The sequence below is a fragment of the Mesorhizobium sp. CNPSo 4688 genome, assembly GCF_057784295.1.
The window spans coordinates 1-55515 of the sequence record NZ_JBWLUY010000023.1 but is presented as its reverse complement, the minus strand read 5'-3'; the positions used below and the strand labels follow the sequence as shown (position 1 = coordinate 55515).

At 64.3% G+C, this 55515-nt stretch carries 54 protein-coding genes (1 of these 54 only partly in view); 31 read left to right on the top strand and 23 right to left on the bottom strand.

Features of this window, described 5'->3' with window-relative positions:
- A protein-coding gene (locus AC04SH_RS30190) for a xanthine dehydrogenase family protein molybdopterin-binding subunit (protein WP_488577713.1) crosses the window boundary here: on the top strand, positions 1 to 2274 show its 3' portion. Its footprint begins 42 nt before the window's first position; the window shows 2274 of its 2316 coding nt (coding positions 43-2316); its start codon lies off the left edge, out of view; it ends in the stop codon at positions 2272 to 2274.
- Between the two features lie 63 nt (positions 2275 to 2337).
- On the opposite strand, the gene AC04SH_RS30185 is transcribed toward AC04SH_RS30190, so the two are convergent.
- The gene (locus AC04SH_RS30185; RefSeq protein ID WP_488577712.1) at positions 2338 to 3348 is read right to left on the bottom strand and encodes a zinc-dependent alcohol dehydrogenase family protein; all 1011 of its coding nucleotides are present in this window, start codon (positions 3346 to 3348) and stop codon (positions 2338 to 2340) included.
- Between the two features lie 96 nt (positions 3349 to 3444).
- Here AC04SH_RS30185 and AC04SH_RS30180 point away from each other — a divergent pair, with 96 nt between their 5' ends.
- The gene (locus AC04SH_RS30180) at positions 3445 to 4374 is read left to right on the top strand and encodes a LysR family transcriptional regulator (RefSeq protein ID WP_488577711.1); all 930 of its coding nucleotides are present in this window, start codon (positions 3445 to 3447) and stop codon (positions 4372 to 4374) included.
- A 119-nt stretch (positions 4375 to 4493) separates the two neighbouring features.
- On the opposite strand, the gene AC04SH_RS30175 is transcribed toward AC04SH_RS30180, so the two are convergent.
- Both AC04SH_RS30175 and AC04SH_RS30170 read right to left on the bottom strand, forming a co-directional pair.
- Complete coding sequence (locus tag AC04SH_RS30175) at positions 4494 to 5252, bottom strand: slipin family protein (RefSeq protein ID WP_488577710.1); 759 nt, start codon at positions 5250 to 5252, stop codon at positions 4494 to 4496.
- The gene (locus AC04SH_RS30170) at positions 5249 to 6631 is read right to left on the bottom strand and encodes an NfeD family protein (RefSeq protein ID WP_488577709.1); all 1383 of its coding nucleotides are present in this window, start codon (positions 6629 to 6631) and stop codon (positions 5249 to 5251) included. The genes AC04SH_RS30175 and AC04SH_RS30170 overlap by 4 nt, the downstream gene beginning before the upstream one ends.
- Positions 6632 to 6851: 220 nt before the next feature.
- Between AC04SH_RS30170 and AC04SH_RS30165 the strand changes: the two genes are divergently transcribed.
- The 7 genes from AC04SH_RS30165 (at position 6852) to AC04SH_RS30135 (ending at position 13332) form a co-directional block, all read left to right on the top strand.
- Positions 6852 to 7334, top strand: a complete 483-nt coding sequence (locus AC04SH_RS30165) for a hypothetical protein (RefSeq protein WP_436259290.1) — start codon at positions 6852 to 6854, stop codon at positions 7332 to 7334.
- A 150-nt stretch (positions 7335 to 7484) separates the two neighbouring features.
- The gene (locus tag AC04SH_RS30160; RefSeq protein ID WP_488577708.1) at positions 7485 to 8087 is read left to right on the top strand and encodes a CDP-alcohol phosphatidyltransferase family protein; all 603 of its coding nucleotides are present in this window, start codon (positions 7485 to 7487) and stop codon (positions 8085 to 8087) included.
- Positions 8088 to 8128: 41 nt separating this feature from the next.
- Positions 8129 to 9910 carry a bifunctional alpha/beta hydrolase/class I SAM-dependent methyltransferase gene (locus AC04SH_RS30155; RefSeq protein ID WP_488577717.1) on the top strand — a complete coding sequence of 594 codons (1782 nt, stop codon included), beginning with the start codon at positions 8129 to 8131 and terminating at the stop codon, positions 9908 to 9910.
- A 5-nt stretch (positions 9911 to 9915) separates the two neighbouring features.
- A complete protein-coding gene (locus AC04SH_RS30150) occupies positions 9916 to 11262 on the top strand; it encodes a phosphatase PAP2/dual specificity phosphatase family protein (RefSeq protein ID WP_488577707.1) in 1347 nt (448 codons plus the stop codon).
- Positions 11259 to 11693, top strand: a complete 435-nt coding sequence (locus AC04SH_RS30145) for a hypothetical protein (protein WP_477352244.1) — start codon at positions 11259 to 11261, stop codon at positions 11691 to 11693. Before AC04SH_RS30150 ends, AC04SH_RS30145 begins: the two co-directional genes overlap by 4 nt.
- A 3-nt stretch (positions 11694 to 11696) precedes the next feature.
- Positions 11697 to 12365, top strand: coding sequence for a lysophospholipid acyltransferase family protein (locus AC04SH_RS30140; RefSeq protein ID WP_112567450.1), 669 nt, complete (start codon positions 11697 to 11699; stop codon positions 12363 to 12365).
- A gap of 34 nt (positions 12366 to 12399) precedes the next feature.
- Complete coding sequence (locus tag AC04SH_RS30135) at positions 12400 to 13332, top strand: phosphatidate cytidylyltransferase (RefSeq protein ID WP_488577716.1); 933 nt, start codon at positions 12400 to 12402, stop codon at positions 13330 to 13332.
- A gap of 16 nt (positions 13333 to 13348) precedes the next feature.
- Here AC04SH_RS30135 and AC04SH_RS30130 read toward each other — a convergent pair whose 3' ends face one another.
- From AC04SH_RS30130 to AC04SH_RS30100, 7 genes are all read right to left on the bottom strand, one after another.
- Positions 13349 to 14956 carry an FGGY-family carbohydrate kinase gene (locus tag AC04SH_RS30130; RefSeq protein WP_488577706.1) on the bottom strand — a complete coding sequence of 536 codons (1608 nt, stop codon included), beginning with the start codon at positions 14954 to 14956 and terminating at the stop codon, positions 13349 to 13351.
- 158 nt (positions 14957 to 15114) lie between these two features.
- Entirely contained in the window at positions 15115 to 15843 is a 729-nt protein-coding gene (locus AC04SH_RS30125) for an SDR family oxidoreductase (RefSeq protein WP_488577705.1), read from the bottom strand.
- A gap of 24 nt (positions 15844 to 15867) precedes the next feature.
- Positions 15868 to 17127: a sugar ABC transporter permease gene (locus AC04SH_RS30120; protein ID WP_192248854.1), complete on the bottom strand. Its 1260-nt coding sequence runs from the start codon at positions 17125 to 17127 to the stop codon at positions 15868 to 15870.
- Positions 17124 to 17948 (bottom strand): ATP-binding cassette domain-containing protein, encoded by an 825-nt coding sequence (locus tag AC04SH_RS30115; protein ID WP_488577704.1) that lies wholly within the window; start codon positions 17946 to 17948, stop codon positions 17124 to 17126. Before AC04SH_RS30115 ends, AC04SH_RS30120 begins: the two co-directional genes overlap by 4 nt.
- 92 nt (positions 17949 to 18040) lie before the next feature.
- Positions 18041 to 19099, bottom strand: coding sequence for an ABC transporter substrate-binding protein (locus AC04SH_RS30110; protein WP_477343226.1), 1059 nt, complete (start codon positions 19097 to 19099; stop codon positions 18041 to 18043).
- Between the two features lie 230 nt (positions 19100 to 19329).
- On the bottom strand, positions 19330 to 20214 hold the full coding sequence (locus AC04SH_RS30105; RefSeq protein ID WP_477343227.1) for an AraC family transcriptional regulator: 885 nt from the start codon (positions 20212 to 20214) through the stop codon (positions 19330 to 19332).
- A 286-nt stretch (positions 20215 to 20500) separates the two neighbouring features.
- A complete protein-coding gene (locus AC04SH_RS30100) occupies positions 20501 to 22048 on the bottom strand; it encodes a winged helix-turn-helix domain-containing tetratricopeptide repeat protein (RefSeq protein WP_352587556.1) in 1548 nt (515 codons plus the stop codon).
- Between the two features lie 231 nt (positions 22049 to 22279).
- Between AC04SH_RS30100 and AC04SH_RS30095 the strand changes: the two genes are divergently transcribed.
- Positions 22280 to 22573, top strand: a complete 294-nt coding sequence (locus AC04SH_RS30095; RefSeq protein WP_352587553.1) for a hypothetical protein — start codon at positions 22280 to 22282, stop codon at positions 22571 to 22573.
- A 43-nt stretch (positions 22574 to 22616) separates the two neighbouring features.
- On the opposite strand, the gene AC04SH_RS30090 is transcribed toward AC04SH_RS30095, so the two are convergent.
- The 3 genes from AC04SH_RS30090 to AC04SH_RS30080 form a co-directional block, all read right to left on the bottom strand.
- Positions 22617 to 24155 (bottom strand): winged helix-turn-helix domain-containing tetratricopeptide repeat protein, encoded by a 1539-nt coding sequence (locus AC04SH_RS30090; RefSeq protein ID WP_477343229.1) that lies wholly within the window; start codon positions 24153 to 24155, stop codon positions 22617 to 22619.
- 100 nt (positions 24156 to 24255) lie between these two features.
- On the bottom strand, positions 24256 to 25008 hold the full coding sequence (locus AC04SH_RS30085) for a class I SAM-dependent methyltransferase (RefSeq protein ID WP_488577703.1): 753 nt from the start codon (positions 25006 to 25008) through the stop codon (positions 24256 to 24258).
- Positions 25009 to 25117: 109 nt separating this feature from the next.
- Positions 25118 to 26068, bottom strand: coding sequence for a LysR family transcriptional regulator (locus AC04SH_RS30080; RefSeq protein ID WP_488577702.1), 951 nt, complete (start codon positions 26066 to 26068; stop codon positions 25118 to 25120).
- Positions 26069 to 26157: 89 nt separating this feature from the next.
- Between AC04SH_RS30080 and AC04SH_RS30075 the strand changes: the two genes are divergently transcribed.
- The 15 genes from AC04SH_RS30075 to AC04SH_RS30005 all read left to right on the top strand — a co-directional run bounded on the left by AC04SH_RS30075 (position 26158) and on the right by AC04SH_RS30005 (position 41929).
- The gene (locus tag AC04SH_RS30075) at positions 26158 to 27015 is read left to right on the top strand and encodes a dioxygenase family protein (RefSeq protein ID WP_488577701.1); all 858 of its coding nucleotides are present in this window, start codon (positions 26158 to 26160) and stop codon (positions 27013 to 27015) included.
- Entirely contained in the window at positions 27012 to 28073 is a 1062-nt protein-coding gene (locus AC04SH_RS30070; protein ID WP_488577700.1) for a maleylacetate reductase, read from the top strand. Before AC04SH_RS30075 ends, AC04SH_RS30070 begins: the two co-directional genes overlap by 4 nt.
- Before the next feature lie 22 nt (positions 28074 to 28095).
- The gene (locus AC04SH_RS30065) at positions 28096 to 29370 is read left to right on the top strand and encodes an ABC transporter substrate-binding protein (RefSeq protein ID WP_488577699.1); all 1275 of its coding nucleotides are present in this window, start codon (positions 28096 to 28098) and stop codon (positions 29368 to 29370) included.
- A gap of 3 nt (positions 29371 to 29373) precedes the next feature.
- Positions 29374 to 30093, top strand: coding sequence for an ABC transporter ATP-binding protein (locus AC04SH_RS30060; RefSeq protein WP_488577698.1), 720 nt, complete (start codon positions 29374 to 29376; stop codon positions 30091 to 30093).
- Entirely contained in the window at positions 30093 to 30794 is a 702-nt protein-coding gene (locus tag AC04SH_RS30055) for an ABC transporter ATP-binding protein (protein ID WP_488577697.1), read from the top strand. Before AC04SH_RS30060 ends, AC04SH_RS30055 begins: the two co-directional genes overlap by 1 nt.
- A gap of 232 nt (positions 30795 to 31026) precedes the next feature.
- Entirely contained in the window at positions 31027 to 31893 is an 867-nt protein-coding gene (locus AC04SH_RS30050; protein ID WP_488577696.1) for a branched-chain amino acid ABC transporter permease, read from the top strand.
- Between the two features lie 4 nt (positions 31894 to 31897).
- Positions 31898 to 32986, top strand: a complete 1089-nt coding sequence (locus AC04SH_RS30045) for a branched-chain amino acid ABC transporter permease (RefSeq protein ID WP_488577695.1) — start codon at positions 31898 to 31900, stop codon at positions 32984 to 32986.
- A complete protein-coding gene (locus AC04SH_RS30040; RefSeq protein WP_488577694.1) occupies positions 32979 to 34733 on the top strand; it encodes an FAD-dependent oxidoreductase in 1755 nt (584 codons plus the stop codon). Before AC04SH_RS30045 ends, AC04SH_RS30040 begins: the two co-directional genes overlap by 8 nt.
- A gap of 5 nt (positions 34734 to 34738) precedes the next feature.
- Positions 34739 to 35617 (top strand): intradiol ring-cleavage dioxygenase, encoded by an 879-nt coding sequence (locus AC04SH_RS30035; RefSeq protein ID WP_488577693.1) that lies wholly within the window; start codon positions 34739 to 34741, stop codon positions 35615 to 35617.
- Positions 35618 to 36045: 428 nt separating this feature from the next.
- On the top strand, positions 36046 to 36927 hold the full coding sequence (locus tag AC04SH_RS30030) for a metal ABC transporter solute-binding protein, Zn/Mn family (RefSeq protein WP_488577692.1): 882 nt from the start codon (positions 36046 to 36048) through the stop codon (positions 36925 to 36927).
- 26 nt (positions 36928 to 36953) lie between these two features.
- Positions 36954 to 37748 carry a metal ABC transporter ATP-binding protein gene (locus tag AC04SH_RS30025; RefSeq protein ID WP_488577691.1) on the top strand — a complete coding sequence of 265 codons (795 nt, stop codon included), beginning with the start codon at positions 36954 to 36956 and terminating at the stop codon, positions 37746 to 37748.
- Positions 37732 to 38562, top strand: coding sequence for a metal ABC transporter permease (locus tag AC04SH_RS30020; RefSeq protein WP_352560725.1), 831 nt, complete (start codon positions 37732 to 37734; stop codon positions 38560 to 38562). Before AC04SH_RS30025 ends, AC04SH_RS30020 begins: the two co-directional genes overlap by 17 nt.
- 786 nt (positions 38563 to 39348) lie before the next feature.
- Complete coding sequence (locus AC04SH_RS30015) at positions 39349 to 40419, top strand: sensor histidine kinase (protein ID WP_488577690.1); 1071 nt, start codon at positions 39349 to 39351, stop codon at positions 40417 to 40419.
- An 81-nt stretch (positions 40420 to 40500) separates the two neighbouring features.
- Positions 40501 to 41553 carry an HWE histidine kinase domain-containing protein gene (locus AC04SH_RS30010; RefSeq protein WP_488577689.1) on the top strand — a complete coding sequence of 351 codons (1053 nt, stop codon included), beginning with the start codon at positions 40501 to 40503 and terminating at the stop codon, positions 41551 to 41553.
- Positions 41546 to 41929: a response regulator gene (locus AC04SH_RS30005; RefSeq protein WP_488577688.1), complete on the top strand. Its 384-nt coding sequence runs from the start codon at positions 41546 to 41548 to the stop codon at positions 41927 to 41929. The genes AC04SH_RS30010 and AC04SH_RS30005 overlap by 8 nt, the downstream gene beginning before the upstream one ends.
- 771 nt (positions 41930 to 42700) lie before the next feature.
- On the opposite strand, the gene AC04SH_RS30000 is transcribed toward AC04SH_RS30005, so the two are convergent.
- From AC04SH_RS30000 to AC04SH_RS29990, 3 genes are all read right to left on the bottom strand, one after another.
- Entirely contained in the window at positions 42701 to 42904 is a 204-nt protein-coding gene (locus AC04SH_RS30000; RefSeq protein WP_488577687.1) for a hypothetical protein, read from the bottom strand.
- Positions 42905 to 43004: 100 nt separating this feature from the next.
- Positions 43005 to 43487, bottom strand: a complete 483-nt coding sequence (locus AC04SH_RS29995; RefSeq protein ID WP_488577686.1) for a pyridoxamine 5'-phosphate oxidase family protein — start codon at positions 43485 to 43487, stop codon at positions 43005 to 43007.
- 42 nt (positions 43488 to 43529) lie between these two features.
- Entirely contained in the window at positions 43530 to 43703 is a 174-nt protein-coding gene (locus AC04SH_RS29990; RefSeq protein WP_477234610.1) for a hypothetical protein, read from the bottom strand.
- A gap of 167 nt (positions 43704 to 43870) precedes the next feature.
- Between AC04SH_RS29990 and AC04SH_RS29985 the strand changes: the two genes are divergently transcribed.
- Positions 43871 to 44062 carry a hypothetical protein gene (locus AC04SH_RS29985; RefSeq protein WP_488577685.1) on the top strand — a complete coding sequence of 64 codons (192 nt, stop codon included), beginning with the start codon at positions 43871 to 43873 and terminating at the stop codon, positions 44060 to 44062.
- A 195-nt stretch (positions 44063 to 44257) separates the two neighbouring features.
- Positions 44258 to 44551: a hypothetical protein gene (locus tag AC04SH_RS29980; protein ID WP_488577684.1), complete on the top strand. Its 294-nt coding sequence runs from the start codon at positions 44258 to 44260 to the stop codon at positions 44549 to 44551.
- Positions 44552 to 44613: 62 nt separating this feature from the next.
- Here the strand turns inward: AC04SH_RS29980 and AC04SH_RS29975 are convergent, their stop codons facing one another.
- Positions 44614 to 44967 carry a cupin domain-containing protein gene (locus AC04SH_RS29975; protein ID WP_488577683.1) on the bottom strand — a complete coding sequence of 118 codons (354 nt, stop codon included), beginning with the start codon at positions 44965 to 44967 and terminating at the stop codon, positions 44614 to 44616.
- A 490-nt stretch (positions 44968 to 45457) separates the two neighbouring features.
- Between AC04SH_RS29975 and AC04SH_RS29970 the strand changes: the two genes are divergently transcribed.
- A complete protein-coding gene (locus AC04SH_RS29970; protein ID WP_488577682.1) occupies positions 45458 to 47398 on the top strand; it encodes an acyltransferase family protein in 1941 nt (646 codons plus the stop codon).
- Between the two features lie 302 nt (positions 47399 to 47700).
- On the opposite strand, the gene AC04SH_RS29965 is transcribed toward AC04SH_RS29970, so the two are convergent.
- The 3 genes from AC04SH_RS29965 to AC04SH_RS29955 all read right to left on the bottom strand — a co-directional run bounded on the left by AC04SH_RS29965 (position 47701) and on the right by AC04SH_RS29955 (position 50470).
- Entirely contained in the window at positions 47701 to 48582 is an 882-nt protein-coding gene (locus AC04SH_RS29965) for a transglutaminase family protein (RefSeq protein WP_488577681.1), read from the bottom strand.
- Between the two features lie 172 nt (positions 48583 to 48754).
- On the bottom strand, positions 48755 to 49396 hold the full coding sequence (locus tag AC04SH_RS29960; RefSeq protein WP_477234620.1) for a peroxiredoxin-like family protein: 642 nt from the start codon (positions 49394 to 49396) through the stop codon (positions 48755 to 48757).
- Between the two features lie 207 nt (positions 49397 to 49603).
- Complete coding sequence (locus tag AC04SH_RS29955; protein ID WP_488577680.1) at positions 49604 to 50470, bottom strand: ATP-grasp domain-containing protein; 867 nt, start codon at positions 50468 to 50470, stop codon at positions 49604 to 49606.
- 182 nt (positions 50471 to 50652) lie between these two features.
- Between AC04SH_RS29955 and AC04SH_RS29950 the strand changes: the two genes are divergently transcribed.
- Both AC04SH_RS29950 and AC04SH_RS29945 read left to right on the top strand, forming a co-directional pair.
- Positions 50653 to 51915 carry a DUF763 domain-containing protein gene (locus AC04SH_RS29950; protein ID WP_488577679.1) on the top strand — a complete coding sequence of 421 codons (1263 nt, stop codon included), beginning with the start codon at positions 50653 to 50655 and terminating at the stop codon, positions 51913 to 51915.
- 251 nt (positions 51916 to 52166) lie between these two features.
- Complete coding sequence (locus tag AC04SH_RS29945) at positions 52167 to 52487, top strand: hypothetical protein (RefSeq protein ID WP_488577678.1); 321 nt, start codon at positions 52167 to 52169, stop codon at positions 52485 to 52487.
- Positions 52488 to 52559: 72 nt separating this feature from the next.
- On the opposite strand, the gene AC04SH_RS29940 is transcribed toward AC04SH_RS29945, so the two are convergent.
- From AC04SH_RS29940 to AC04SH_RS29930, 3 genes are all read right to left on the bottom strand, one after another.
- Positions 52560 to 53159, bottom strand: a complete 600-nt coding sequence (locus AC04SH_RS29940; protein ID WP_488577677.1) for a DUF6456 domain-containing protein — start codon at positions 53157 to 53159, stop codon at positions 52560 to 52562.
- Positions 53160 to 53460: 301 nt separating this feature from the next.
- Positions 53461 to 54153 carry a GcrA cell cycle regulator gene (locus tag AC04SH_RS29935; protein WP_488577676.1) on the bottom strand — a complete coding sequence of 231 codons (693 nt, stop codon included), beginning with the start codon at positions 54151 to 54153 and terminating at the stop codon, positions 53461 to 53463.
- An 83-nt stretch (positions 54154 to 54236) separates the two neighbouring features.
- Positions 54237 to 54605 (bottom strand): hypothetical protein, encoded by a 369-nt coding sequence (locus AC04SH_RS29930; protein ID WP_488577675.1) that lies wholly within the window; start codon positions 54603 to 54605, stop codon positions 54237 to 54239.
- Between the two features lie 80 nt (positions 54606 to 54685).
- Here AC04SH_RS29930 and AC04SH_RS29925 point away from each other — a divergent pair, with 80 nt between their 5' ends.
- On the top strand, positions 54686 to 55348 hold the full coding sequence (locus tag AC04SH_RS29925; RefSeq protein ID WP_477234632.1) for a LexA family transcriptional regulator: 663 nt from the start codon (positions 54686 to 54688) through the stop codon (positions 55346 to 55348).
- Positions 55349 to 55515: the final 167 nt, after the last annotated feature.

Here is a 55515-nt window from a genome sequence, read left to right as displayed (position 1 = left end):
GATTCGAGACATGGCGACGCCTCCGACGGCGCGGTCGGCGGACGGCTGTCGCGCGTCGACGGCCCGGCCAAGATCACCGGTGCTGCCAAATACGCCTTCGAGCAGCAGCTCGACGGGCTGGCGCATGCGGTGATGGTCGAGGCCACCATCGCCGCCGGCACGGTGCGCGCGATCGACACACGGGCCGCGGAGACCGCGCCGGGCGTGCTTCTGGTGCTGACGCCCGACACCATCATGGAGATCAAAGGCGCGTCGGACTGGCTGGGCAATCCGCCAACGCAGAAGACATACTCACCGCTCGCCCGCACGGTCACGTATTCCGGCCAGCATATAGCTGCCGTCGTGGCTGAGACCTTCGAGCAGGCGGTCGCCGCGGCGGCCCTGGTCGAGGTCAGCTATGACGAGACGCCGGCCATCGTCGACCTCAGCGATGCCAAGGCCGGCGACGGCATCCCGATCGATGCCATGACCAAGGAATGGGGCGACGCCGAAGCGGCGTTCGCCGCCGCACCGGTGCGCATCTGCGCCGCCTACAATACGCAGCGCGAATACCAGGCGGCTATGGAGCCGCATGGGCTGATCGCGCGCTGGCAGGGCGAAGAGCTCACCATCTGGGAGCCCAGCCAGTGGCTGGACGGCATGGCGCGCACCTATGCCGAATGGTTCGGCGTGCCGTTCGAGAATGTGCGGCTGGTCTCGCCCTATATTGGCGGCGGCTTCGGCTCGAAGGCGCTGGCGCTCGCCCACAGCGCAGTGGCGGCGGCCTCGGCGAAAATGCTCGGACGGCCGGTGAAGCTGGTGCTGACAAGGCCGCAGAACTTCACCTCCTATGGCGGCCGCGCCGCGACCCGCCAGACGGTGACGATCGGCGCCGGCCGTGACGGCAAGATCCAGTCGATCGTGCATCGCGGCGTCAACGAGACCGCGGTCGACGGCATGTGGGTCGAGCCGCTGGCTTCGGTCACCTCGATCATGTACGCCACGCCCAACTTCTCCTCGAAGCAGAATGTTGTGCGGGTGAACACGGTGGTGCCCGGCGCCAAGCGGGCGCCTGGCGAAAACCCCAGCGCCTTCGGCATCGAATGCGCCATCGACGAGCTCGCCTATGAGGTCGGCATCGACCCGCTGGAGATCCGGCTCAGGAACTATGCCGAACAAGATCCGGAAGCGAAAAAAGCCTGGTCGACCCGGCAGTTGCGCGAGGCTTTTGCCGCCGGTGCGGAACGCTTCGGCTGGTCGAAGCGCACGCCGAAGCCGCGTTCGATGCGCGACGGCCACCAGCTGATCGGCTGGGGCGTCGCTGCCGGCACCTATCCGGTGCGGCGCGCCTATGGCGAGGCCATCGTGCGCATCCTCGCCGACGGCTCCGTCGAGGTCGAAAGCTCCTCGATTGACATGGGCCAGGGCACCTACACGATCCTTGCGCAGACGGCGGCCGAAACGGTCGGCGTGCCGGCCGACGATGTCGTGGTGAAGCTCGGCGATTCCCGATATCCCCGCGCCGGCGTCGCCGGCGGGTCGCGGCTGGCCGGCGTGATGACCGGCGCGGTCTACAAGGCGGCGACATCGGCGCTCGACCAGCTGGTCGGGCTGGCGATCAGCGATCCGCGCTCGCCCTTCCACGCGCTGCAGGCCAACACGCTGGTCGTCGCCAATGGCCGCATCACCGCGCCGCGCGGCGACGGTCCCGATGTCTCCATTGCGGAACTGCTCAGCAGTGTCGGCCGCAGCCATATCGAAGCCACCGGCGACACCATGCCGACGAATTCGAGCGCCGAGGATCGCTACAAGAACTACACCACCATCGCGACGTCTGTGCCGCACACCGAGGGCGACTACTCGCGCCATTCCTGGTGCGCGCATTTCATCGAAGTGCGGGTCGACGAGGATTTCGGCACGGTGCGCGTGTCGCGCGTGGTGTCGGCGCTGGATTCCGGCCGGCTATACAATCCGAAACTCGCCGAAAGCCAGTGGAAAGGCGGCATCATCATGGGCATCGGCCAGGCACTGCTCGAAGAAGGCATCGTCGACCGCAGGCATGGCCGGATCGTCAACAACAACCTCGCCGACTATCTGGTGCCGACCAATGCCGACATCCCCGATATCGAAGTGATCTCGGTCGGCATTCCCGACCTGCATTCCTCGGTGCTCGGCGGCAAGGGCGTGGGCGAACTCGCCATCGTCGGCGTGGCGCCGGCGATCGCCAATGCTGTGTTTCACGCCACGGGCAAGCGCGTCAGGGATTTGCCGATCACGCTGGAGAAGCTGATTTAGGGAAGCGATGGCGGGGGAGATCGTCGTCACCCTCGCCTCGCCAATCTCCGGCGTCGGCCCTACCTACCACTCCAACCCGAACACCAGCTTGCCGAAGTGCAGGCCGCCGGCGGCCATGTGTGCGTAGGCTTCGACCGCTTCGTTCTGCGAAAAAACCTTGTCGACGACCGGCTCGATCCTGGCTGCACCGATGGCGCGGGCGGCGTCGCGAAGGTCGGACACCGATCCGGTGTTGTTGCCCACCACCTTCAGCGCCTTGATGATGATCGGCAGCAGGTTGACCGTGGCCTCGGCGCCGGTGACGAAACCGATGGTGAACAGCGTGCCGCCGGGCGCGGTGGCGTTGACGGCGCGGGCGAAGGTGGCGGTGCCGGCGGTTTCGACGACGAGGTCGGCGCCGAGGCCGCCGGTCAGTTCCAGCACCTTGCCGTCCCAGTCGGGCGTCGCGCGGTAGTTGATGAGATGATCGGCGCCGAGTGCCTTCGCCCGCTCCAGCTTCTCGTCCGACGACGAGGTGATGATGACGGTGGCGCCGGCGGCTTTCGCAAGCTGCAAGGTGAAGATCGAGACGCCGCCGGTGCCGAGCAGCACGACGACCGAGCCCGGCCCGACATCGGCGGCGCGGATGGCGTTCCAGGCGGTGGTGCCGGCGATCGGCAGCGTCGACGCCGCCTCGAAGGAGAGATGCGCCGGCACCGGCACCACCGAGTTGGCCGGCAGCGCGACATATTCGGCCAGCGATCCCGGCAGCGAAATGCCGCGCATCTGCGTCATCTCGTAAGGCCGCGGCCGGCCACCGATCCAGCGCGGCTTGGCATGGGCAACGACGCGATCGCCGACGGCGAAATTCGTAACGCCCTCGCCAACATCGATGATCTCGCCGGCGCCGTCGGCGACCGGGATGAGCGGAAAGCTCGGTCCGGGATAATTGCCGCTCGCCACCGCGACATCGACAAAGTTGAGGCTCGCCGCACGCTGGCGGATCAGCACTTCGCCGCGCTGCGGCTCTGGGGTTGGAACGGTGACGGTACGGAAGGCGTCCAGCCTTGCCTGGCTCAGTTCGATGGCTTTCATGGTTTCACTCCGGTGGGACGATTGATGGTTGAGTGAATCTATCTGCTGCGTTATTTCTGTATAATCATCCCATTTTGCATTTGAGTATTGCGAACTATGCAGCAATCTAACGAACCAGCCGCCCTTGCCGAAATGGCGGCCTTCGCGGCGATCGCCGAGGCGCGGTCCTTCACAAGGGCGGCGGCGCGTATCGGGCGCGACGCGACCATCCTGTCGCGGCGCCTGCAATCGCTGGAGGAGCGGCTGGGCGTCAGGTTGCTCCATCGCACGACGCGCAGCGTGTCGCTGACCGAGGCGGGGGCGGAGTTCCTTGTCCGTGTCCGCGCCATCCTGGCAGCGGTCGACGAAGCCGAGGCTGCCGCGTCGGCGCATGCCGGCGGCGGCCCGCGCGGCCTGCTCAGGCTGGCGCTGCCCGGCACGTTCGGGCGCATGTGGATCGGGCCGCTGCTGCCTCAGTTCCTTGCCGAATTTCCCGATGTCCGCATCGAGGCCGAATTCTCCAACCGCTTCGCCGATCTGGTCGCCGAGAATTTCGACGTCGCCGTGCGGCTCGGCGCGCTGGAGGATTCGCGCCTGGTGGCGCGCAAGGTCGCGACGCGGCGCCGGCTGCTCTGCGCCGCCCCCTCCTATCTCGCCCGTAGGGGCAGGCCGGAGACACCGCGGGCGCTGCTCGAACATTCCTGCCTGGGCTTCAGCGGCTTCCAGACTTTTCCAGCCTGGGAGATGACCGACCGCGAGGGCCGGCGTATGCGCGTCGAAGTCTCCGGGCCGTTGGTCACCGATGATGCCGAGGTGCTGGTCGAGGCCGCCGTGCAAGGCGTCGGCCTGATGATGAGCACCGACTGGTTGGTCGGCCGCGAACTCGCCGACGGACGGCTGGTGCCAATCCTGGAAGACTGGACGCTGGCCGACGAAGGCGCGATCTATGTCGTCACGCCCTCAGCCAAGGGACAAGCCGCCAAGACGCGCGCCTTCGCCGACTGGATCGGCAAGCGCTTCGCCCCGGAGCCGCCCTGGCGGCGGTGAGGCTTGCCAGTCTCCCCTTTTGCGGAGAGATGGCCGGCAGACCATAAGGTGGGTGCGAAGGAAAGCGGCTTTCATTCCAGCTTGGTTTCCTCGCCCGTCGCGCCGACTCCGGCCTTCGCTCACTTCCCCTGCTGCTTCAGGAACTGGCTGAGCAGATCCACCGGTAGCGGGAACACCACCGTGGACGAGCGCTCGCCGGCGATGTCGTGCAAAGCCTCGAAATAGCGCAGCTGCATGGCCTGCGGCTCGGCCGCCAGCATCCGGCCCGCCTCGACCAGTTTCGCCGCCGCCTGCTGCTCGCCCTCGGCATTGATCACCTTGGCGCGCCGCAGCCGTTCCGCCTCGGCCTGCTTGGCGATGGCGCGGATCATGTTCTCGTTGAGGTCGACATGCTTGATCTCGACATTGGACACCTTGATGCCCCAGGCATCGGTGCGCTGGTCGAGGATCTCCTGGATGTCGCTGTTGAGCTTGTCGCGCTCGGCCAGCATCTCGTCGAGCTCATGCTTGCCGAGCACCGAGCGCAGCGTGGTCTGCGCCAGCTGGTTGGTGGCGGCCATGAAGTCCTCGACCTGGATGACCGCCCGCTCGGCATCGACGATGCGGAAATAGAGCACCGCGTTGACCTTCACCGAGACGTTGTCGCGCGAAATGACGTCCTGCGGCGGCACGTCCTGCACCACGACGCGCAGGTCGACCTTCACCATCTGCTGGACGAAGGGGACGAGGATGATGAGACCGGGACCCTTGACCCCGGTGAAGCGGCCGAGCGTGAAGACCACGCCGCGCTGGTATTCCCTGAGGATGCGGATGGCCGCGGACAGGAAGATGACCACGACCAGCGCAAGCAACAGATAGGCCACGTAACCGATGCTCATTGTTTTGCTCCGTTCCTTGCCGCATCGCGCCGCCTGACTGTCAGCACGAGGTCACTGACATCGGTCACCTCGACGCTGTCGCCCGGCGCGACGGGTCCGTCGGCCTTCGCCCGCCAGCGCTCGCCCAAGGCCAGCACATGGCCCTCACCGCCCTGCCAGTCGAGGATCTCGGCGGGCTGGCCGCGCATGGCCTCGCCGCCGACGCGCGGCGGGTTCTTGCGCGCCGCCCAGACAAAGGTGCCGGTCAGCAGCGCCAGCCCCAGCGTCAGCGCCGCGGCGGGGCCGATGACGGCCCATGACATGGCGAAGCCCGGCCCCTGAGTCTTGAGCAGCATGGCGGCGCCGAGCAGGAAGGCGGCGACGCCGCCGAATCCAAGCACGACGGTGGGATTGACGGCCTCGACGACGAGGAAGGCAACACCGAGCAGCATCAGGGCAAGGCCGGTATAGTTGATCGGCAGGAGATTGAGCGCATAGAGGCCGAGCACGAGGCAGATCGTGCCGATGACGCCGGGCGCGACCGCGCCGGGGCTGGTGAACTCGAAGACGATACCGTAGACGCCGACCAGCATCAGGATGATGGCGATGTTCGGATCGGTGATGACGGAGAGCAGCCGGATGAACCAGCCGGGCTCCAGCGTTTCGACCGGCAGGCCCTTGGTCGCCAGCACCTGTTTCTTGCCGGCCACATCGACCGTGCGCCCATCGGCCAGTTGCAGGAGCTCGGTGGTGTCGCGGGCCACAAAGTCGATGACATGCTCCTGCAGCGCCGCGTTGGCCGACAGGCTCGCCGCCTCGCGCACGGCCTTTTCGCCCCAGTCGCCATTGCGCCCGCGCAGTTCGGCGAGCGAGCGGATCAAGGCGACCGCGTCATTGGTCACCTTGGCCATCATGGCGTCGCCTGCCGGCCGCCCGCTGGCGTCCTTCTCGTCCTTGGCCGGGCCGTTGTCCTTCTCGCCGCCGGGAAGCGACGGCAGCCCGCCCATCTCGACCGGCGTCGCCGCGCCCAGATTGGTGCCGGGCGCCATCGCAGCCACATGGGTGGCATAGAGGATATAGGTGCCAGCACTCGCCGCATGGCCGCCGGCCGGCGCGACATAGCCGATGACAGGCACCGGCGAAGCCAGGATGTCGGCGATCATCTCGCGCATCGAAGTGACCAGCCCGCCAGGCGTGTCGAGCTGAAGGATGAGGACTTCGGCGTCCCGCCTGGCGGCAACATCAAGCGCTTCCTTGAGTTGCCTGGTACTTGCCGGCCCGATGGCGCCGTCGATGGCGACGCTCAGCGCGACCTTCTCGCTCTCGGCTGATGAGAAGGGAGAAACGACAGCCGCGACAATGAAGGCCGCAGCAAAAAGGGCCACCCGCGCGAAGGTCACGCTCGAACCTCCATAGATTCAATATGGGTTGTATTTTGGCGAAGTCCATGGGGAGTGGTGCCGATGATTGGCGAACGCGGCTGAGCGCGCAATCTCAGGGGGAGATTGCGCCCGCAGCAGTTTTCGCCAACTATCGGCGTAACGCCCGGCTTCAGTTATTCTCTGTGATCCGGGCCGCGGAAGCCTGGGTGGCCTGGGGGAGACCATGAGAAGAGGATTGGTGAAATTCATCGTGGCCGTCGCGGCCACACTCGAGGCCGCGCAGCCGGTGTTTGCGGCACCGTGCGGCTGGACCGCGAAGATGGAGGAAGACGAGGGCGGCAGCGTGCTGACGGCCTCGGTGTGCGGCGGACCGAAGGCCGATGCGCATCTGATGCTAGTCTGTTTCGACAAGCCGGTGCTGAGCTACGATCTCGGCGCCTCGGGCCAGCAGCTGGAGCCTGGCATCAGCGGCTCCTTCACCTTCAAGGCCGGCGACAAGAGCGTCACCAAAACACTCCAACTCGAGGCGATGTACAATTATTTCACGCTCGAATTGTCAGGTGCGACCGATCCGCTGCTCGCTTTGTTGCGAGGCAAGGGCGACGTCACGGTTACAGCCGACAAATACGGCGAGAACAGCTTTCCTTTGACGGGGTCGAGCGCTGCCATCGGCAAGGTGCTGGCGCAGTGCGGCAAAGGTTCAGCCGGCGACGCTGACTGAGGCCATAGCCCTGACCGAATTACTGCATGGAGATGGCGGGCTTTGAGCCCGCCATTTTGTTTGCCGGTGAAGAGGCCCACCCCTTGCGTCTCGCCCCGCGATTGACCAATCTCGCCGACACTGTCATGAGCCGCGGTCGGGGGATCGCATATGCCTACGCTCTATGCACTGAAACCGGCCTTTCAGGCCAGGTTGCGGCCGCTGGCTGACCGGCTGGCCGGCGCCGGCGTCACCGCCAACCAGATCACGCTTCTCGCCGCCGCGCTCTCCATCGCCACCGGCCTGGTGGTTGCCATCCTTGCCGGCTATCCCTTGGTTTTCCTGTTGATGCCGGTGGTGCTGTTCGTGCGCATGGCGCTCAACGCCATTGATGGGATGCTGGCCAGGGAACATGGGCAGGCCTCGAAACTCGGCATGTATCTCAACGAACTCTGCGACGTCGTCTCCGACCTGGCGCTGATCCTGGCCTTCGCCACTTTGTTCCCGGCCTGGGGCGTCGTGGCCTTCGCCATCGCCGCCGTGCTTGTCGAGTTCGCCGGCGTGCTCGGCGTCGCTGCCGGAAGCGGGCGCAACTATACCGGCCCGTTCGGCAAGAGCGACCGGGCGCTGATGCTCGGTATCATCGGCTTCCTGATCGCTTGCGGCCTGTGGATCGAGGTGGTCGCGCCCTTTGTGTTTCCGGTCTTGGCTACACTGTCTCTCGTAACCGCCATCAACCGGATACGCAGCGGTCTTAGAGCGGGCGACGCCTGATGCCGAAGCGTCAGGGACCCGGCCGCCAGAGGGAAACCATGATCCACCAGACCATCGCTGCTGCAGCACCGGCAAGCCTCGAGCGCGTGGCGCAGGAGCGCACCTTCAAAAGCCATGACGGCACCGAGATCTTCTACCGCTACTGGCCGGCGGTAGGGCCGACGCCCAAGGGCGCGATCCTTCTGTTCCATCGCGGCCATGAGCATGGCGGCCGCATGGCGCATCTGGTCGACGAACTGGCCATGCCCGACCATGCCTTCTATGCCTGGGACGCGCGCGGCAATGGCCGCTCGGCCGGCGAGCGCGGCTATGCGCCGTCCTTTGCCGCGCTGGTGCGTGACATCGACTGCCTGGTGCGCGAGATCGGCCGCGATGGTTTTGGCCAGCGCGACATCGCGCTGATCGCGCAATCCTTCGGCGCCGTCCTTGCCGCCGCCTGGGTGCATGATTATGCACCCGACATCCGTGCACTGGTGGTGGCCTCGCCGGCCTTTTCTGTCAAGCTCTACGTGCCCTTCGCCAAGGAGGGCATTGCGCTGTGGCAGAAGCTCAAAGGCCGCTTCTTCGTCAATTCCTACGTCAAGGCGAAGTTCCTGACGCATGATGCCGAGCGCATCGCTTCCTTCGATGCCGACCCGCTGATCACGCGGCCGATCGCTTCCAACATCCTGGTCGAACTTTATGACCACGCCGCCCGCATCGTCTCGGACGCCCGTGCCATCACCGTGCCGACGCAGCTGTTGATCTCGGGCAGCGACTGGGTGGTGCGGCATGCACCGCAGCACGAATTCTTCGTCAATCTCGGCAGCAGCGCCAAGGAGCGGCATGTGCTGCCCGGTTTTTTCCACGACACGCTGGGCGAACGCGATCGCCGCCAGGCGCTGGACCTTATCCGACCGTTCCTCGAAAAGCAGTTCGCCGCACCGGAAAAGACAATCGACCTGACCTCAGCCGACCGCGTCGGCTACACCCGCGATGAGGCCGAGAAGCTGGCCTCGCCGCTGGCGCTGCTGTCGCCGAAAGGCCTCTACTGGGCCATGAGCCGCGCCTCGATCCGCATGGGCGCTTGGCTGTCACCCGGCATGAAAACGGGCATCGCCACCGGCTTCGATTCCGGCTCGACGCTGGACTATGTCTACGAGAATGAGGCGCGCGGCACCGGCTTCATCGGCCGCATGATCGACCGCACCTTCCTCGACGCCATCGGCTGGCGCGGCATCCGCCAGCGCAAGCTGCATCTGGAAGAATTGATCGGCAACGCTGTCGCTGCGCTCAAGGCAGCCGGGCGTCCCGTCAACATTGTCGACATTGCCGCCGGCCATGGCCGCTACGTGCTCGATGCCGTCGCCAAATGCGCCGAGCCGCCGGCCAGTGTGCGGCTGCAGGATTATTCCGACATTAATGTCGGGCTGGGCTCGAAACTGATCGCCGACCGGGATTTGCCGACCAGCGTCTCTTTCCGCAAGGCCGACGCCTTCGATGCCGAAATGCTGGCCCGGCTCAATCCGGCGCCGGACCTCGCCATCGTCTCCGGCCTGTACGAATTGTTCGCCGACAACCAGATGATTTCCCGCTCGCTCGCTGGGCTGGCCAGCGCCATGCAGCCCGGCGGCCTGCTGATCTACACCAATCAGCCCTGGCACCCACAGCTGGAAATGATCGCGCGCAGCCTGACCTCGCATCGCGGCGGCCAGGCCTGGGTGATGCGGCGGCGCACGCAAGGCGAGATGGACCAGCTGGTGACGGCGGCCGGTTTCGAGAAGATCGACCAGCGCATCGACCAGTGGGGCATCTTCACTGTTTCAGTCGCTCGGCGCGTCTGAGAACCATGGCCGTGCCTGTGACCGACCCTGCTCCCGCCCCGGCGCGGGAACCCTATTTCGGCATCGTGCTGCGGGCCGCACTTTGGCTGGCGCTGCTGGCGCCGTTCTTCTATTCAACCTATGGCTTTGCCAACTGGCTGGCATCGCGGCGCGACCATGTCGGCAGCATCGTCTTTGCCTGGGAACACGCCATCCCGTTCATCGCCTGGACGATCGTGCCCTACTGGTCGATCAATCTGTTCTATGGCCTGTCGCTGCTGCTCAACACGACCAGACGCGGCGTCGACCGGCTCGCAGGCCGCTATCTGACGGCGCAGGTCGTTGCCGTTTCCTGCTTCATCCTGTTCCCGCTGACGGCGACCTTCGTGAGGCCGGCAACCAGCGGCTTGCCAGGCTTCCTGTTTGCGGTGCTCGGCGGTTTCGACAAACCGTTCAACCAGGCGCCATCCCTGCACATCGCACTCCTGGTGATCATCTGGGATCACTGGCGTCACGTTCTGGCACGTCACCGTCTCGGCGCCATTCTGAGACCGGTCTGGCATGTCTGGTGCTTTCTGATCGGCGCCTCGGTGCTGACGACCTGGCAGCATCATTTCATCGACATTCCGACCGGCACGCTGCTCGGCCTCTTTGCGCTGTGGCTGTTTCCGGCCAAAGGCGAATTGCCTTTCTGGGGCTTCCGACCGACCGCCGACCCGAAGGCGCGGCGACTGGCGAGCTACTATGCGCTGGGCGCGGTCCTTGCCTTTACCGGCGCCGCCGGGGGCGCCTCTATCTCGGCCGTCTCGCTCATCCTGCTGTGGCCTGCACTGGCGCTGGCCATCGTCGCCTTCGGCTATGCCGGGGCCGGCGCGAAGGTGTTCCAGAAGGCGGCCGACGGCAGCGTCTCGCTGGCCAGCCGCCTCCTGCTCCTGCCCTACCGGCTTGGCGCCCGGGTCAATGTCTGGGCATGGACCCGCGAACTGGCGCCGCAGTCCGAGATCACCGATAGCGTTTTCTTCGGCCGCTTTCCGACCGCCGACGAGGCCAATCGCTTCGGCACGGTGGTCGACCTAGCCGGCGAACTGGAACGGCCGCGTGGGGTGACCTGCCGCTGGATCAGCTATGCCATGCTCGACCTCGTGGCGCCGCCGCATGACAGGCTGGAGCGGGCGGTGGCGGCGATCGAACTGGCGCGCCGGCGCGGCACCGTGCTGGTCTGCTGCGCGCTCGGCTTCCAGCGCAGTGCGGCGATCGTCGCCGACTGGCTGGTGGTGACCGGGCGCGCGCACACAGCCGCACAGGCGCGCAAGAAACTCGCCGCCTCGGGCCGGCCCGTGCATCTCCACAGCAAGGCGGACGAAGCGGCATGAATGGCGAGAATTTTCCCGAGAAGGCCGAGGTCTTCGCCGCCCGGCTGATGGTGCAGGCCGCATGGCCGATCCTGCTGGTGGTGGCCGCCGTTATGGCAGCGCCGATCATCGGCCTGGTGGCCGCCCCGCAGACGACAGCGCTGTCTGCGGCCGCCTGGCTGGCCGCGGCGGCGAGTGCCGTGGCCACGCTGGCTCTTTCGGCCTTGCTTTTGTTCGACGCGCTGCTGTTCCGGCTGATGGCGAGCCACGCCACCGAGGCCGCCGGCGGCGCCGTGGTCGACGATGTGCTGGCGCGCATGCGCCTGAAACCCGCCGCTGCCGGCGGCCGCTCGCTCGATCATCGCATGGCAGGCACGCAAGGCCTGCTGACAAGACAGCGCATGGCGCTCGCGGTGTTTGCGGCGGCATGCCTCGTCGCGGCGTTTGTTTGAGCCATGACCAAGCTTCACCTTCGCGCCAACACTTTCACCTTGCTGCAGACGGTGACCTCGGTCGGCCTGTCGGCGCTGGCCTGGGTGGTGACCGGTGTGCGGCCAATCTGGAACGGCAGCCAGCCGTCGGAGCGGCAGCGCATCTACTTCGCCAACCATGCCAGCCATGGCGACTTCATCCTTTTGTCGGCCTGCCTCAGCGAAAAGGTGCGCGCCCGCACGCATGCGGTGGCGGCGGCCGAATATTGGGGCAAGTCGCGGCTGCGCCGCTTCATTGCCGAGGACATGCTGTCTTCCGTGCTCATCCACCGGCAATGGACCGACGAAACGCAGCATCCGATCTCGATCATGCTGTCGGTGCTCGACCAGGGACATTCGCTGATCCTGTTTCCCGAGGGCACCCGCAACACATCGGAAGAAGATCTGCTGCCGTTCCGCTCCGGCCTCTACAATCTGTCGATGGCGCGGCCCGACGTCGAACTCATCCCGTGCTGGATCGAGAACATGTCGCGCGTGCTGCCCAAGGGCCAGTTCCTGCCTGTGCCGCTTCTGTGCCGCGTCGTCTTCGGTCCGCCGGTGGCGATCGAACCCGGCGAGGAACGCCGCGCCTTCCTCGAGCGCGCGCGCCAGACGCTGCTATCGCTCGACCCGCGCCCCGATCGGGACGACTAGCCATGATCAGAGACGTCGCATGACACTGCCGCCAATGCATGAAACCGTCATCCTGTTGGTCGGCCTGGTCGGCGTGCTAACCACGGCCAGCATCGTTGCCGGCATCCTGTCGTGGCGGGCGCCAAAGCCGCTGCCGTCGACGCTCGTCAACCTCAACCAGCGCATCAACGCCTGGTGGGTGATGGTGGTGGCGATCACGGTCGCCTTCTTCTTCGGCCGCACCGGCATGACCATCCTGTTTGCGCTGATCTCATTTGCGGCGCTGCGCGAATTCGTGACGCTGACCCACAGCCGGCGCAGCGATCACTGGGTGCTGCTCGGCATGTTCGGCATCATCATCCCCTACCAGTACTGGCTGGTGTGGACCGCCTGGTACGGGCTCTTCACCATCTTCATCCCGGTCTACTGCTTCCTCTTGATGCCGGCGATCACCGCGCTCAACGGCGACACCGAGCGCTTCCTTGAGCGCGTGTCGGCGCAACAATGGGCGGTGATGATTTCGGTCTACTGCGTCAGCCACGTGCCGGCGCTGCTGACGCTGAACGTGCCCGGTTTCGAGGGCCGCAACCTGTTGCTCATCGCCTTCCTGATCATCACCGTGCAAGGCAGCGACGTCTTCCAGTATATTTTCGGCAAGCTGTTCGGCCGGCATCTGCTGTCGCCCTCCGTCTCGCCGTCAAAGACCTGGGAAGGGCTGGTCGGTGGGCTGGTGGCGTCGAGCCTGCTCGGCGCGCTGTTGTCGTTCCTCACGCCGTTCTCGCCGCTGGCAGCGGCAGGCGTCGCCTTCATCGCCTGCCTGATGGGATTTCTCGGCGGTCTGGTCGCGTCCGCCATCAAGCGCGACCAGGGCGTCAAGGACTGGGGCCACCTTATCGAAGGCCATGGCGGCATGATGGACCGTGCCGACAGCCTGGTCTTCGCCGCTCCGGTGTTCTTTCACATCGTCCGCTATTTCTGGACGGTGTGAGCGGAAGCGCGCTCCTTCACTCGCGGATCGCGCGTCCCGCCTGCTGCAGCAACTCGAAAGCGGCGAAGCGCTTGTCGTGCCAGGGCACGAGATCGCCGCCGGCCGGGCGATAGATGTCGCCGATGCGCGACATGCCGGTCATCGCCGCTGTTACGTCGGGATATTTTTGCGCCGCCACTGCGGCCAATATGGCCGAGCCGAGCAGCACGGGCTCCGGCGAGGTCGATCCGGCGATGGTCAGCCCTGTTGTGTCGGCCAGCAGCTGGCGCACCAGGTCGCTTTGCGCGGCGCCGCCGCTGACGACGATGGTGTCGATGGCGATGCCCTTGTTGGCCATCGCCGCCACGATCTGGCGCACGCCATAGCCGATGCCCAGCAGGCCGACGACATAGAGCGCGACCAGGCTGTCGAGAGACGTATCCATCCCGAGCCCGGCGATCAGCGCCTTGGATTCAGGATCGGCGAAGGGTGAGCGGTTGCCGAGGAATTCCGGCACGACATGCAGCCCTTCGGCAAGGCGCGCCACTTCGGACAGATAAGCGGACTTCGTCGTCGCCCGCCGGCCAAGCCAGGCGGTCAGGCCGAGACCTTCCGCCCTGGCTTTTGCGGATGCTTCCGCCGAGGCCGGATGGAAAGCGACGAGATGGTCGATCGCAGCGCCGGCCGCCGACTGGCCGCCTTCGTTGAGCCACAGGCCCGGCACCATCGAGGAGAAATACGGCCCCCAGACGCCCGGCACGAAGGCCGGTTCGCTGGTGCTGGCCATGGTGCAGGCCGAGGTGCCGAAGACATAGGCCATTCGTGACTGCAGCGTGCCGACGGAGCCCTGCCCGCCAACGGTGCCGACGCCGCCGGCATGGGCGTCGATCAGGCCGGCGGCGACCGGCGTTCCCGGCAGCAGGCCGAGATCGACGGCCGCCGCCTCGGTGAGGCCCTGAGCCAGCGCGGTGCCGCCTTCGACCACTTCGGTGCCGATGCGCGCGAAGCCTTCGTCGGCGAGCGCACCCAGACCGATGGCACGGAAATACGCGTCGTCCCAGCGCCGCTCATGGCCGAGATAGGTCCATTTGCAGGTCAGCGTGCAGATCGAGCGTTCCAGGCTGCCGGTCGATCGCCAGGTCAGATAGTCGGTCAGGTCGAAGAAATGCTCCGCTGCATCGAAGGTCGCGGGCAGGTTCTCGCGCAGCCACAGCAGCTTCGGCGTTTCCATCTCCGGCGAGATGGTGCCGCCGACATAGTCGAGCACGGCGTGCTTGCCGGCATTGATGCGCTGCGCCTGGTCGAGCGCGCGGTGATCCATCCAGACAATGATATTGCGTTCGTTATCGCCGGACCGGCCGACCGGCAACGGCGCGCCGCCCTTGCCGACCACAACCAGCGAGCAGGTGGCGTCGAAGCCGATGCCGGCAATGTCGCGCCCGGCGAGCCCCGACTTCGTCACCGCCTCGCGCACGCTGGCACAGACTGCGCACCAGATGTCCTCGCTCGACTGCTCGGCGACTTCGCCGGGTTCGATGAACAGAGCAATGTCGCGCTTGGCCGAGGCGAGCATGGTGCCCTTGCTATCGAACACCCCTGCCCTGGCGCTGCCGGTGCCGACGTCGATGCCGAGGAAGTGGGACATGGGGGGACCTCGAGTGAGTAGGGCAGTAGGGCAGTAGGGCAGTAGGGCAGTAGGGCAGTAGGGCAGTAGGGAGATTGTCAGTCGAGAACGGTCGGCCGCAAGGGCAAAGGTCCCTCACCTACTGCCTTACTGCCTTACTGCCTTACTGCCCTACTCCCTCAAAGATCATTGCTCTGCGGCAGGATCACCAGATCCCGAATGGTGACGTTCCTTGGCCGCGTCAGCATGAACAGCACGGCTTCGGCCACCTCGACGGGCTGAATCAGGCCGCCCTTGGCCAGTTCATCATCAAGCTTATCCTTCGGCCAATCGCTGATCAGAGCCGTCACCACTGGCCCCGGCTGTACCGCGCCGACGCGCAGGCCGTGCGGGGCGACCTGCCGGCGCACGGTGTGGACGAAGGCCTGCACGGCATGCTTGGAGGCGGTGTAGATCGGCTCCCAGACGACCGGCACCAGTCCGGCGATCGAAGAGGTAACGATGATGTCGCCGGTCTTGCGCTCGACCATGTGCGGCAGCACGGCGTGCACCGAGCGGAACACCGCGTTGATGTTGAGGTTCAGCACGCGGTCCCATGTATCCGGGTCGCCGTCGAGAACCGGACCGCCGACATAGGCGCCGGCATTGGCGTGGAAGATATCGAGCCGGCCGGCTTTCTCCAGGATCTGCGGCATCATCGTCGCGACGCTGGCCGGCTTCATCAGATCGATCACCAGCGGGATCGCGTTGGGGCCGAGTTCGGCGCAGACGTTCTTCAAGGCGTCCTCGGCGCGGTCGACGAGCACGACGCGCACACCGGCGGCAATCAGCGCCCTGGCGCATTCCAGCCCGATGCCCGAGGCGGCGCCGGTGATCGCCGCGACTTTTCCACTCAGATCCTGAGCCATTTTATCCTCGAGTTATGATTGCGTTCAGGCGCGGCCGTGGGAAACCCGCGAGCGGCGTGCCAGGGAGTCGACGATAACCGCGATCGCCAGAACGGCGCCGGTGATCATATAGCGGAGCGACGACGACAGATCGAGCAAGGTCAGCCCGCTGGCGATCGACTGGATGACGATGATGCCGAGCAGCGCGGAGTAGGCACTGCCGCGGCCGCCGAACAGGCTGGTGCCGCCGATGACCGCCGCCGCGATGGCGTTGAGATTGACGTCGCCGGTGCCGGCCTGCTGGCTGGCCGAGGCCAGCCGCGCCGCCGACAGCACGCCGCCGAGCGCCGCGAACATCGAGCACATGACGAAGGCGCTGAGATAGATCGAGCGCACCTTGATGCCGGCGCGGCGCGCGGCTTCGCGATTACCGCCGACGGCGGTCATCGAGCGGCCCCATTGGGTGCGGGTCAGCGCATAGTTCATCGCCACCACCAGGCCGACGAACAGTCCGAACATCCACGGTATGCCGCGCGCCTGGTTGAGATAGCCGACAATCAGCTCGAGCAGGATGGTCAAGGCGGCGACCCGCACGATGAGGCCGCCGACCGACGGCGCCGACAAATTCACGGCGCGACGACGGCTGACGGTGCGCAGGCCGGTGATGAGCATGACGATGCCGGGAACGGCGGCCAGCGCATAGGACAGCCAGTCCGGCATGACCAGCAACTGGCCGAAATTCACCAGGTTCGAGCCATAGGGCAGATTGATCGAGCCGGTAGAGCCCAGGATGTAGAGCTGCAGGCCGAGCACGGCGAGCAGGCCGGCGAGCGTCGAGACGAAGCTCGGCATGCCGAGCCGGTTGAACAGCAAAGCGTAGAGCGCGCCGATGAAGCCGCCGACAGCGAGTGCAGCGACAATCGCAAGCGCCACCGGCCAGCCCTGGTTGACCCACAGCGTACCGACCATGGCCGAGGCAAAGCCGCTGATCGAGCCGACCGACAGGTCGATCTCGCCGACCATCAGCACGCAGACGATGCCGAGCGCAATGACGCCGACGGTCGAACAGTCGAACAGCAGATTGACCAGGTTGCTGGAGGACACGAACACCGGGTTGAGAGCGGTGAACACACTCCAGATGATGACCAGGCCGACGATCACCGGCAGCGAGCCGAGGTCGCCGGAGCGGACGCGGTCGAAGAAGGCGCTGATCGCGCCACCGACGCCGGCCTGGTGCTTGACGCGCACGTCGCTGCGGTCGAGCGCCGTCGACGAGGAGATGTCCTGCTTGGGCTCCGCGCTCATGGCCGCTGCTCCTGATTGTGGGCCTGTTCGGCTGCCTTGCGCCGTTCGGCGCGGCGCGACACCGCGTTGTTGGCTGCGCCGGTGATGGCGCTGACCAGTTCCTGGTTGGAGGCGTCCGGTTCGAAGACGCCGTTGTTGCGCCCGAGCCGAAGCACGACGATGCGGTCGGCGACGGCGCGCACGTCTTCCATGTTGTGGCTGATCATAAGCACGCCGAGGCCGCGCTCACGCACACGATCGATGAGGTTCAGCACCTCCGCCGTCTGGGCGACGCCGAGAGCAGCGGTCGGCTCGTCGAGCAGGATGACCTTGGGGTCGAGCAGCAGCGAGCGGGCGATCGCCACGGTCTGGCGCTGGCCGCCCGACAGCGAGGCTACCGCTTCGCGCACACTTGGAATGCGCGCCGACAATTCGTTGAGCAGCGTCCAGGCGCGGATTTCCATCGCCACCTCGTCCAGCCGCAGCGGGCTGAGCTCCTTGCCGAGAAAAATGTTGGCGACGACATCGAGGTTTTCGCACAGCGCCAGATCCTGGAAGACGGTAGCGATGCCGAGCGTCAAGGCAGAGCTCGGGTCGGGCATGGTCACTTGCTTGCCGCGGAAATTGATGGTGCCCGAGGTCGGCTGGTGGACGCCGGCGAGGATCTTGACCAGCGTCGACTTGCCGGCGCCATTGTCGCCGACCAGCGCCACCACCTCGCCGGCATGGACGTCGAGATCGATATCGGTGAGCGCCGAAACGGCGCCGAAATTCTTCGAAATGCCGCGCAGGCTGAGCACCAGCTCGCCTGCCGAAACCGGTCCGTCAGAGATGTCAGACATAGTGGCAAACCTTTCCGGATGACCGGTCAAGAGTGACTGCGGACTTCCGGCCGCCGCAAAGGCAGCCGGAAGTCAGGATCAGGATAATCCGATCAGTTGGTGATGCCGAGCTTCTTGCAGCCTTCGGCGTAACGGTCGACGCAGAGCTCTTCGGCGGTGTTGATCTTCTTGTCGATGACCTCGGCCTTGAGGTTTTCCTGCGTCACCACCGCCGGCGTGAACAGCTGCGAAGGGGTGTCGTAGAGGGTCATTTCGGCCTTCGGCGTCTCGCCCGACAGGAGCTGGACGGCGACGTTGGCGGCAGCAGCGGCCACGATCTCGCTGGGCTTGGAGATGGTGTTGTACTGGTCGCCGGCGATGATCAGCTGCAGGGCGGCGATGGTCGCGTCATTGCCGGTGACCGGCGGCACCGGATCGACGCCTGCTGCCTTGAAGGCGGCGATGGCGCCACCGCCGGTCCCGTCATTGGCGGCGACGACGCCGACGATCTGGGTGGAGAAGCGGGTGATCTGGCCGCTTGCCCATTGCTGCGCCTTCGGCGGCGCCCATTCCGGCGTGTCGTATTCGGCAAGGATCTTGTAGCCGCTGTTGTCGAGGCTCGAGTGAATGCCCTTCTTGATCAGGCCGGCGGCCGCGTCGGTCGGCGAACCGTTGATCTGCAGCAGGCCGCCGCTGGCCGGATCGACCTTCAGCGCCTTGAGGTGTTCTACCAGAGAGTCGGCGATGGCCTTGCCGATGCCTTCATTGTTGAACGAGACGTAGAAGTCGGCCGGTGCCGTCGGGATCGGCCGGTCATAGGCAATGACCTTGACGCCCTGGCTCTGCGCCAGCTTGACCAGCGAGGCAGCGGCGGTCGAGTCGACCGGGTCGAGCACGATCGCCTTGGCGCCTTGCGAGATCACCGAGTTGAACTGCTGCTGCTGGCGTGAGGCGTCGGCATCGGCATTCTGGTAGATCACCTTGCAGCCGGGGCAGAGCTTTTTCATCTCGGCGGCAAAGCCGGGATAGTCGTGCTGCTCGTAGCGCGTCGAGGCCTGGTCGGGCATCAGGAAGGCGACCGTGGCATCGGTGACAGGGGCTGCAAAGGCGGCGGTGCCGCTGAGGAGAGAAAGCGTGAGCGCAATGGCTCCCGTCGAAGCAAATCTGGTCATTCTGATATCTCCGTTTCAATTGTTTCACGAAGCCCTGTCACCACATGGCGCGCCGGGCCTTGACTGCAAGTCGAACTGTTGCGAGGAATGACGACGCACTTGATCTGTGCTGCGCATCCTCTTGATATCGCTGGATTTCAGGACACGCGATCTCCAGCACGGGGCACCTCCAACGCACACCCCGCGTCCTTTCTTCCCAAAATGTCTAAAGCTCCTCCCGGTCCTCCCTGTTAGGCGGCAATCTCCGCACTGATGTTTTCCGCCAGCAAGGCCCTGAAGCGCGAAGGCGACATGCCTTTCTGCGTCAGGAACTGGCGGTTGAAATTCGAGATGTTGTTGTAGCCGGCGGCGTAGCAGATCTCGGTGATCGGCATGTCGGCCTCGCTCATCAGCAACTGACAGGCGAGGTTGATGCGCAGCCGGTTGACATATTGCACCAGCGCCATGCCGGTGTGGCGGCGGAAGCTGCGCGAAAACGCGCTCGGGCTGCGCCCGGCAATCGCCGCCAGATCGCTCTCGCTGAACGGCTCGGTCAGATTGGTATTGATATAGGCAAGCGCCTTGTTGACGCCGGCCGACATGAAGCCCGAGGGATCGGGCAGATAGCTGGCGCTGGTCAGCGTCCGCGCATCGGCGGCGCGGCTCAGAATGTCGATGAGTTCCATGAACAGCGCGATGCGGCGCACGCCTTGCGCTTCGACCAGCTCGGCCAGAACAGGGGCGGCAAGCTTCGCGGTAGCAGCGGAGAACAGCGCGCCGCGGCGGCTGAGTTCGAGAATGGGGGCGCAGCCGGCAAGCTCGGGGAGTGCCGTCGTGGCGTCGGCGATGAACTCTTGCGAGAACTGGACGACGCGGCCGCGCAGCGGAACGCTGGTGCCATCCGGCACATCGCTGACCCAGTTGTGCGGCAGGTTGGGGCCGGTCAGCACGAGGTTGCCGGGCTCGAACTCGCCGATGAAGTCACCGACGAAATAGCGGCCTGACGTCGCGACGACATGATGGATTTCGTATTCGGGATGGAAGTGCCAGCGCACGGTGTGGAAGGGGTAGCCGTGGGCCCAGGCCTTGAACGACTCGCCACGTCTGATCTGGACGACTTCCAAGTCCGGATTCATGTCAGTTCCTCCCGGCGCCGGTCCGGTCGTGCGACCAGTTGCAGTGCCTTGTCCCGCAGGCCGCGTATGCCGCTCTCTGCAGTGATCAAAGCTTAGGCGGCAATTGTTGCAGCCGCCACCACGGTCTGTCCACATGACTGATACTTTTTTGACGTTTTGTGGTCGAGGTAGAGCGGTTGCGGGTGCGGCAATCCGGCTGCCTGCAAGCGACGGATCGTCTTTGGAACGGAAGGCGAGGCTCCGGTCGCCGAATCCATGTCCGAATGCCAATCCGGCAAATGGTCCTCTACTCCGGCACTCCAAGGCTTCTCAGCGCGTTTTCGTGTCGGTCGAGAATTTCAACTCTAAAGGGCATCGAGTCGCGAACCGCCCGCAAGGTGAGCTCCGGATATTCGCGCTGACAACGCGCCATATGCTGCCGGGCTTCGTCGAGGCGTCCCGCTTCGACCAGGGCCGGGATCAGCGTACGCAGGATCCACAAGGCGTTCGGATGCTCCGCCAGGACACGCAGATACAGATCCGCCGCCTGGCCGGGCCGCCCTGCGCTGAAATGCACGACAGCCAGACCCAAATGACAGGTATAAACCATGGGATCGAACGGCCCCAGTCGCAACGACCGCTCGAAGCATTCGACCGCCCGCTCGACCTCGTCTCTGTAGGCTGCAACCCAACCGCTCCTGTTCCAGGCGAAGGCCGAATTGGGATCGATCGAACACGCCTTTTCAAGCAACGCGGCTGCAGTGACGAAATTGCTCGACACCGTGTGGGCAGCGCCGAGCACGGCCAGGGAAAATGGATCGTCACCGTTGAGTTCGGCAGATCGCTCCGCCAGCCCCAGCGCACGGCGCCGGTCGGCCTCAGGCGAGGTCGACCAATTGTAGACGCTTCGCTGCGCATGGCACCAGGACAGCAGCGACAGGGCCAGCGGATAGTCGGGATCGCCCAGCAAAGCCTTCTCCAGCGTCTCGATGGCGATCGCATTGTCCTGGCGGCCGAGCGCCCAGACATGCGGCAGACTGCGCATCACCAGATCGTAGGTTTGCAGGTCGCCCGGCCGCTTGCGGCGCGCACGCTCGATTTCCGCCATCTGGATCGACGGCAGGATGGCGCCTGCGACACCCGCCGTCACATTATCCTGCAGCGCAAACGTATCCGCGATGTCACCCTTGAAGCCTTCCGCCCAGATCAGGCTGCCGGTTTCGGCCTCGATCAGCCTGGCCGAGATGCGGAGCTGATCGAGATGCCGACGCACGCTTCCTTCTAGCACGTAGCGGACACCGAGCTCGCGGCCGATGCGCGGCAGGTCGAGCGCCTGGCCGCGGTATGCAAAGGCCGAGTTGCGCGACATGACGAACAGGCCGCGAATGCGCGCCAGCGCCGCCGTGATCTCCTCTACCGTGCCGTCGGCGAGGTAGGATTGCTCCGGGTCCGACGACAGGTTCTCGAACGGAAGCACGACGAGCGACGGCTTGTCGGGGAGCTGAGGCGACGGACGCGCATCGACAGCTGGCGGTCGCTCCAGCACTTCGCCGGGGAACATGTAGCCACGGCGTGGCATGGTGCGGACCAGCGTCTGCGCTTTGTCGCCTAGGGCGCGGCGGATGTCGCTGATGCATTGGGTGAGCGAATCTTCGGTGACGATCACGTCGCTCCACACCGCATGCAGCAGCTCGTCCTTCGACACCAGCCGGCCGGCGTTGCGGATAAGAAAAATCAGCAGGTCGAGCGATTTCGGGCGCAGCGCGATCTCGCCAGAACCGTCGCGCAACACTCCGGCGCGCGTGTCGAGGCTGAAGCCGGCGAAGCGATAGATCGGCTGCGGCTCGGCGTTCATCGCGACTGTCTGCTCCTCGCAATTTTCAGGGCTTCGTCAGTACTCTTTCAGACCGCTTTCCGGACATGCATCTCGGACGAGCGCAATCTCGCACTCAACGATGAAGGTGGCAAGAAAACCGAAGCCGCAACGCGTGGGCGAGATCACTGCAACCGACGCACAGGCCAAGGCGGCGCCGAATGCCGGAGATCACAACAGGAGGCAACCATGTCCAGCACGGAGACAAACCCCATGACGACGATCGATCATTTCATCGGTGCCGAAACCGGCTACGGGCGGCGCCCTTCCTTCTCCCTGTTTTTCCGGCTGTACGCGGCGGCGAAATGGACGCTGTTATGGCTGCCGCGCTTCTGGAAGGCGCGCGGCGAGCTGGCCGTGCTTGCCGCTATGAGTGAATGCGAGCGCCGCGACATCGGCCTGACCGCCTTCGACATTGAAAACGCCCTCACCCTGCCGGTCGAGCGCGACCCCACCGAGGTGCTTGCGCAGATAGTAGATGATCGCCGCCATTGCCGCGAATGCTGAGCACCGGCGCAAGCCCCGCACCGGATCTGGTTCCGGATCATGGTCAGTCCGGCAGGCCGGCCTCGCGCAGGCCGGCAGCGATGCGTTCGCTCGTGCCCGCGTCGAAGGGCGAGGCGTCGCCAACCCTGGCAATGGTGAGGCCCGGGTAAGTTTCCATGAGCCTGCGGCAAGCGTGCCGTGCCTCGTCCTTGCGACCGGCATGAACCAGCGCCGTGACCAGCAGGCGCAGTCCCCACCAGGCGCCCGGCTGCTGGCTAAGGCCGCGCTGCGTCAGCGCCACCGCCTCGTCATAGCGCGCGGCGACGAAATGCGCGGCGCCGATGCCGATCTCGGCCATGTAGCCCATCGGGTCGCGCGGGCTCAGCCGTTCGAAATGCTCGAACTTCTCGATCGCCGCCTCGGGCCGCTCGCGATAGACATCGAGCCAGGCGCTGCGCAGCCAGGCCCAGGCGGAATTCGGATCGAGCGCTCGCGCCCGCGCCAGATATATGTCGGCGACATCGTACTCGCGGGCAAAGGAATGCGCCGCGCCGAGTACGGCAAGCACCATCGGGTCGTCGCCGGAGAGCGCCGCGCCCTTCTGCGCCAGGCGCAGGCCCTCCTCCCGGGAAGCGGCCGGCGTTTCGGTCCAGCGGTAGCCCGCGCGCTGCAGATGGCACCAGGCCAGCAGCGAAAGCGCCAGCGGGTAATCCGGCTCGATCGCGATCGCACGTTCAAGCAGCGTGCCGGCCTCCTCGTTCTGCGCGCGCTCGAGCGACCAGGTGAGCGGAAAGGCGCGCAGCACGTAGTCGTAGGCGGCGAGGCTTTCCGGCCGCTTGCGCCGCGAACGCTCGATCTCGGCCGACAGGATGGACGGCTGGATGGCGCCGACGACACTCTCCGAAAGCCGGTCCTGCAGGTCGAACACATCGGCCATGATGCCGTCGTAGCGGTCGGCCCAGATCGTCTTGCCGGAAGCGGAGTCGATGAGCTGTCCGGTGAGGCGGATGTGATCGCCGGCCTTGCGGACGCTGCCGGTCAGCACGTAGCGCACACCGAGTTCGGCTCCAGCCCGTTTCACGCCGTCGGCCTCGCCCTTGTAGGCGAAGCTCGAATTGCGGGCGATGACGAACAGCCAGCGCATGCGCGACAGTGCCGTGGTGATCTCGTCGACCATGCCGTCAGCGAAATAGTCCTGCGCCGGGTCGCCGCTGAGATTCTCAAAAGGCAGCACCGCGATCGACGGCCTGTCGTCGGCGCTGCCCTCCCCGCTCCCGGTCGCGACCCGATCCTCGAGGCGGCGCACGCGCTCCTCGTCGATCACATAGCCCCGCCGCAGCACGGTGCGGATCAGGCCATCGGCCTCGGCGCCGAGCGCCTTGCGGATGTCCTTCATGCATTGGGTAAGCGAATCGTCGGAAACGGCGATGTTCGGCCAGACCGCATTGACCAACTCGTCCTTGCCGATGACGCGGCCGGCATTTTCCAAGAGGTAGACGAGCAACGAGAGCGACTTGGCGCGCAGGTCGACGTCGTGCCCGCCCCTCTGCAGCCTGCCCCTGTGCAGATCGAGCCTGTGGCCGGAGAATTCGAACGTCGTCATGTCGCCCCTCGAGGAGACGTCAACCAATTCGATCCGCGCGACGGCTAGGAGTCTGTCACGGCCGTCGCATGCTCGAAGACATCACGCCCGCCCCAAGACATCAAGGCTTACGCCCGCTAAAGATGGCGTGGCCGGCGAACAGCCAGGCGCAGTCGACTTCAGTGAAGCCCGCTTGCGCAAGCCAGGTGAGTTGCTCGGCCAGCGAGGACGGCTTGTCGATCGGTTCGCCGTCGGGGTTGCGGAAGTAATTCCAGCCCAGCCGATTGAACTCGGCGAAGGCGGCAAGATCGCCGTCGATCGCCAGCGCCCGGGCGCGCACCGCCTCGTCCCATTGCCGCGCGGCGATGGCGAGGCCGCTGGCGCTTGGCGGGCGCACGATGTCGGCCACAATAAGTACCCCGCCGGGGCTAAGCGCCGCCGCAAGGTCGGCAAACAATGTCCGCTTCTCGCGGCCGTCGAGATGATGGATGGCGAGCGAGGAGACGATGGCATGCGGCGGCTCGGCAAAACCTCGCCAGTCGCGCTCCGCCAGCTCGAACGCGGCCGCGGTCAGGCGGCCGGCATGGTCGCGGCAGGTTTGCCGCGTCTGCTCCAGCATTTCGGCCGAGCCGTCGAGCGCCAGGACATGGCAGTCGGCAAAGCGCTCCAGCAGCGCGCGGCTGAGCAGCCCTTCGCCCGAGCACAGCTCCACCAGCAGGCCGCCCGGCGCGGGTTGCGGAATGAGGTCGGCGATGATCTCGATCTGGCGCTCGCGTTCCGGCACGAAATAGCGCCCGTTGTCCAGGAAGCCGCGGGAATGGTTCTCGTCCCAGTGTTTGATGTGCGCGTCTGCCATGATTTCGGCGGGCGTCATGGCGTGATCCTTCAGCCACGTGGAATGCAGCCATGGTGCCTGGATCCCGGTCAACCGTCCTGACCGCAGGCTGAAATCCGGCTGAAATTGGCGTGAGAGCCAGCCGCGGCTAAGCCCCCCAGATCACCGCCTGCTCATGGCGCTTGATCAGGTGTTTCAAATTGTCGAAGCTCTGACGGATGTGCTTGGCGAAAGCATCGACGGCAGGGGCGCGCGGCGTGTCGGCGCGTCTCAGCAGGCCGAGCGCGCGCTCGGGATGCGGGATGGCGACGGGAAGTGCGGTGATCGACTTGTCCTTGCGAAAGGCGAAGACGACGCTGTGCGGCAAAACCGTCAGCGCGTCGGTCTCCTTCATGTAGTTGATGGCGCTGGTCAGCGAGCCGCCGGAATATCGGATCTTTATCTCGGTGGCGCCGAGCGACAGAAGCAGGCTGCGCAAATCCTCCAGCAGCGGGCTGCCGGGCGGCGGCGCGATCCAGGGGTAGTCGAGCAGATCGCCGGTTTTCAGCTTGCGCCGCAGCAACAGCGGATGGGTGGCGCGACAGGCGACGACGTTTCGGCCAGGCAGGATTTCGCGGAACTCCATGCCTGAGCCCTCTTCGAGAATGTCGATCGGGCAGACGGCAAGGTCGATGCGGTCGGCATTGATGGCGGCGCGCAGGTCGGAGAGATAGCCATAGCTCTGGTCGACGCGGACGTCCGGAAAGGCGTTCTGGAAATCGGCGATCATGCCGGAGATCAGTGCATCCATGAAGAACGGCGTGCCGCCGACCCGCACCACGCCGGAACGCCCCTGGCTGAAATTGGCGGCGATGTCGGAGGCCTTGCGCGATGCCGTCAGCATCACCTGGCCATGATCGGCGAGCGCGCGGCCGAGCGGCGTCGGCTGCAAGGGACGGCGTCCCTTGAGGAACAGCGGCTCGCCCAGCCGCTTCTCCAGCATCGACAGCGTGCGCGAGACAGCCGGCTGCGACAGGCCGATGAGGGCAGCCCCTTCGGTGACGCCGCCCGCCTGCACCACGGCGGCCAGTTGGATCAAATGCCTCTCATCGAGCTTCATAACGATATGGTATATTAAATCAGGAAGAAATCATCATCTTTGTCTTTGGCCTGCGTTAATGTCCTCCTGAGATGAAACCGGGGAGGAACATGTCCGGCATACCGTCGTTCAGCGAGGCCAATTCGGCCGAGATGGTTGCACAGCGCCTGCTCAAGGCGAAGGCCGGGCCGTTGCCGCGTTTTCTCGCCACCGTTGTCGACCATCTCCACCAGATCGTCCGGGAAACCCAGCCGAGCGCGGCCGATTGGCGCCAAGCCATCGCCTTCCTCACCGAGGTCGGCCATGCCAGCGACGACAAGCGCCAGGAATGGGTGCTGCTGTCGGACCTGCTCGGCGTCACAGCACTGGTCGAGGACATCAACTCCCGCCGCCCGAACGGCGCGACGCCCAACACCGGCCGCGGCCCCTTCTATCGCGCCGATGCGCCAAGGCTGGCGCTCGGCGCTGACATTTCGCTCGACGGTGTCGGCAAACCACTGACCGTGACGGGACGAGTGACTGATCTCGATGGCCTGCCCATCGCCGGCGCGACGGTGGAGACATGGCAAGCCAACGCACAAGGCTGTTACGAGAACCAGCAGCCCGATTTGCAGCCGGAAAACAACCTGCGCGGCGTCTTCACCACCGACAAGGAAGGCCGCTTCCACTACCGCACGGTCAAGCCCGCCGGCTATGGCGTGCCGGATGACGGACCGGTCGGACAGATGCTCGGGCAGTTGAACTATCCGCTCAACCGCCCGGCGCATATCCATTTCCTCATCCGCGCCGACGGCTTCGAGACATTGACCACGCAAGTGTTCGAGGGCGGCGATCCGCATCTCTGCGAAGACGCATTGTTTGGCGTCAAGCCGGAACTGGTCGGCGATTTCAAACGTGCCGGCGAAAGCTGGTCGCTCGATTTCGCCTTTGTTCTGGCGATGGCGCGCAAGGGGAGCCGGGCAGCATGACAAGGACGTTCACCTATTCCGGCAGCCCGGCGCATATCGTCTTCGGCAATGGCGCGTCCTCGCAGGTTGCGGCGTGGATCGAGAAGCTCGGCTGCAAACGTGCGCTGGTGCTGTCGACACCGCACCAGGCGGCCGACGGCGAGGCGCTGGCGAAGCAAATCGGATCACTGGCCGCAGGCGTCTTCTCGGGCGCAGCCATGCACACGCCGGTCGAAGTGACCGAAGCAGCGATGGCGAAGGCACAGGAGGTCAAGGCCGACTGCGTCGTCGCGCTGGGCGGCGGCTCGACAACAGGTCTGGGCAAGGCGATCGCCTGGCGCACCGACCTGCCGCAGATCGTCATCCCGACCACCTATGCCGGATCGGAAGTAACGCCGATCCTCGGCCAGACCGAGCACGGCGAAAAGACTACGGTGCGTGACGCAAAGATCCTGCCGGAAGTGGTGATCTACGATCCGGAGCTGACTGTCGGCCTGCCGGTGGCGATGAGCGTCACCTCCGGCCTCAACGCCATGGCGCATGCGGCCGAAGCACTCTACGCGCAGGACCGCAACCCGATCTCCACCTTGATGGCGACCGAAGGGCTGCGCGCGCTGAAGACGGCGCTGCCGGTCTTGGTCAAGGAGCCTAGAAATCTCGACGCACGTGGCGATGCGCTTTACGGCGCCTGGCTGTGCGGCACGGTGCTCGGCACCGTCGGCATGGCGCTGCATCACAAGATCTGCCACACGCTGGGCGGCTCCTTCGACATGCCGCATGCCGAGACCCATGCGGTGATGCTGCCGCAGACGATCGGCTTCAACGCTGTTGCCGTGCCCGAGCTGCTGAGGCCTGTCGCCGATATCTTTGGCGGCAGCGCAGGCGGTGGTCTGCACGATTTCGCGACGTCCGTCGGCGCGCCGCTGACGCTCAGAGAACTCGGCCTCAAGCAGGACGATCTCGACCGCGCCGCCGAGATCGCGACCAAAAATCCGTACTGGAATCCGCGGCCTTTCGACCGCGCCACAATCCGCGCCCTGTTGCAGGACGCGTGGGAGGGAAGACGACCGCAGAACTGACGGCAACAAGGGAGGAATATTCATGATTACCAGACGCGAATTCATCCGCAACACGGCCGCCACCGGCCTGCTTGCCGGCGGCTTGCCGATGCCGGCGATCGCCCAGAACGCGCCGGTCAAGCTCGGCTATGTCAGCCCGCAATCCGGCCCGCTGGCAGCCTTTGCCGAGGCCGACAAATTCATCATTGACGGCTTTCTCGCCGCCACCAAGGCCTCCGGCCTCAACTATGAGGTCGTGGTCAAGGACAGCCAGTCGAACCCGAACCGCGCGGCGGAAGTCGCCAAGGAATTGATCGTCAACGACAAGGTCAATCTGATGCTTGTCGCCTCGACGCCGGAGACCACCAACCCGGTCGCCACCACTTGCGAGGCCGAAGAGGTGCCGTGCCTGTCGACCGTGGCGCCCTGGCAGCCCTGGTTCATCGGCCAGCAAAGCAATCCCGGCGACCCGGCCTCATGGAAGCCGTTCAACTATGCCTATCATTTCTTCTGGGGGCTGGAGGATGTCATTGCCGTCTTCACCAACATGTGGGCGCAGGTCGGGACCAACAAGAAAGTCGGCGGCCTGTTCCCCAACGATGGCGACGGCAACGCGTGGGGCGATGGCACGGTCGGCTTCCCGCCAGTTCTCGCCAAGGGCGGCTACGGCCTGACCGACACCGGCCGCTACCAGAACCTGACCGATGACTTCTCGGCGCAGATCAACGCCTTCAAGGGCGCCTCCTGCGAAATCATCACCGGCGTGATGATCCCGCCCGATTTCACCACCTTCTGGAACCAGGCCAAGCAACAAGGCTTTACGCCCAAGGTGGCGTCGATCGGCAAGGCGATCCTGTTCCCGCAATCGGTCGAGGCGCTCGGCAAGTCCGGCCACAATCTGTCGTCGGAAGTCTGGTGGACGCCGAACCATCCGTTCAAATCGTCGCTGACCGGCGAAAGCTCGGCGCAGGTCGCCGAAGGTTTCACCAAGGCCACCGGCCGCCAATGGACGCAGCCGATCGGTTTTGTCCATGCCCTGTTCGAGATTGCCGTCGATGTGATGAAGAGGGCAGGCGCGCCCGATGACGCCGACAAGGTGGCCGCAGCGATCGCAGCGACCAAGCTCGACACGCTGGTTGGGCCGATCGCCTGGGACGGCGCCAATCTGCCGCCCTTTGCCGCCAAGAACATTGCCAAGACGCCGCTGGTCGGCGGGCAGTGGCGGCTGAAGGATGGCGGCGGTTACGATCTCGTCATCACCGACAACAAGACCGCGCCGAACATCCCGACCGGCGGCAAGATGGAAGCGATTGCCTAGGCCATGGCCGTCCTCGCGCTTGCCAATGTCTCGAAACGCTTCGGCGCCCTCACGGTCGCCGACGCGGTTTCGTTCGAGCTTGGCGAGGGTGAGGCGCTTGGCATTATCGGCCCGAACGGCGCCGGCAAGTCGACGCTGTTCAACCTAGTCACCGGCAACATTTCGGCCGATGCCGGAACCATCGCCTTCGATGGTCGCGACGTGACGAAGCTGCCGCCGATGCAGCGTTGCTTTGCCGGCGTCGGCCGCTCGTTCCAGATCCCGCAGCCTTTCGAGAAACTGACCGTGTTCGAGAACCTGCTGGTTGCCGGCGCCTTCGGGGCGCGCAAGACCGAAGCCGAGGTCAGCGAGCGCTGCGCCGAGATCCTGGTCGAGACCGGACTGATCGATCGCGCCAACCATCCGGCCGGAGGCTTGAGCCTCCTGCAGCGCAAGCGGCTGGAGCTTGCCCGCGCATTGGCGACCGAGCCAAGACTGCTGCTGCTGGACGAGATCGCCGGTGGCCTGACCGAGGGCGAATGCGGCACGCTGGTCGACACGATCAGAGGCATCCATAAGGGCGGCATGTCGATCATCTGGATCGAGCATGTGCTGCACGCGCTGAACTCGGTGGTCGAGCGGCTGCTGGTGCTGAACTTCGGCAAGATCATCGGCATGGGCGCGCCGGATACCGTCATGGCGTCGCGCGAGGTCCGCGAGATCTATCTCGGGATCGAAATCTGATGGCGCTGCTCGAGACCAAAAACCTGACCGCGCGCTATGGTGATTTCCAGGCGCTGTTCGGCGTCGACATCGCTCTCGACCAAGGCGAGACGATTGCCATCATCGGCGCCAATGGTGCCGGCAAGACGACGCTGATGCGCTCGATCTCAGGCATATTGATCAACCGGCCGGATGCGGTGGTGTTTGAAGGCGAGAAGATAGGCGCCCTGCCCGCGCCCGATGTCGTCGCGCTCGGCATCGCCATGGTGCCGGAGGGGCGAAAGCTGTTTCCCTCGCTCAGCGTCGAGGAGAATCTGCTCATTGGCCGCTATGGCCGCGCGGTCGACGGACATTGGAACCTCGACACTGTCTACGATCTCTTCCCGATCCTGAGAGAGCGCCGCCACAATCCGGGCACCGCGCTGTCGGGAGGCCAGCAGCAGATGGTGGCAATTGGCAGGGCGCTGATGTCCAACCCGCGCGTGCTTTTGTGCGACGAGATCAGCCTTGGCCTGGCGCCGGTGGTGATCAAGGACATCTACGCCGCCTTCCCGCGCATCCGCGCAGCCGGCGCTTCGATCGTCGTGGTCGAACAGGATATCGGCCAGGCGCTGAAGGTCGCCGACCGCGTCTACTGCATGATGGAGGGGCGGATCACGCTGTCTGGGGTGCCGGCCGCGCTGACGCGCGAAAAGATCCACGCCGCGTATTTTGGGCATTGAGGGCGGTGATGGATAGATCGTTTATGTCGAGACCAGCCACCCCCCTCTGGCCTGCCGGCCATCTCCCCCGCAAGGGGGGAGATCGGACTTCGCTGCGGCCTTCGCCAATCTCCTACGTTGCAAGATGTGCGGCAGCGCAGACGCTGCTGATCTCCCCCCTTGCGGGGGAGATGGCCGGCAGGCCAGAGGGGGGTGGGCGGGAACTCGGCGCAGGCGAGTCGAGGCGGCACCCATGACCAGCGCGCTCGACACCATCGTCCAGGGCATTTTGCTTGGTGGCCTCTATGCGCTCTTCGCCGCCGGCTTGAGTCTCGTCTTCGGAATCATGCGGCTGGTCAATCTGGCGCATGGCGACCTTATCGTGCTCGCCGCCTTCCTGATCCTGGTGCTGGTCTCGGCGCTTGGCCTCAATCCGTTCGTTGCGGCGTTGGTGGCGATGCCTGTGATGTTCGCCATCGGCTGGGCGCTGCAATTCTTCCTGCTCAACCGCACGTTGGGAACCGATATCCTGCCGCCGCTGCTGGTCACCTTCGGCCTGTCGATCGTTATCCAGAACGGACTGCTCGAAGGGTTTAGCGCCGACAGCCGCCGCATCCCGATTGGCGGACTGGACTCGGCGTCCGTTGCGCTCGGCCCGATCAATGTCGGCGTCATGCCGCTGCTAACCCTGGCTTCGGCCGTCGCAGTGATTGTCGGCCTCAACCAGCTGTTCTACCGCACCTCGCTCGGCCGCGCCTTTCGCGCCACCTCGGACGATCCGGTCACCGCCGGGCTGATGGGCATCCAGCCGAAGCGGATCTTTGCCACCGCCACCGGCATCGCCATGGTGGTGGTGACGATCGCCGCGCTCTATCTCGGCACACGCGCCAATTTCGACCCGACCATCGGCCCGGCGCGGCTGATCTATGCCTTCGAGGCGGTCATCATCGGCGGCCTCGGATCGCTATGGGGGACACTCGCCGGCGGCATCGTCATCGGCATCGCCCAGACCTTTGGCGCCGCCATCAACCCGGAATGGCAGATTCTCGCCGGCCATCTGGCTTTCCTGCTGGTGCTGCTGGTCAGGCCGCGCGGGCTGTTTCCGCGTGCGGTGGATTGAGCGGATGGCGGACACTTCGCTCACAGCGTGGAAAATCGAGACCCGAACGAAAGCGTCTTCGACCTTCGTCCTCGTTGCCGCGCTCGTCATCGTCGTCGCTTTCGCCGCGCCGCTCTTCGCCTCGCGCAGTGTGTTGCAGGACCTGTTCTTCATCCTCACCATGCTGGTGCTGGCGCAGAACTGGAACCTGCTTGCCGGCTATGCCGGGCTGGTCTCGGTGGGACAGCAGGCCTTTGTCGGTTTCGGTGCCTACGCCATGTTTGCCCTCGTCATCCTCGCCGGGCTCGACCCGCTGATCGCCATTCTTCTTGCTGGCGTTGCCAGCGCGCTGCTCGCCATCCCGACCGCCTTCTTCCTGTTTCGCCTGCAAGGCGCCTATTTCGCCATCGGCAGCTGGGTTATCGCCGAAGTGGTGCGGCTGGCGCTGGCGCAATGGAAGATGCTGGGCGGCGGCACCGGCACCTCTTTGCCGCGCGAGGCAACCCGCGACATGCCGGCGCTCAAGTTCGTCGGCGAATTGTTCGGCGTCAAATCCTCCGGCGCTGGCGACATCCTGACCTACTGGCTGGCGCTGCTGCTTGCCATCGCCACGATCGGCCTCGTCTACCGCCTGCTGCGTTCAAAACAGGGGCTTGGGCTTGCCGCCGTGCGTGACAATCAGGAAGCGGCGCGCTCGGTTGGAGTGGACGCGCGACGCATGAAGACCTTGGTCTATCTCGCAGCCGCGTTCGGCACCGGGCTGGCAGGCGCGCTGATTTATGTACAGAAGGCTCGCATTTCGCCCGACGCCGCCTTCTCCGTCGTCGACTGGACGGCCTATGTCATCTTCATTGTCGTCATTGGCGGCATCGGCACCATCGAGGGGCCGATCATCGGCGTCATCGTCTTCTACATCCTGCAACACCTGCTTGCCGACTACGGCTCCTGGTATCTCTTGATCCTCGGGCTGATCGGCATCGTCATCATGCTGTTTGCGCCGCGCGGCCTTTGGGGCCTGTTCGCCGAGCGCACCGGCATCCAGCTTTTTCCGGTCCGCCGCCGATTGACCGGCGGATCTGTACCGTCAAGCAAAAAGGGAGGGCCGCATGGCTGACATTTCTACCGACGTGCTGACCATCGGCACCGGGCCTGCAGGCTCGGCCACCGCGGCGCTGCTCTCGACCTATGGCGTCGAGAACATGGTCATCAACCGTTATCGCTGGCTGGCCGCGACGCCACGCGCGCACATCACCAACCAGCGCACCATGGAAGTGCTGCGCGACCTCGGCAAGGATGTCGAGGGCGAGGCCTATATGCACGCCACCGAGCAGGATCTGATGGGCGAGAACGTGTTCTGCACCTCGCTTGCTGGAGAGGAGATCGGCCGCATGCGCAGCTGGGGCAAGCATCCGCTGTCCCGCGCCGAACATCTGCTCTCCTCGCCCGCGCACATGAACGATCTGCCGCAGACTTTTATGGAGCCGCTGCTGTTCAAGACAGCGTGTTCGCGCGGCACGCAGGCGCGCATGTCGATGGAGTATCTCTCGCACGTGCAGGATGCCGACGGCGTCACCACCACCTGCCGCGACCGGCTGACCGGCAAGGACGTCACCATCCGCTCAAAGTATCTGGTTGGCGCCGATGGCGGCAATTCGCTGGTCGCCGAACATGCCGGCCTGCCGTTCGAAGGCAAGATGGGCGTCGGCGGGTCGATGAACATCCTGTTCAAGGCGGACCTGTCGAAATACGTCGCCCACCGCCCGTCGGTGCTCTACTGGGTGGTGCAGCCGGGCGCCGATGTCGGCGGCATCGGCATGGGCCTGGTGCGCATGATCCGGCCGTGGAACGAGTGGCTGATCGTCTGGGGCTACGACATCAACCAGCCGGCGCCCAAGGTCGACGACGCCTTCGCCAAGAAGGTCGCGCGCGATCTGGTCGGCGATCCCGATCTCGAAATCGAAATCCAGTCGGTGTCGACCTGGACGGTCAACAACATGTACGCCACGCAGACCTCCAAAGGCCGCGTGTTCTGCATGGGCGACGCCATCCATCGCCATCCGCCGTCGAACGGGCTGGGCTCCAACACCTCGATCCAGGATGGGTTCAACCTCGCCTGGAAGCTTGCTTATGTCATCAAGGGCAAGGCCGGCCCAAAACTGCTCGACAGCTATTCGCAGGAGCGCGCGCCGGTCGCCAAGCAGATCGTCACCCGCGCCAACAAGTCGATCGAGGAATTCGGCCCGATCTTCAAGGCGCTCGGCCTGCTCGATTCCATCGACCCGGTGAAGATGCAGTCGAACATGGATGCACGCTGCGACAACACGCCGGCAGCCGAAGCGCAGCGGGCAAAAATCCGCGAGACCATCGCCGCCAAGGTCTACGAGTTCGACGCTCATGGCGTCGAGATGAACCAGCGGTACAAGTCGAACGCCATCGTCAGCGACGGTCAGAAGGAACCGGCCTTCGAAAAGGACGCGGAGTTACACTACCAGCCGACCTCCTGGCCCGGCGCGCGGCTGCCGCATGTCTGGGTGCATTCCGACAAAGGTGACAAGGCCTCGACGCTCGACCTGACCGGCCACGGCAAATTCACCGTGCTGACCGGCATTGGCGGCCAGGGCTGGCTCGACGCTGCCAAGGCGGTGGGCAAGGAACTGGGCATCGACATCACCGGCCACCTCGTCGGCCCGCGCCGGCCCTGGCAGGATTTTTCCGGCGACTGGGCGCGCGCCCGCGAGATCCGCGACAGCGGCGTGCTGCTGGTCCGCCCGGATCAGCATGTCGGCTGGCGCAAGGATGCTATCAGCAGCGATCCGACGATCGATCTGCGCAAAGCCCTGACATCAATTCTGGACAGGTGAGAGATATGGAAGCGCACGAAAAAGGCTTCTTCACCGAAGCAAACTCGGTCGAGGTCGTCACCGGCCGCAACAAGAACGCCAAGGACGAACGGCTGAAGGCGGTGATGGAGGTCATCACGCGCAAGCTGCATGAGGCGGTGAAGGAGATCGAGCCGACGCAGGAGGAATGGTTCGAGGCGATCATGTTCCTGACGAAAACCGGTCAGCTCTCCACTGAATGGCGGCAGGAGTTCATCCTGCTCTCCGACATGCTCGGTGTGTCGATGCTGGTCGACGCCATCAACAACCGCAAACCGTCAGGCGCCTCCGAGTCGACAGTGCTTGGCCCCTTCCACATTGCCGATGCGCCGGAACTGCCGATGGGCGCCAACATCTGCCTCGACCAGAAGGGCGAGGACATGTTCATCCATGGCCGCATCCTCGACACCGAAGGCAGGCCGATTGCAGACGCCGTGCTCGATGTCTGGCAAGCCAATGACGAAGGTTTTTATGACGTGCAGCAGAAGGGCATCCAGCCCGACTTCAATTTGCGCGGCGTCTTTCGGACCGGGGCCGACGGCCGCTACTGGTTCCGCGCGGTAAAACCGAAATTCTACCCGATCCCGGCTGACGGCACGGTCGGCAAACTGCTCGATGCGCTCGGACGCCATCCCTACCGTCCGGCACATCTGCACTACATCCTCAAGGCGGACGGTTTCGAGACGCTCACGACCCACATCTTCGATCCCGACGATCCCTACATCAATTCGGATGCGGTTTTCGGCGTGAAGGAAAGCCTGCTTGCCGAGTTCAAGCGCATCGACGATCCGGCGCGCGCGAAGAGCCTCGAATTTGCCGGCCCGTTCTGGGAGGTCGAGCACGATTTCGTGCTGGCGCGGGGCTAGCCTCCCAAGGCAATCGCATAAAAGATTCTTGCGAAGAGGACCCCCACCCTAACCCTCCCCACAAGGGGGAGGGAATGCTGCCGCGCGCCTTCTTTGGCCATATTCGAATACTGAACTTCTCCGATTTGCTGAATTCGGCGCCTGCGGGAGTCTCCCTCCCCCTTGTGGGGAGGGATCAAGGGTGGGGGTACTCGTAAAGCTCAAAGCTCCGCCAGTGATATGCGATTGCTCCGACATCGATGTTCAGCGCATCGATTGATCGGCGCGGGCGGCTCACGCTTTTGTGCGCGCGAAAAAGTGCGCCGCTGAAAAAGCCCATTGACATCGGCCGTATTTCCGACGCAAACGTTATATTGTTACTGTTATACAATTACACGGCACGGACAGCGCTCCGGCGACGTGCCTTCCCGACTGCAAGGAGACCAAGGATGCGTTCCATTCCCTTTCTCGCCGCGCTGCTGGTTGCCGTGCCGCTGCTGACCGGCACAGCCGCCCACGCTGAAGACAAGCTGACCATCGTGGCGGCCGAGAATTTCTATGGCGACCTCGCCCGCCAGATCGGCGGCAGCAATGTCACGGTCACCAGCATCCTGGCCAATCCCGATGACGATCCGCATCTGTTCGAGACCAGCCCGTCGACGGCGCGCACCATCGCCGACGCCAAGATCATCATCTACAACGGCGCCGACTACGATCCGTGGATGGACAAGCTGCTGTCAGCCTCGACAAGCAAAGACCGCACGACCATCGTTGCCGCCGACCTGATCGGCAAGAAGTCGGGCGACAATCCGCATCTTTGGTATGACCCGGCGACGCTGCCGGCCATCGCCAAGGCGCTGAGCGCCGATCTTGCCAAGCGCGATCCGACCAATGCCGTGCATTACGAGGCGAACCTGAAGGCCTTCCAGACCTCGCTCGAGGCCATTGACAAGGAAATCGCCGACGTCAAGAAGACCTACGCCGGCACCGAGGTGACCGCCACCGAGCCTGTCTTCGGCTACATGGCGGAAGCGCTCGGCCTCAAGATGCTGAACTACGATTTCCAGGTGGCCTTGATGAACGATGCGGAGCCGAGCGCCACCCAGGTGGCGGCATTCGAGAACAGCCTGAAGGACGGCTCGGCCAAGATCCTGTTCTACAATTCGCAGGTGACCGACGAGGCAACGACAAGGTTGCTCGACATCGCAAAACAGAACAAGGTCACCGTCATCGGCGTCACCGAGACGGAACCGGCGGGCCAGACGATCCAGACCTGGTTCGGCGGCCAGATCGACGCGGTCCAGAAGGCGCTCGCAGCCCGCACACAATGAACATGACTGCCACTAAACGTGACTAAATGAACGCAATTGAATTCGACAAGGTCACGCTGACCTATGGGGGACGCCGGGTTTTATCCGACGTCTCCTTTTCGATTCCGCAAGGCGCTTTTATCGGCCTGCTCGGCGCCAATGGCGCCGGCAAGACGACGATGCTGCGCGCCATACTCGGCCTGATAAAGCCGGCCGGCGGTGCCATCTCGGTGCTCGGCAAACCGCCGACGCGCGGCAACGCTGCAATCGGCTATATGCCGCAGGCGCGGCGCGCGCTTGGCGATGTCGGCATCAGCGGCCTCGACTTCGTGCTGAGTGCCGCCGGCGGGCATCGCTGGGGCTGGCCGGTCGCTTCTGCTGCGGAGAAGGAAGCCGCCTGGAAAGCGCTCGAAGCGATTGGCGCAACCGATCTCGCGCGGCGGCCGCTGGGCGAACTTTCCGGCGGCGAGCGCCAGCGCATCCTGATCGCGCAATCGCTGATCGGCGATCCGCAACTGCTTCTGCTCGACGAGCCGCTGATCAGCCTCGACGCGGCGCATCAGCGCGCGATCATCGAGCTGGTGCACGAGATCGGCGAGCGGCTCGGCATCGCCGTGCTGTTCTGCTCGCACGAGATCAACCCGCTGCTGCGCGCCGTCGACCGCGTGCTCTATCTCGGCAATGGCAAGGCCGCGATCGGCTCCGTCGACGAGGTCATCAGCGGCCCGGTCCTGTCGAAACTTTATGGCACGCACATCAATGTGGTGCGGGTCGCCGGACGTATCTTCGTCATGGCCGACGATGTCGAACTGGAAAGCGGGGCGCATGTCCACGATCTTTGACTATGAATTCATGCGCAACGCCTTCTATGCCTGCACCATTGTCGGCATCGTTTCGGGCGCAGTCGGCTATTTCCTCGTGCTCAGGGGCCAAACCTTCGCCGGTCATGCGCTCTCCCATGTCGGCTTTCCCGGCGCCACCGGTGCCGGCCTGATCGGGCTGTCGCCGTTTCTGGGTCTCACCGTGTTCACGATCGCTGCCGGCATCGGTATCGGACTGCTCGGCGAACGCGCGCATCGCGACGTCGCCATCGGCATCGTTTTGACGCTGTCGCTGGGTCTCGGCTTGCTGTTTCTGCATTTCTACACCGCCTTCGCCTCGCAGGCGACCAACGTGCTGTTCGGCAATGTGCTGGGCATCAGCCTGCGCACCGTCATCGTGCTGGCGGTGCTGGCGGTGGCAATCCTCGCCGCTTTGGTGCTGATCGCCCGGCCGTTGCTGTTCGCCAGCCTGCAGCCGGAACTCGCCGAAGCGCGCGGCGTGCCGATCACCCTGGTCTCGACCCTGTTCATGGTGCTGGTCGCCGTCGCCACCTCCGAGGCGGTGCAGATCGTCGGTGTGCTGCTGGTCTTCGCGCTGATGGTGGCGCCCGCCGCCACCGCGCTCAGGCTGACCAGCGGCGTCGCCGCCGGCGTGCTGGCCTCGATCGCGCTTGCCGTCGTCATTGCGTGGATCAGCCTGTCGCTCGCCTTCCTGACCGACTGGCCGACCAGCTTCTGGATCACGGCGCTGGGCGCTGCCGCCTATGTCATCAGCGGCATGGCGCGGCGCTCGACGGCCGCACCGGAGGCGCGATTGGCCGATGGCAATCCCTGATTGCAATGCCGGGCGGCGGATCGGCCAGACCGGCTAGCAAAGCCCAAAACGGACGTTGGGGAATTACACCCAAAAAAAGTCAGGTTGAAAACCAGCCTACTGAAACGTTTCAGCCGGGAAAGGCAAATCGATTCAAGCGCCTAGATCGCAACGGAAGTGACGCCGGCGTCGCCACTGTCGACCCGCGGGAAAGCCCGGAAAACCGCCACTTACAACGATTTTTGCCGTGGCAGATCGCCTCCGGGCAGTTGCCGAAAAGCCAGCCGGGAGGCACAAAATCGACCTCCCGGCATCCTCTGGACGGGCGTTGACAGACCGCGGGGGTGCATGCGTATACCAAGCCATGGGTCACGCCATGGCCGTGGCGGTTGAACGGGGCTGGGGGGTTTCGTTACAACAGCATTGACGGCCCGGCGCCGGACGGGCGGCATGCACTCAGTAGAGTGCGCCGCTCGCTCTTGGCTGACAATCGGCAAGGTCGCCCGGCAGCGGTGCGGCGATCCTGGCAGGCGACCTCATCGACAAGGCACCGCAGAACGCCATCGTCTCAGCTTTTCGATCCGCATCGGTTCGAAGCGAACGAGGTGACGCCCCCTTTAACCGATATTCGCTTTGCTACGTCCTCCTCTTCCCGACGGGATGAGGGGGACGCTGGCGGCTGCGCAAGGAGATCACAACATCGCGTCGGCACCGGCTGGGATCGATTCAATTCGCGACTCCGGCCCGGCAATGGTGTAAAGAAGAGGTTGAACGGAGGCGAAAGCGCCTCCAGATCGGCTTTGAGCCTTGTTCCATCCCATCGCGAATATCGAGGACGCGCAGACGCTTGCGCAGGCGATCGTCAATACGATTGTCGAACCGTTCCTCGTGCTCGACGAGCAGTTTCATGTGCTGGCGGCCAGCCGCTCCTTCTATCAGACCTTCAAGGTCGACCCCGAACAGACGCATGGCGCCCTGCTCTATGCGCTCGGCGACGGCCAATGGGATATTCCGGCACTGCGCGTGCTCCTGGAGACGATCATCCCCGAGAAGACCGCCATGGACGGCTTCGAGGTTTCCCATGATTTCCCCACCATCGGCCACCGCACCATGCTGCTGAACGCGCGCAAGGTGCTCTACGATCACAGTTCGGTCATAACCATCCTGCTTGCCTTCAACGACATCACGGCCCGCCGTTCCATCGAGAAGGAAAAGGAGGAGCTGCTTGCCCGCACCGAAGAATTGCTGCGGCAGAAGGATGTGCTGCTGCGCGAGATGGAGCACCGGGTCGCCAACAGCCTGCAGATCATCGCCAGCATCCTTTTGCTGAAGGCGCGCTCGGTCACCTCGGAGGAAACCCGCCAGCATCTGAGGGATGCGCATCAGCGGGTGCTGTCGGTGGCCGAAGTGCAGCGCCATCTCCACACAGAGGCCGGGCTCGAAGAGATCGATGTCGTGTCCTATCTGTCGAAGCTGTGCAGCAGCCTGGCCTCGTCCATGGTCGGCGATGTCCAGCCGATCGAGGTCAACGTCACGGCGCAAGGCGGCAGGATCGATTCGCAAAAGGCAGTGAGCCTCGGCCTGATCGTCACCGAGCTCGTTCTCAATGCGATCAAATATGCCTTCCCGATGGAGAAGGCCAAGGCGCTGATCCAGGTCTCCTACGAGACCGATGGCAGTGACTGGAAGCTGACTGTGTCCGACAACGGCGCCGGCAAGCCCGCCACCATTGTCGCCAGTGCGGGCCTGGGAACAGCCATCGTCGAGGCGCTGGTCAAGCAACTCGAAGCCAAGATCGAGGTCATCAGCGACAGCAACGGCACCAGCGTGTCGGTGACCAGGGCGACGTTCATCTCGCGGGTGCCGCGCGCGGCGTAGCGCGGTCCACCCGGTAGCGGGAGCCTTGGCTCAGCTTCGCCATCAGATTTAATTCCACCAAAGGCCGGATCGATAGCCGATATGTCGCAGATAGTTGCCAAGTCCGAAGAGCAGAAGGATGCCGAAGCCGAGGTCGAGGGCTTTCACGACGACCTCGGCCCGTTCGTGGTTGCCGCCGAGACGACACGAATGGCGATGGTTTTCACCGATGCAAAGGAACGCGGCAATCCGATCATTTTTGCCAATGACGCCTTCCTCGCCTTGACCGGATACGCCAGGGAAGAGGTCCTTGGCCAGCCCTTCAATTTCCTGATGGCGGACGCCACCGACGCCGGGGCGCTGAAACGCATCAAGATCGAATTCGAAGCCAATGCCCAGTCGGGCACGGAAATCCTTTACCGGCGCAAGGATGACAGCGAATTCTGGGCGGGCCTTTTCGCCAGTCCTGTGCGGGACGAGAGCGGCGCCATCGTCCAGTATTTTACCTCCTTCGTCGATCTGACCAAACACAAGGAGGAGCAGGCGCAGTCCAAAATGCTGATCGAAGAGCTGAACCACCGCGTCAAGAACACGCTCGCAACGGTTCAGTCGATCGTCTGGCAGGCGTCGCGCGCCAATTCCGACCCGCGGGCGATCCGCGAAGCCGTCGAGTCCAGGTTGTTTGCGCTCTCCCGGTCGCATAATTTGCTGACCCGTGAAAATTGGCACAGCGCCGGGCTGCTTGACGTGCTGCACGATGCCCTGGAACCGTTCGGGGTCAGTGACGGCCAGGCGGAGCGCCTGGTGATTTCAGGCGAGAACATTCGCCTCTCGACCAAAGCGGCCCTGGCGCTTGGCATCGCCTTCAACGAACTCGCAACCAACGCGGTGAAATACGGCGCGTTTTCCAATGACAAGGGTTCGATCCGGATCGACTGGACGATCGAGCCGACGCCCGATGGCCGATTGCTGGTCCTTTCCTGGCGAGAGAAGGACGGGCCGCCGGTTGCGCAGCCGCTGCGAAAAGGGTTCGGCTCGCGTGTGATCGAGCGCGGCCTGACCCACGAACTCGAAGGCACTGTGCAACTCGACTATCGTCCGGATGGGTTGATTTGCACGATGAACATTCCGGTACCGGGATCACGCGATGGATAAACTCCTGTCTGGACATAAGCTTCTTTCTGGCCGTCGCCTCCTCGTTGTCGAGGATGAAATTCTGGTCCTGATGATGATCGAGGACATGCTGGGCGACCTTGGCTGCGAATCCCTGACCTCAGCCGCGACGATCGACAAGGCAATCGCCCTGATCGAAGCGCAGGTCTTCGACGCCGCCATGCTGGACATGAATCTGGATGGCGACGACAGCCACACTGTGGCCGACGCGCTTGCCAAGCATGGCGTGCCGTTCATCTACTCGACCGGCAACAACGATCACGACATGCGCGAAGGCTTCAGCAATCGTGGCGTGCTTCGCAAGCCGTTCAGCTTTGACGAATTGACCGCAAAACTCGACCACCTTCTTGCTCCCTGACTATGGGAGCAATTGTTTTGCCGGCTGTCAGGCCATTGCGCCTGGCGGATAGAGCCAGGTGGACCGCAGGAAGGCAAGTATTTCTGCCGCGAGCGCCTCTGGCTGGAACAAGAACGCCGCGCGGCCGTTTGTATTGAGTGGCAATCGTTTTGCCGCAGCTCAAGAAAAAGGCGGGCCGTCATGAACAGCATTATTTGGTTGGTCGGAGCCGTCGTTATTGTGCTGGCGATTATGAGCTTTTTTGGTTTTCGTTAGGCCACCCGGTTTACGGCAGACACAAGTCACTGGTCAGGCAAGAGCGGCATACGCCGAACGGTGGCGCCGCATAGGAGACGAATATGGATATCACCACAATTCTCGTCATCGTTCTTATTGTTCTACTACTCGGCGGCGGTGGCTTTTACGGCCGCGGACGCTGGTACTGACAACAGAGATCATCGCCCAGTCCGGAGCCTTTGGTTCCCGCACGCCGCCCGATCGGCCCGCGTCCTCCGCCGGAGGCGTGGGCTTTTTTGTGTCCTCCTGGCATCTCGAAATTGCCGATCGGTGGCGACACCGCGTTTAGGCGACGGCTCCTCCCCGATGAGCAACGGCCCTGCCCGATACCGGCGAATTCATACGATCAACGTGGAACAAACGCCTTGCTGATGCGTTCATTGGATACATCGGGCGTCCCAAAGCGCTCGGTCGTTAAAGAACCCGCCTCCCTCCCCCTCCGGAAGCGGGTTTTTTTGCGCCTGGGAAGCAGGCGGCGGCGTTGGGCTCCGAAAATTAACCGCGCGGCCGGGCCTTGGGCTTGTCCGATGTATCCGATGGATTTGCTGACAGCCTGGCGGACCGCTGATCGTTAAGCTGATCGCTAAGTCGCGCCGCCTTCTTTTTCGCCTCAGCCGCAACAGCAGTGCCAGTCAGCTTCGGCTTTGCTGCAATCGCATAGTCGGCTCTATTCGTCCGGTAATCCGTTTGAATGGCCATTTTGTGATACTCCCTGATGGACGTAAACGCGTTCGAGCGCCAAGACGTTCCAGATCCCGTCTCGCCGCGACTGGTGCCCATCGTCCTCCCGGGCAGTCGTCTAGCGATATGCCTGCCGCCCCGACATCGTCTCGATCCTGATGTGGTAGAACAGATGGCTGCCCGATCCGGCCTGCTGGCCGGGTTTCAATGCTCCCGGCTCCCACCAATTGGCGTGCTTCTGCAGCAGCGACCAGGCAAATTCCCGGTCATGATTGGACGCAGGGATCTGCTGATCCCTGGCCGGAATCGTTCTGTCGAGCGCGGGTGGTTTGGGCAGATCCTCGAACAGCCCGTCGACGACAACGCTCTTCCAGCCATGAACGGTGCCTACATCGTCGACCTGCAGGCAGACATGCGGGTTCTCTCGCATCCATTCGACCTTCTGGCCCGGCAGCGAGAAACTGAAGATGAAATTGTCGCCGAAGGCAAAATGGATCGGCACCACGTAAGGCCTGTTGTCGCGGACGCAGGCCAGCCGGCCGAGCCTGGCCGACTTCAGCATCGTGGTGCATTCCTGCTGCGTCATCTCCCTGATGTCCATTGTTCCTCCCGTCGATACTCGTTGAGTGTTTGCGTTGAAAAATCAGGCTGCGAGATCGATGCGCCTGATGGCCCGGACCGCCTCCGACTCGGCGACGCCGATCAGCGCATCGATGGCCTGGATGGTCTCGATTTGGCCGCGCGCCGCCACCGTCCTGCGCAAGGCATGGAGGTCGTCGCGGATTTCGCAGAGTGTGGTTCGAACCGTGAGGGCCATGGGCCGCCTTCCTCCGGACACAACCGCCGGAGGCAGTGATCGGTTCCGTCGCGACCAGATGACTCGCTAATGTCCTGATAGGGCCTATGACACAGGTGTCGACGGCCATGTAACGGGCACCGGTCTTGAGAGCGTACATCGTACTCCCGCCCTGCAGGAGCCATACGATGCAAGACCACACCACACCGCTCCTATCCGCGCACGACTTCGACATTGTAAGAAGTGCTTTCAGGCTATCGGTCGTCGAAGGGCAGATTGCCGAGCGGCACTGGATTCAGCATGCGCGGGATTTGCTGCGCGAACTCACCGGCCATGAAGATGCGGATGAAAGCACCCTCAACAGGATCATCCAGAGATAGTCAGGCGACTTGTCCATCAGCCGGCTTTCTGCGCGGCGCGCGAAAGCTTCACTTTGGAAAAACATTTTATCCGCCCTTGGTTGTGGGGCAACATTATTCCCCATTTTAGCAAGTTTGTGGAACCTTACCCCCGCCGGTTCCGTTCTTCCTCCGATCGCTGCTTGGAACCATCCGAAGGCAATCAGGAGAAATATCATGAACATCAAGAAGCTTTGCATCGGCGCGATGGCGCTTACGATGATGACCGGCGCAGCATTCGCCGGCACCACCACCGGCACCTCGGCGCTCGACGATCCGGCGAAGATGTCCCCCTTCTTCACCGATGCCGGCATGAAGACCATGCGGCCCGCGGAAGAATTCAAGACCGCCTGGCTGGCGATGAAGGAAGAAGACCGCGCCGGGATGACCAAGGAATGCGGCGACGAGGCGATCGCCAAGTCGCATGACGATTTCTGCAAGATGACCAAGCAGCTCGGCGGCGCCAACTAGGCGCGGCCAACGCCAAGATTCAGATGGCGGGCGGAAATGCCCGCCATTTTTATGCGCGGTCTTCAGGCGAGCCTGACGACGAAGTGCTTGGTCACCGGCTCGAGGATCTTCCAGGTTCCCTTGAAATCGGCTTCGACCACGAACGCATCGCCGGGGCCAACCTCGACCGGGGTGCCGCCATCCGGCGTGATGATGATGCGGCCGGCGATCATGTGCACGAACTCATAGTCGGTGTAGGTGGCGTGGTAAGTGCCGGGCGAGGCCCGCCAGGTGCCCGACATCACCTTGCCGTCGGCGGTGGTATGCTGCACAGCGGTCTGCATGGTCGGCCTGCCCTCGACCGCAATCCAGCCCGGCAGGTCTTCGCCATCGGCATGCTCGACGGCGCCGAATTTGAGGATTGTGGTGTTGGTCATGGGAGGGCTCCGTTCCGCCGGCATTGGCTGCCGGTTGGATAGCCGATGCGCATGACAGGGGCAACGCAAGGGCCGACCGCAAATGTCGGAGATTGGCGAAGGTGGCGGGGAGGTAATCTCCCCCCTTGAGGGGGAGATGTCGCCGAAGGCGACAGAGGGGGTCCCCGCGCGTGAAGCGCCAGCCTTCACCTGCTGGATTAGGCCGAGTCCGGTCGAACCGACCCCCTCTGGCCGCTTGGCGGCCATCTCCCCGTCAAGGGGAGATCGGCAGTTCATCTCCCTCAATGTTGCACCGCGATAGATTTGTTGCATTGCGATATCAGCCTGCAGGGTCGAGTCTTTGCATCGGGCGGGCTGTCAACGGCTACGGCCCCACGCGTCCATTCCGGCGCGCAGGGACGTCGCAGCACGTGTGATCCCGGCGAGATGTTACGGCATCTCGGCCAGGCGGACTTCGGTCCGGGGTCATGCGACAGGACGAGGTTTCACCGTGTCAGCATCGTTCCGGCCCGATATCGAAGGATTGCGCGCACTGGCGGTTGCCGGTGTCATCGCCTTCCATTTCGGCCTCACCGGCCTGCCCGGCGGCTTTGTCGGCGTCGACATCTTCTTCGTCATCTCGGGCTATCTGATCACCCGTCATCTGCTCGCCGAGATCACCGAGACCGGCCGGCTGAACCTGTGGCGCTTCTATGCCAGGCGCGCCAGGCGGCTTTTGCCGGCGTCGCTGTTCGTCATCCTCGCCACGCTGGTGGCCGGTGCCTTCATCCTGTCGCCGGAGGAACAGTCGCTCTATTCCAAGGGCGCCATGTATGCCTCGGCCTACATGATCAATCTGTGGCTGATCCGCTGGTCGTTCGACTACTTCGCGGCGGATGCGACCAGCAACCCGTTCATCCATTTCTGGTCGCTGTCGGTGGAGGAACAGTTCTATCTCGCCTGGCCGGCGCTGCTTGTGCTGGCGGCATGGCTGCGCCCCGGCAAGCGCGGCGCGATCCTGGTGATCGGCATTGCCGGCCTCATCTCGTTCGCCGTCTGTGCCTGGCTCACCACCATGGCGCAGCCCTGGGCCTTCTATTTCTCGCCGCTGCGCGCCTGGGAATTCGCCGCCGGCGGGTTGGCGACCATGCTGCCGCAAAAATTCTGGCAGGACCGCCCGCTTCTCGCGGCGCCGCTGGCATGGCTCGGCCTGGCGCTCATCGCCGGCGCCTATCTCTCCTTTACCGAGGACGCCCCCTTCCCCGGCTTCATGGCGCTGATGCCGGTGGCTGGAACCGTGCTGTTGCTGCTGGCGGGAGCGGCCGGCGTCAGGAATGGCCCCAGTGCCGTCCTGGCGCTGCCGCCCCTGCAGTGGGTCGGCAAGCTCTCCTACTCGCTCTATCTCTGGCATTGGCCGGTGATCGTCTTTGCCGCGACGCTGGTGCCCGAGCTTTCGCCGCTGCAGCGGCTCGGCTGCATGGCGCTGACGCTGGTGCTGTCGCTGTTTACCTACCACTTCATCGAAAACCCGATCCGCCGCAACGGCTGGCTGATGGCCAATGCGGCGCGGGCGCTGGTGCCGGCCGTCCTCCTCACCGGCACCGGCGTCGCAGCCGCCTATGCCAATGCCAGGCTTGTCGTCCACGATCTCGATCCGCAGCAGCGCAGCATCGCCGCCAGTGCGGCGCGCCCCTCCACTGCCCGAGAGGCCGGCTGCGTTCTCAGCTATGAGACGGTGACGCCAAAAGCCTGCATGTTCGGGACCCAAACCGCCGGGCGCACGATTGCGCTGTTTGGCGACTCGCATGCCGACCACTGGTCGACGCCGCTGATCGAGGCGGCTGAGAAGAACGACACCAAGGTCGTCACCTGGCTCAAATCGTCCTGCCGGGCCTCGCGGATGACGGTCTGGGTGAGCAAGCTGAAACGCGACTACACCGAGTGCGATCAGTGGCGCGAGCGATCGATCAGGCAGATCATCGCGGCACGGCCGAGCCTGGTGGTGATTTCGGAGATCGCGCAGACGAGTTTGCGCAAGATGTCGGTCGGCATGCAGATGCCCGAAAGCCGGGATGCCGACGCGCGGGCTGGCCTGCGCGCGACGCTGGAAGCGTTCAGCAAGGCCGGGCTGAAGGTCGCCTTCATCCGCGACGTGCCGTTCAACGACGACCATGTCGACACCTGCGTGGCGCGTGCGCTGTGGCGCGGGCAGACGCCGTCCATGTGCGACCAGAAGCGGACTGAGGCCGCCAACGACGCCGGCGCGGCGATGGAGCGCGACATCGTGCGCGCCATTCCCGGCGCCAGCTACATCGACCTGACCAGCCAGTTCTGCGACCAGAACACCTGCCACGCCTTCATCAACGGCAAACTCGCGTACCGCGACCGCCACCATCTGGCGACGCCGTTTGCGGAATCGCTGGAGCCGGTGGTGGAGAAGGCGCTGTTCTGATGCATGTCGCCCAAAAGTGTGCAGCGGTTTTTGGGACAACGACATGCATGGAAACAAAGACTTAAAGGGCGTCGACTGAAACCGTTCAGTGCGGCGGGCTTTAAGGCGTTAGATGAGAACAGCGGGGGCGCTGGCGGCCTGACCTTTCTGCTCGAGGGAGAGGTCACATTGCTCCGATCCGTCCCCTCCCGGATCGGGCAATGCGGGTGGGAGGTGCTCTCCAGGCTGGAACACCTCTCACCCGGCTCCAGCGTTGTCGGCGGCCAATATCCGAACGCCAGGCTGGCCACGCCGGAGGGAGCCTATGCGCCGGTTTCCTTCGTCACCTTCACCTCAACGGTCATCCCCAGGAAACTCGAGGCACTGCCGGAGTAGCTTCCAGAAAGCGGTATGGCTTGCCCGGGATGCCTGGCGACGGCCACCCTGATCAGATCCCGGTTGCCGACAATGCCATTGGTGGGATCGAACTCGACCCAACCGGCGCCAGGCAGGTAGACCTGGCACCAGGCATGCGTCGAGCCTCCGCCGCGGATTTCGGTACTGTCGCGGCTCGGCACATAGACGTAGCCGGTCACGAAGCGGGCAGCAAAGCCGAGCGAGCGAACCGCCTCCATCATGAAAAGCGCAAAGTCCCGACATGTGCCTTTGCGCAGATGCAAGGTCATCAGCGGCGGCTGCGTCCCGGTTTCGACCCGCCGGGAATAGACGAAGCTCTCGTGGATGGCGTAGCAGAGCGTCATCAGCAATTTGCCGGTCTCGGTGTGTCCCGTGGCACTGACAAACTGGCGCGCCCATTTGCCGACCTCGTCGCCGTCGTCGAGATGATGGCGCTCCATGGTCTGAGCGAGGTCGGCCGCCTCGTCGGGATCGTAGGAGAATGGATAATTCAGCGCGGCCTCATCGATGCGGAAATCAGGCGCATGCTGCGGCGTGTGATCGAGCCGGATGTCTGTGGCGAAACGGAGTTCCTTGGCCGAACCCTCGAAATCGATCACCGCAACGCAATTGCCAAAAACGTCATGGATCCAGCCAACCGCCTTCGGTTCGGGGTCCACGGACAAAGCATGGTCCAGCAGCCGCTGATCAAAACTGTCGCGCGGCCGACACATCACCCGATGCTCGCCAAAGCTCACGGGCTGGCGATAGCGATAGACGGTCGTGTGCTTGACTGAAAAAATCGGCATCGGCATCCGTCGGCAAATTCAATTGCGGCGCGATCATATAGTGTTTTGGGGGTGCAGCCGATGGGGCGGGTTTGGGGGGCATGCGCGGAGTGTTTTCGCGCAGGCGACCCTCGCGCGATCGGATGGCGCTGGCGCCGTTCCTAAGGCGCGAACGTCGGCCTCTGACAGCCTGTTAATGTGCAACCTGGGAAGCTGCCGACATCAATTCCTCGGGATTCGGTGCCCTGAACGTATTGAGGCCATCCTCCAGAACTTCAGTGAAGCTCCAGCGTACAACGCCCCCTCGGTCGATAAGGAACTGACCGACAAGCAGCTCCTTGGCGGAAGCCATCATTTGCTGATCGGCTTCCATAATCTCATACCCCTCCTTCTTGTTGAGAAACTCGTCCATTGCCATGGGGTCCATAGGCTCGGGCAACTCGCCCGGGAGATGGATCCGGATCCCCATGACCTTGTCCATCCCGAGCTCGCGCAATCCGAAAGCACGGTGTGAGGCCCGCTCCGGGTCGGATGCGGCGAGAAGGTCGGGTGCCGGATGGTAACGGAAATAGAGCCGCGCCCGCTCGACCGGCGTATTGACCACCGCCAGGCATTCGACGCCTCTCTCACGCAGGGCCGGCTCGAGTTGCGCCATTGCCGCGACATTGCGCCGACAGAAGGCACAGTGCAGGCCTCGAAACAAACCGATCAACAACGGGCTTCGGCCTCGAAAATCGTCCAGCGCGATTTTGCCTTCGCGGGAGATCGCATCGAGCACAATATTCGGCGCCCGGTCGCCCGGCTGCAGTGGGCGGTCGACACTACTCGTGGACATGGACAACCTCCTCGCCCCGGATAAGCACACCCAGCGTTTCGGAGTTGAGCCCGTGCCGGGGCGCCAAGACAAAAAAGCTTTCGACCTCTGCCATTTTGCCGAGGTCGAGATTGCGTGCACTGCAAGCGCATCATAACACAAAAAAAGCATCTGCGGGTCGCCCGTTTCGCAAGCCGTCTCGAGTGCTGCGGTAAACGGCGGGTCGTCTCATCCGCGCCATGGGACAACACAACGGCCCATCATCCCCTCGAACCCATCCGCCAAATTCGCCGCCGCCTCCACCAGCATGGAGCGCACGCTTCTCGGGCGGCCGGGCGTCGGGTTGGCGTCGAGCAGCACTGGCTGGCCCCGGTGGATGACGAAATCGAACTTGCCGTAGTCGAAGCCGAGTTTTTGGCGCAGAAGGCGCATCTCGTCGGGCACCGGCACCGGCTCGCGCCTTATCGTCTCGGAGGCTTTCACCACGGCGTTGGGCGAGACATAGCGCGCGCAGCGTTCGCGGGTCCCGCAGAACACCCAGATGCGGGTGCCGAAACCATCGGCGACGATTTCCGGGATGAATTTTTCCACCACCAGATCGGGCCGTTCGAGCAGCTCGGGAGGCACGTCGCCACGCGCGGCGAAAACCTCATAGCGGGGCATTTCGCGCGCGCCGGGAAAGGGCATTTCGCGACCATGGCGCGCGGCGCGCAGATTGAAGCGAGCTTCGGGCAGGCCGTGGTGGTTGAGGTTGCTCTTGACGATCACCGGCCCGCGCCAGCCGTCACCGTCGCGCAGCAGCGCCTGGCTGATGCGGCGCTTGGAAATGTCTGAGACAGCAAGGTTCAGACAGAACGGAAAGCGGGCGGCATAGTCGACATAGGCTTGCGGCACGATGGTGGCGTCGACATGCAGGATGGCGAGATCGGCATCGGGCGGTTGCGACAGGCCGCAAAGCCGCCTCACTCGGTGGCCGCGCCGCTTGAGCTCGGCCAGGATGTCGAACAGCATGTACGGGCTGTCGCGCCGGCGCAGCGGGTGCCACGGCGTCTGGAACCGGTCATATTCATGCGTGACCACAGCGATGTGCGCCACGTGTGCTCCCCCAAGCGGCGACGCGCATATTCAAACGGTTTTGGTGGGATCGCAAGGATGGGTGCCGGCGGGGACAACCAAGCGAAAAGCGCTGCACCCACCACGCTTGCAAATCTCCACCCAGATGCCATCTAGATCTCAGGCGCGCAGCCGGTGCGCACCTAGCCACGGAGAACAAGATTTTGACGCAGCGAAGCGGCAGTGCGGACCTGCCGCTGCATGGCGGGCGGGTGCCGAAATGGTTGGGCGATCGTATGACACGGCTGGGCGCGGTGCTGTGCGAGGCGATCATCCATCACTATGGCCGCGACGAGCTGTTGCGGCGGCTGGCGCATCCCTTCTGGTTCCAGTCCTTTGGCGCCGTGATGGGCATGGACTGGCACTCCTCAGGCATCACCACCTCGGTCGTCGGCGCGCTGAAGCGCGGGCTGAATTCGATGTCGCGCGAGCTCGGCATCCATGTCTGCGGCGGGCGCGGCGTGCATTCGCGCAAGACGCCGCAGGAACTGACGGCGATCGGCGAGCGCGTCGGCATCGATGGCGCGGCGCTCGCCACCGCCAGCCGCCTGGTCGCCAAGGTGGACAGCGCCGCCGTGCAGGACGGTTTCGACCTTTATCTGCACGGCTTCATCGTCACCGACGACAGCCGCTGGGTGGTGGTGCAGCAAGGCATGAACGGCGACAGCCGCCAGGCGCGCCGCTACCACTGGCTGTCGGAAGGGCTGACCAGCTTCGTCGACCAGCCTCATGCGGCGATCGAGGGCGAGGCCCAGGGCGAGATCGTCAACCTGACCGACCACCGCGCCGAGCCGTCGCGAACCGGGCAGCTCGAACTGTTGAAGACCATGAGCCCGGAGCGGATCCTGGACGAGCTTGCCGTGCTGGAGCCGCCGTCGAAAGTACCGCCTGCGAAACCCGCGGCTCAGCCGATGCTGCCCAACCTCGTAATGCCGGCGCATCACGACGTGCGCGAGAGCGACATCGTCATGCACCGGCTGCACGGCAACATTTCCGCCGCCATCGAAAGCGGGCCGGCCAATTTTCCCGAACTGCTGCTGGTGCCCGGAGTCGGCGCGCGCACCGTGCGGGCGCTGGCCATGGTGGCCGAAGTGGTGCACGGCGCGCCTTGCCGCTTCTCCGACCCGGCGCGCTTCTCGCTCGCCCATGGCGGCAAGGACCGGCACCCCTTCCCGGTGCCGCTGAAAGTCTATGACGAGACGATCGCGGTGCTGAAATCAGCCGTCGGCAAGGCCAAGCTCGGCCGCGAGGAAGAGCTCGGCGCGCTGAAGCGGCTGGATGGCGAAGCGCGGCGGCTGGAGCGCTACGTCACCGGGCCGAGCCTGAAAGAGATCGTCGCCGGCGAGTTCGACCAGTCGCATCTGCTTGGCGGGCGCAGTGTGTTTGGGTGGGAGAAGGCGCCGGAGGTTGGCAAGAAAGGCGTCTAGAGCAGCTTCAGAGATTGATTCACTGAACCGTCCCAACTGCCTGTTTCTATACGTTCCCCTGCTGGTTCACATGCCGATTGGCGGCTGGGGTGGCGAAGGGTTCAAAAATCGAGGGATGATGCCGACAGGTGGCGACGGTGGCTACCCTCATCCCGTATGCACCGCGCGCAGGGGCCGTCACTCTCGTAAAAATTATGGAACGAGGTCGCGCCCAGGGGGTTATATTAGATCACCTTGAACAGGAGGCAGCCATGAGAAAGCTCCTGCTTGCTTCGATTATCGCCATCTCCGCAGCGGCGGCGATGGTTGCCCCGGCGAATGCCGGCGGGCGCGTCGTCATCGGCATCGGTAACGGCTACTATGACGATTACTACAATGGCGGATATCGCGACTACTACGGCGATCGCTTCGCTCCTCGCCCCTACTATCAGTATGACGTCTACGATAACAACTACAGGTATCACCGGTACCACAGGTACCACAGGCATCATCACCGCTGCCACATAGAGTTGGTCAAGCATTGGCGCCATCATCACAGGATCGTTGAGGAAGTCCGCGTTTGCGAGTGGTGATCCCGATAGCGTAAACCGGTCCGGCCGGCATTTGCCGGCCGGCCGCTTTTGCCTCTTAGCCGACCGCCGGCCTTATCGTGGCTTGCGCATCAGCATCATCCCGTAATGCACCGCCAGCAGATCCAGCCCGACCTTCAGCAGCTTCACCACCACATCGCGTCCCTCGCCGGTACGCTCGGCAAGCGCCTTCACCGACTGGCCTTCGAGGCAGATGTTGCGGACGGCGTCGGCCAGTTCCCAATGCGCCAATGCGGCACTGGCGCCGGCATGGGCGCGACCGGCGTTGAGCACGCGGTCGGGAATGCCGCCATTGATGCGCCCGCCGTCGACGCGCTCTTCCCACGGCATCGGCTTCAGCCCCTCGCGCGAGGCGCGCTCGAAATCATCGCGAAAGCGCTGGCCGGCCTCGCGCTGCTGGCGCGTCAGCGAGGTGATGCCGACAAGCGGATCGACATTGCGCAGCCGCACGACACCACCGGTCGCGGTGTAACCGCCATTGGAAACCTCGTAGACGCGCCGCGCCTCCTCGGTACCGACGCTGAGCCGCTTGCGTCCGAATCGATCATCCTTCAGGGCGAAATCATGGCCGATCTCGCGACGAATGCGCACCTGCTCGGCTTCGTCCCTGGGCAGTTTTGGCGGCTTTGCTTTCTGCGCGGTCTTTTTGCTCATCGATGGTCCTTGTGAGGATTGGGTTGTTGGGCCTTCAAGGTTGGAGATCCTTCGCGCCCCCCTCTGCCCTGCCGGGCATCTCCCCCACGAGGGGGGAAATCAGATGTCACGTCGGCTTTCGCCAATCACCATCGCCGCAAGGAAGGCAGCGTGGGCGGTGCTGTTAATTTCCCCCCTTGTGGGGGAGATGTCCGGCAGGACAGAGGGGGCGCTGTCCCGCTAACTTGGCTGCCCATCGCCTCGTCAACTTATTGGCGCCGATACGTTGCGCTTGGCGATCGGCTCACGGCGAAACTGGTGCTTACACCACCTCCACCACAGGCCGGTGGAAGCGCGCCTGATGATATTCGCAATAGCTTTTCAACGCCCTTGTGCGCAGGCCGCAGCACAGCATGTCCGGCGCAGGGCGGCTGCCGGGAGCATCCTTCTCGGGATCTTCCTCCAACGTCAGGTCGAGCGGCGCGCGGCAGCGGTTGAACAGGCAGTCGATGAAGCGCATGGCGGCGACATGCGGCTGGCGACCGATGGCGGCGGGGCGCGGCGCCGGCATCTTGAAGCGATAGATTTCGCCGTCGACCATCAGCCGCCCTTCGCCCGGGATCGAACGCGCCGGCCGGGCCGGCGGAAGGGGCTTGGCTGGCGCCTGCCTGGCCGGCTTCGCGGGCGGCCTGATCGACTCGATTCGGTTCGAAACTTCGACTTGCCTTGCGGGCTTGTTCGGCTGCACCGGCGGATTCTTCCTCGCGGTGTTCTCGTTGGCCGCACTCGCCCTTGCCGCATTCTTCCTGGGCCGGCCGCCGGATCGGCCGCCCTTGGGATTGGCAAAACCGATGGTCTTCAGCGCGGCGTTGCGGTGGACGATGCCGATGATGGCGTTGCGCGAGACCGTGCTGCCGCGCAGCGCCGTGAAGCGGACGGCGATACGGGTGGCCGACAGGCCATCCCTGAGCCAGACGGCAATCTCCTGCAATTCGGTCTCGGTATAGGCAGTCATGTCGGATCCATTGATTTGCGCGCAAAGGCAGGCGCTCGGCCTGAGGGCCAAGGCAAAGGTTCAGAACGTCGGGTTTGGTGTCGTCAGGCGGTGCTGGCGGCCGGCAGGGAGCCGGCGAGATGCTGCAATGCAGCTTCCGCTGCCGCTTTGGTGAGGGCGGAAACCGCCCTCCCCGTCAGCCGGTCAAACAGGATGACAGTGCCGTCTTCCGTGCGGATACAGGAGATGCCCTGCCCGCCGGAAGCAGCCCTTGGCGCACCGGCGGCGCCATCAGGCAAAAAGGTGGCCGGAGCCGGGAGAGGAGCGGCTCCGGCCGTTCCGATCGCCAGGGGGAGGCTGACCGGATCCGGGGCAAAAGCCCCGGTTGGCGTCCGGACCGGGGAGGAGGACGGCGCGGACGATTGGAGAAAGCTGACGATGCCTGCGGAAACGCTTGCGGTTTGTTTGATCATGCGCTAAGCGTACGATATGTACGAAACGTACGCAAGCGAAATCGTACGTATTGGACGATAAATTTCAGGCAATTTGTACGATGCAGGAACCGAGGCACAGATTGCAGCAGGCACGGGCGGAGGCGGGTTATGCCTCGCCAAGCGACGCCGCGCGGGCATTGCGCGACATCAACAAGAACACGTTGATCAGCCACGAGAACGGCAACCGGCCGCTGTCGCGCAAGGCGGCGGAGAAATACGGCCGCCTGTTCGGCGTCGACCCCGGCTGGCTACTGTTCAATGGCGAGAGCAGCAGCCATTCGGGCGGCCATTTCGGCTTTGACGAGGCGGGCCGGCAGATCCCGATGCCGTCGCTGGCCACGGTCGACGTGCCCATCGTCTCGTGGATCAGCGCCGGCGAACTCGGCAGCCAGGACATGGTGGTCAATCTCAGCGACTATCCGACCATCCCCACCACCGATCTCGAGCAGGGCCAGTGGATTGCGCTGCGCGTCGACGGTCCGTCGATGAACAAGATCTCGCCGCCGGATTCGATCATCTTCGTCAATCTGCGCGACAAGCGGCTGGTGACCAATGGCTGCTACGTCATTTCCGACGAAAGCGGCCAGGCCACCTACAAGCGCTATCGCCCCAACGAGAACCCGCCCTTCCAGCCGGCCTCCTACATGGACATCCCGCCGCCGGCCCTGGAAGGCGCCATCACCATCATCGGCCGGGTGAAGCGCTCGATGATCGATATGTGAGGGCTAATCTCCCCCCTCGAGGGCAGGGCTATCGCATATGAGTTTTTACGAAGAAGACCCCCACCCTAACCCTCCCCACAAGGGGGAGGGAACGCTGCCGCACGCCCTGTTTGTCTCCGCCCTTGCATCCAGACCTCAGTAATTTGCCAAGATCAGCGCCAGCAGGG

Coding starts and splice junctions, on each gene's coding strand:
- AC04SH_RS30185 (WP_488577712.1), bottom strand. CDS start 3,348: ATGAAAGCCATCGAACTGAGCCAGGCAAGGCTGGACGCCTTCCGTACC.
- AC04SH_RS30180 (WP_488577711.1), top strand. CDS start 3,445: ATGCAGCAATCTAACGAACCAGCCGCCCTTGCCGAAATGGCGGCCTTC.
- AC04SH_RS30175 (WP_488577710.1), bottom strand. CDS start 5,252: ATGAGCATCGGTTACGTGGCCTATCTGTTGCTTGCGCTGGTCGTGGTC.
- AC04SH_RS30160 (WP_488577708.1), top strand. CDS start 7,485: ATGCCTACGCTCTATGCACTGAAACCGGCCTTTCAGGCCAGGTTGCGG.
- AC04SH_RS30150 (WP_488577707.1), top strand. CDS start 9,916: ATGGCCGTGCCTGTGACCGACCCTGCTCCCGCCCCGGCGCGGGAACCC.
- AC04SH_RS30145 (WP_477352244.1), top strand. CDS start 11,259: ATGAATGGCGAGAATTTTCCCGAGAAGGCCGAGGTCTTCGCCGCCCGG.
- AC04SH_RS30140 (WP_112567450.1), top strand. CDS start 11,697: ATGACCAAGCTTCACCTTCGCGCCAACACTTTCACCTTGCTGCAGACG.
- AC04SH_RS30135 (WP_488577716.1), top strand. CDS start 12,400: ATGCATGAAACCGTCATCCTGTTGGTCGGCCTGGTCGGCGTGCTAACC.
- AC04SH_RS30130 (WP_488577706.1), bottom strand. CDS start 14,956: ATGTCCCACTTCCTCGGCATCGACGTCGGCACCGGCAGCGCCAGGGCA.
- AC04SH_RS30125 (WP_488577705.1), bottom strand. CDS start 15,843: ATGGCTCAGGATCTGAGTGGAAAAGTCGCGGCGATCACCGGCGCCGCC.
- AC04SH_RS30120 (WP_192248854.1), bottom strand. CDS start 17,127: ATGAGCGCGGAGCCCAAGCAGGACATCTCCTCGTCGACGGCGCTCGAC.
- AC04SH_RS30115 (WP_488577704.1), bottom strand. CDS start 17,948: ATGTCTGACATCTCTGACGGACCGGTTTCGGCAGGCGAGCTGGTGCTC.
- AC04SH_RS30110 (WP_477343226.1), bottom strand. CDS start 19,099: ATGACCAGATTTGCTTCGACGGGAGCCATTGCGCTCACGCTTTCTCTC.
- AC04SH_RS30105 (WP_477343227.1), bottom strand. CDS start 20,214: ATGAATCCGGACTTGGAAGTCGTCCAGATCAGACGTGGCGAGTCGTTC.
- AC04SH_RS30100 (WP_352587556.1), bottom strand. CDS start 22,048: ATGAACGCCGAGCCGCAGCCGATCTATCGCTTCGCCGGCTTCAGCCTC.
- AC04SH_RS30095 (WP_352587553.1), top strand. CDS start 22,280: ATGACGACGATCGATCATTTCATCGGTGCCGAAACCGGCTACGGGCGG.
- AC04SH_RS30090 (WP_477343229.1), bottom strand. CDS start 24,155: ATGACGACGTTCGAATTCTCCGGCCACAGGCTCGATCTGCACAGGGGC.
- AC04SH_RS30085 (WP_488577703.1), bottom strand. CDS start 25,008: ATGACGCCCGCCGAAATCATGGCAGACGCGCACATCAAACACTGGGAC.
- AC04SH_RS30080 (WP_488577702.1), bottom strand. CDS start 26,068: ATGAAGCTCGATGAGAGGCATTTGATCCAACTGGCCGCCGTGGTGCAG.
- AC04SH_RS30075 (WP_488577701.1), top strand. CDS start 26,158: ATGTCCGGCATACCGTCGTTCAGCGAGGCCAATTCGGCCGAGATGGTT.
- AC04SH_RS30070 (WP_488577700.1), top strand. CDS start 27,012: ATGACAAGGACGTTCACCTATTCCGGCAGCCCGGCGCATATCGTCTTC.
- AC04SH_RS30065 (WP_488577699.1), top strand. CDS start 28,096: ATGATTACCAGACGCGAATTCATCCGCAACACGGCCGCCACCGGCCTG.
- AC04SH_RS30060 (WP_488577698.1), top strand. CDS start 29,374: ATGGCCGTCCTCGCGCTTGCCAATGTCTCGAAACGCTTCGGCGCCCTC.
- AC04SH_RS30055 (WP_488577697.1), top strand. CDS start 30,093: ATGGCGCTGCTCGAGACCAAAAACCTGACCGCGCGCTATGGTGATTTC.
- AC04SH_RS30050 (WP_488577696.1), top strand. CDS start 31,027: ATGACCAGCGCGCTCGACACCATCGTCCAGGGCATTTTGCTTGGTGGC.
- AC04SH_RS30045 (WP_488577695.1), top strand. CDS start 31,898: ATGGCGGACACTTCGCTCACAGCGTGGAAAATCGAGACCCGAACGAAA.
- AC04SH_RS30040 (WP_488577694.1), top strand. CDS start 32,979: ATGGCTGACATTTCTACCGACGTGCTGACCATCGGCACCGGGCCTGCA.
- AC04SH_RS30035 (WP_488577693.1), top strand. CDS start 34,739: ATGGAAGCGCACGAAAAAGGCTTCTTCACCGAAGCAAACTCGGTCGAG.
- AC04SH_RS30030 (WP_488577692.1), top strand. CDS start 36,046: ATGCGTTCCATTCCCTTTCTCGCCGCGCTGCTGGTTGCCGTGCCGCTG.
- AC04SH_RS30025 (WP_488577691.1), top strand. CDS start 36,954: ATGAACGCAATTGAATTCGACAAGGTCACGCTGACCTATGGGGGACGC.
- AC04SH_RS30020 (WP_352560725.1), top strand. CDS start 37,732: ATGTCCACGATCTTTGACTATGAATTCATGCGCAACGCCTTCTATGCC.
- AC04SH_RS30010 (WP_488577689.1), top strand. CDS start 40,501: ATGTCGCAGATAGTTGCCAAGTCCGAAGAGCAGAAGGATGCCGAAGCC.
- AC04SH_RS30005 (WP_488577688.1), top strand. CDS start 41,546: ATGGATAAACTCCTGTCTGGACATAAGCTTCTTTCTGGCCGTCGCCTC.
- AC04SH_RS30000 (WP_488577687.1), bottom strand. CDS start 42,904: ATGGCCATTCAAACGGATTACCGGACGAATAGAGCCGACTATGCGATT.
- AC04SH_RS29995 (WP_488577686.1), bottom strand. CDS start 43,487: ATGGACATCAGGGAGATGACGCAGCAGGAATGCACCACGATGCTGAAG.
- AC04SH_RS29990 (WP_477234610.1), bottom strand. CDS start 43,703: ATGGCCCTCACGGTTCGAACCACACTCTGCGAAATCCGCGACGACCTC.
- AC04SH_RS29985 (WP_488577685.1), top strand. CDS start 43,871: ATGCAAGACCACACCACACCGCTCCTATCCGCGCACGACTTCGACATT.
- AC04SH_RS29980 (WP_488577684.1), top strand. CDS start 44,258: ATGAACATCAAGAAGCTTTGCATCGGCGCGATGGCGCTTACGATGATG.
- AC04SH_RS29975 (WP_488577683.1), bottom strand. CDS start 44,967: ATGACCAACACCACAATCCTCAAATTCGGCGCCGTCGAGCATGCCGAT.
- AC04SH_RS29965 (WP_488577681.1), bottom strand. CDS start 48,582: ATGCCGATTTTTTCAGTCAAGCACACGACCGTCTATCGCTATCGCCAG.
- AC04SH_RS29960 (WP_477234620.1), bottom strand. CDS start 49,396: ATGTCCACGAGTAGTGTCGACCGCCCACTGCAGCCGGGCGACCGGGCG.
- AC04SH_RS29945 (WP_488577678.1), top strand. CDS start 52,167: ATGAGAAAGCTCCTGCTTGCTTCGATTATCGCCATCTCCGCAGCGGCG.
- AC04SH_RS29940 (WP_488577677.1), bottom strand. CDS start 53,159: ATGAGCAAAAAGACCGCGCAGAAAGCAAAGCCGCCAAAACTGCCCAGG.
- AC04SH_RS29935 (WP_488577676.1), bottom strand. CDS start 54,153: ATGACTGCCTATACCGAGACCGAATTGCAGGAGATTGCCGTCTGGCTC.
- AC04SH_RS29930 (WP_488577675.1), bottom strand. CDS start 54,605: ATGATCAAACAAACCGCAAGCGTTTCCGCAGGCATCGTCAGCTTTCTC.
- AC04SH_RS29925 (WP_477234632.1), top strand. CDS start 54,686: ATGCAGGAACCGAGGCACAGATTGCAGCAGGCACGGGCGGAGGCGGGT.